General features: G+C 41.6%; 45 protein-coding genes and 3 pseudogenes (1 of these 48 running past the window's edge). 22 read left to right on the forward strand and 26 right to left on the reverse strand.

Annotated features, from left to right (window positions below; all coding sequences use genetic code 11):
* The 3 genes and pseudogenes from VB620_RS09625 to VB620_RS09635 all read right to left on the reverse strand — a co-directional run.
* Window positions 1-436, reverse strand: a pseudogene (locus tag VB620_RS09625) (photosystem II q(b) protein); the annotation flags it as partial.
* A gap of 155 nt (window positions 437-591) precedes the next feature.
* Window positions 592-2,091 carry an MBOAT family O-acyltransferase gene (locus VB620_RS09630; protein ID WP_323195932.1) on the reverse strand — a complete coding sequence of 500 codons (1,500 nt, stop codon included), beginning with the start codon at window positions 2,089-2,091 and terminating at the stop codon, window positions 592-594.
* Between the two features lie 63 nt (window positions 2,092-2,154).
* Complete coding sequence (locus tag VB620_RS09635) at window positions 2,155-5,133, reverse strand: DUF1574 domain-containing protein (protein ID WP_323195933.1); 2,979 nt, start codon at window positions 5,131-5,133, stop codon at window positions 2,155-2,157.
* A 391-nt stretch (window positions 5,134-5,524) separates the two neighbouring features.
* Between VB620_RS09635 and VB620_RS09640 the strand changes: the two genes are divergently transcribed.
* The 6 genes from VB620_RS09640 to VB620_RS09665 all read left to right on the forward strand — a co-directional run bounded on the left by VB620_RS09640 (window position 5,525) and on the right by VB620_RS09665 (window position 11,970).
* Entirely contained in the window at window positions 5,525-5,782 is a 258-nt protein-coding gene (locus tag VB620_RS09640) for a hypothetical protein (RefSeq protein WP_323195934.1), read from the forward strand.
* A 121-nt stretch (window positions 5,783-5,903) separates the two neighbouring features.
* The gene (gene ppc / locus VB620_RS09645) at window positions 5,904-9,005 is read left to right on the forward strand and encodes a phosphoenolpyruvate carboxylase (RefSeq protein WP_323195935.1); all 3,102 of its coding nucleotides are present in this window, start codon (window positions 5,904-5,906) and stop codon (window positions 9,003-9,005) included.
* Between the two features lie 140 nt (window positions 9,006-9,145).
* Window positions 9,146-9,427: a small RNA NsiR4-regulated ssr1528 family protein gene (locus VB620_RS09650; RefSeq protein WP_323195936.1), complete on the forward strand. Its 282-nt coding sequence runs from the start codon at window positions 9,146-9,148 to the stop codon at window positions 9,425-9,427.
* Between the two features lie 277 nt (window positions 9,428-9,704).
* Window positions 9,705-9,926 carry a hypothetical protein gene (locus VB620_RS09655; protein ID WP_063873066.1) on the forward strand — a complete coding sequence of 74 codons (222 nt, stop codon included), beginning with the start codon at window positions 9,705-9,707 and terminating at the stop codon, window positions 9,924-9,926.
* Complete coding sequence (locus VB620_RS09660) at window positions 9,926-10,339, forward strand: type II toxin-antitoxin system VapC family toxin (protein WP_323195937.1); 414 nt, start codon at window positions 9,926-9,928, stop codon at window positions 10,337-10,339. Before VB620_RS09655 ends, VB620_RS09660 begins: the two co-directional genes overlap by 1 nt.
* 242 nt (window positions 10,340-10,581) lie before the next feature.
* The gene (locus VB620_RS09665) at window positions 10,582-11,970 is read left to right on the forward strand and encodes an AlbA family DNA-binding domain-containing protein (protein WP_323195938.1); all 1,389 of its coding nucleotides are present in this window, start codon (window positions 10,582-10,584) and stop codon (window positions 11,968-11,970) included.
* Window positions 11,971-12,211: 241 nt separating this feature from the next.
* Here VB620_RS09665 and VB620_RS09670 read toward each other — a convergent pair whose 3' ends face one another.
* A complete protein-coding gene (locus VB620_RS09670) occupies window positions 12,212-14,683 on the reverse strand; it encodes an ATP-dependent Clp protease ATP-binding subunit (RefSeq protein WP_323196003.1) in 2,472 nt (823 codons plus the stop codon).
* Between the two features lie 468 nt (window positions 14,684-15,151).
* Window positions 15,152-15,688, reverse strand: a complete 537-nt coding sequence (rimI, locus tag VB620_RS09675; RefSeq protein WP_323195939.1) for a ribosomal protein S18-alanine N-acetyltransferase — start codon at window positions 15,686-15,688, stop codon at window positions 15,152-15,154.
* Between the two features lie 150 nt (window positions 15,689-15,838).
* On the opposite strand from rimI, the gene lysA reads away from it, so the two are divergent.
* The 6 genes from lysA to cysW all read left to right on the forward strand — a co-directional run bounded on the left by lysA (window position 15,839) and on the right by cysW (window position 22,117).
* On the forward strand, window positions 15,839-17,254 hold the full coding sequence (gene lysA, locus VB620_RS09680; RefSeq protein WP_323195940.1) for a diaminopimelate decarboxylase: 1,416 nt from the start codon (window positions 15,839-15,841) through the stop codon (window positions 17,252-17,254).
* A gap of 206 nt (window positions 17,255-17,460) precedes the next feature.
* Window positions 17,461-18,384, forward strand: coding sequence for a diadenylate cyclase CdaA (gene cdaA / locus VB620_RS09685; protein WP_323195941.1), 924 nt, complete (start codon window positions 17,461-17,463; stop codon window positions 18,382-18,384).
* The gene (locus VB620_RS09690; RefSeq protein WP_323195942.1) at window positions 18,381-19,130 is read left to right on the forward strand and encodes an isoprenyl transferase; all 750 of its coding nucleotides are present in this window, start codon (window positions 18,381-18,383) and stop codon (window positions 19,128-19,130) included. Before cdaA ends, VB620_RS09690 begins: the two co-directional genes overlap by 4 nt.
* A gap of 186 nt (window positions 19,131-19,316) precedes the next feature.
* Window positions 19,317-20,381, forward strand: a complete 1,065-nt coding sequence (locus VB620_RS09695; protein WP_323195943.1) for a sulfate ABC transporter substrate-binding protein — start codon at window positions 19,317-19,319, stop codon at window positions 20,379-20,381.
* A 22-nt stretch (window positions 20,382-20,403) separates the two neighbouring features.
* Window positions 20,404-21,255, forward strand: a complete 852-nt coding sequence (gene cysT / locus VB620_RS09700) for a sulfate ABC transporter permease subunit CysT (protein WP_323195944.1) — start codon at window positions 20,404-20,406, stop codon at window positions 21,253-21,255.
* A complete protein-coding gene (gene cysW, locus VB620_RS09705; RefSeq protein ID WP_323195945.1) occupies window positions 21,245-22,117 on the forward strand; it encodes a sulfate ABC transporter permease subunit CysW in 873 nt (290 codons plus the stop codon). Before cysT ends, cysW begins: the two co-directional genes overlap by 11 nt.
* A gap of 239 nt (window positions 22,118-22,356) precedes the next feature.
* On the opposite strand, the gene pyrR is transcribed toward cysW, so the two are convergent.
* Genes pyrR through VB620_RS09720 form a run of 3 tightly spaced genes read right to left on the reverse strand, consistent with a single transcriptional unit; the run spans window position 22,357 to window position 24,355 of the window.
* Window positions 22,357-22,899 carry a bifunctional pyr operon transcriptional regulator/uracil phosphoribosyltransferase PyrR gene (gene pyrR / locus VB620_RS09710; protein ID WP_323195946.1) on the reverse strand — a complete coding sequence of 181 codons (543 nt, stop codon included), beginning with the start codon at window positions 22,897-22,899 and terminating at the stop codon, window positions 22,357-22,359.
* Window positions 22,900-22,926: 27 nt separating this feature from the next.
* Window positions 22,927-23,895 (reverse strand): adenosylcobinamide-phosphate synthase CbiB, encoded by a 969-nt coding sequence (cbiB, locus tag VB620_RS09715; protein ID WP_323195947.1) that lies wholly within the window; start codon window positions 23,893-23,895, stop codon window positions 22,927-22,929.
* A 16-nt stretch (window positions 23,896-23,911) separates the two neighbouring features.
* A complete protein-coding gene (locus VB620_RS09720; protein ID WP_323195948.1) occupies window positions 23,912-24,355 on the reverse strand; it encodes an Rrf2 family transcriptional regulator in 444 nt (147 codons plus the stop codon).
* A gap of 373 nt (window positions 24,356-24,728) precedes the next feature.
* On the opposite strand from VB620_RS09720, the gene VB620_RS09725 reads away from it, so the two are divergent.
* Complete coding sequence (locus VB620_RS09725) at window positions 24,729-25,112, forward strand: AbrB family transcriptional regulator (RefSeq protein WP_323195949.1); 384 nt, start codon at window positions 24,729-24,731, stop codon at window positions 25,110-25,112.
* A gap of 51 nt (window positions 25,113-25,163) precedes the next feature.
* Here VB620_RS09725 and VB620_RS09730 read toward each other — a convergent pair whose 3' ends face one another.
* Window positions 25,164-27,080: a chloride channel protein gene (locus tag VB620_RS09730; RefSeq protein ID WP_323195950.1), complete on the reverse strand. Its 1,917-nt coding sequence runs from the start codon at window positions 27,078-27,080 to the stop codon at window positions 25,164-25,166.
* 481 nt (window positions 27,081-27,561) lie between these two features.
* On the opposite strand from VB620_RS09730, the gene VB620_RS09735 reads away from it, so the two are divergent.
* Complete coding sequence (locus tag VB620_RS09735) at window positions 27,562-27,930, forward strand: hypothetical protein (protein ID WP_323195951.1); 369 nt, start codon at window positions 27,562-27,564, stop codon at window positions 27,928-27,930.
* Between the two features lie 49 nt (window positions 27,931-27,979).
* Here the strand turns inward: VB620_RS09735 and VB620_RS09740 are convergent.
* The 3 genes and pseudogenes from VB620_RS09740 to VB620_RS09750 form a co-directional block, all read right to left on the reverse strand.
* Window positions 27,980-29,296: pseudogene (locus VB620_RS09740) on the reverse strand (ArnT family glycosyltransferase); the annotation flags it as partial.
* A gap of 862 nt (window positions 29,297-30,158) precedes the next feature.
* On the reverse strand, window positions 30,159-31,451 hold the full coding sequence (locus VB620_RS09745; RefSeq protein WP_323195952.1) for a recombinase family protein: 1,293 nt from the start codon (window positions 31,449-31,451) through the stop codon (window positions 30,159-30,161).
* Between the two features lie 15 nt (window positions 31,452-31,466).
* The gene (locus tag VB620_RS09750; RefSeq protein ID WP_323195953.1) at window positions 31,467-31,826 is read right to left on the reverse strand and encodes a VOC family protein; all 360 of its coding nucleotides are present in this window, start codon (window positions 31,824-31,826) and stop codon (window positions 31,467-31,469) included.
* Window positions 31,827-32,430: 604 nt separating this feature from the next.
* On the opposite strand from VB620_RS09750, the pseudogene VB620_RS09755 reads away from it, so the two are divergent.
* Both VB620_RS09755 and VB620_RS09760 read left to right on the forward strand, forming a co-directional pair.
* Window positions 32,431-32,586 (forward strand): annotated as a pseudogene (locus VB620_RS09755) (rhomboid family intramembrane serine protease); the annotation flags it as partial.
* Window positions 32,587-32,657: 71 nt separating this feature from the next.
* A complete protein-coding gene (locus VB620_RS09760; RefSeq protein WP_323195954.1) occupies window positions 32,658-33,329 on the forward strand; it encodes a rhomboid family intramembrane serine protease in 672 nt (223 codons plus the stop codon).
* Between the two features lie 73 nt (window positions 33,330-33,402).
* Here the strand turns inward: VB620_RS09760 and VB620_RS09765 are convergent, their stop codons facing one another.
* The 7 genes from VB620_RS09765 to VB620_RS09795 form a co-directional block, all read right to left on the reverse strand.
* Window positions 33,403-35,559, reverse strand: coding sequence for a GumC family protein (locus VB620_RS09765; RefSeq protein ID WP_323195955.1), 2,157 nt, complete (start codon window positions 35,557-35,559; stop codon window positions 33,403-33,405).
* 143 nt (window positions 35,560-35,702) lie between these two features.
* Window positions 35,703-37,115, reverse strand: a complete 1,413-nt coding sequence (locus VB620_RS09770) for a polysaccharide biosynthesis/export family protein (RefSeq protein WP_323195956.1) — start codon at window positions 37,113-37,115, stop codon at window positions 35,703-35,705.
* Between the two features lie 155 nt (window positions 37,116-37,270).
* Window positions 37,271-37,993, reverse strand: coding sequence for a cyanoexosortase B system-associated protein (locus VB620_RS09775; protein WP_323195957.1), 723 nt, complete (start codon window positions 37,991-37,993; stop codon window positions 37,271-37,273).
* A gap of 132 nt (window positions 37,994-38,125) precedes the next feature.
* A complete protein-coding gene (crtB, locus tag VB620_RS09780) occupies window positions 38,126-39,025 on the reverse strand; it encodes a cyanoexosortase B (protein WP_323195958.1) in 900 nt (299 codons plus the stop codon).
* 69 nt (window positions 39,026-39,094) lie between these two features.
* Window positions 39,095-40,252 (reverse strand): DegT/DnrJ/EryC1/StrS family aminotransferase, encoded by a 1,158-nt coding sequence (locus VB620_RS09785; protein ID WP_323195959.1) that lies wholly within the window; start codon window positions 40,250-40,252, stop codon window positions 39,095-39,097.
* Between the two features lie 39 nt (window positions 40,253-40,291).
* Window positions 40,292-41,515: an RNA-guided endonuclease InsQ/TnpB family protein gene (locus VB620_RS09790; protein ID WP_323196004.1), complete on the reverse strand. Its 1,224-nt coding sequence runs from the start codon at window positions 41,513-41,515 to the stop codon at window positions 40,292-40,294.
* On the reverse strand, window positions 41,400-41,993 hold the full coding sequence (locus VB620_RS09795) for an IS607 family transposase (RefSeq protein WP_323195960.1): 594 nt from the start codon (window positions 41,991-41,993) through the stop codon (window positions 41,400-41,402). The genes VB620_RS09790 and VB620_RS09795 overlap by 116 nt, the downstream gene beginning before the upstream one ends.
* Before the next feature lie 1,064 nt (window positions 41,994-43,057).
* Here VB620_RS09795 and VB620_RS09800 point away from each other — a divergent pair.
* Entirely contained in the window at window positions 43,058-44,593 is a 1,536-nt protein-coding gene (locus VB620_RS09800) for a GAF domain-containing sensor histidine kinase (protein WP_323196005.1), read from the forward strand.
* 123 nt (window positions 44,594-44,716) lie between these two features.
* Window positions 44,717-46,132 carry an IctB family putative bicarbonate transporter gene (locus VB620_RS09805; RefSeq protein ID WP_323196006.1) on the forward strand — a complete coding sequence of 472 codons (1,416 nt, stop codon included), beginning with the start codon at window positions 44,717-44,719 and terminating at the stop codon, window positions 46,130-46,132.
* A gap of 251 nt (window positions 46,133-46,383) precedes the next feature.
* On the opposite strand, the gene smpB is transcribed toward VB620_RS09805, so the two are convergent.
* The gene (smpB, locus tag VB620_RS09810) at window positions 46,384-46,851 is read right to left on the reverse strand and encodes an SsrA-binding protein SmpB (RefSeq protein ID WP_323195961.1); all 468 of its coding nucleotides are present in this window, start codon (window positions 46,849-46,851) and stop codon (window positions 46,384-46,386) included.
* Window positions 46,852-47,448: 597 nt separating this feature from the next.
* Here smpB and VB620_RS09815 point away from each other — a divergent pair.
* On the forward strand, window positions 47,449-48,129 hold the full coding sequence (locus VB620_RS09815; protein WP_323195962.1) for a response regulator transcription factor: 681 nt from the start codon (window positions 47,449-47,451) through the stop codon (window positions 48,127-48,129).
* Between the two features lie 3 nt (window positions 48,130-48,132).
* Here VB620_RS09815 and VB620_RS09820 read toward each other — a convergent pair whose 3' ends face one another.
* The 4 genes from VB620_RS09820 to murC form a co-directional block, all read right to left on the reverse strand.
* Window positions 48,133-48,642 (reverse strand): low molecular weight protein-tyrosine-phosphatase, encoded by a 510-nt coding sequence (locus tag VB620_RS09820; RefSeq protein ID WP_323195963.1) that lies wholly within the window; start codon window positions 48,640-48,642, stop codon window positions 48,133-48,135.
* A gap of 548 nt (window positions 48,643-49,190) precedes the next feature.
* Window positions 49,191-49,538: a YbaB/EbfC family nucleoid-associated protein gene (locus VB620_RS09825; protein ID WP_323195964.1), complete on the reverse strand. Its 348-nt coding sequence runs from the start codon at window positions 49,536-49,538 to the stop codon at window positions 49,191-49,193.
* A 112-nt stretch (window positions 49,539-49,650) separates the two neighbouring features.
* Window positions 49,651-50,673 carry a UDP-N-acetylmuramate dehydrogenase gene (gene murB / locus VB620_RS09830; protein WP_323195965.1) on the reverse strand — a complete coding sequence of 341 codons (1,023 nt, stop codon included), beginning with the start codon at window positions 50,671-50,673 and terminating at the stop codon, window positions 49,651-49,653.
* 130 nt (window positions 50,674-50,803) lie between these two features.
* The gene (gene murC / locus VB620_RS09835) at window positions 50,804-52,291 is read right to left on the reverse strand and encodes a UDP-N-acetylmuramate--L-alanine ligase (RefSeq protein WP_323195966.1); all 1,488 of its coding nucleotides are present in this window, start codon (window positions 52,289-52,291) and stop codon (window positions 50,804-50,806) included.
* Window positions 52,292-52,675: 384 nt separating this feature from the next.
* Between murC and nadD the strand changes: the two genes are divergently transcribed.
* Window positions 52,676-53,308, forward strand: a complete 633-nt coding sequence (gene nadD / locus VB620_RS09840; RefSeq protein ID WP_323195967.1) for a nicotinate (nicotinamide) nucleotide adenylyltransferase — start codon at window positions 52,676-52,678, stop codon at window positions 53,306-53,308.
* Window positions 53,309-53,652: 344 nt separating this feature from the next.
* Window positions 53,653-54,666 carry a type I glyceraldehyde-3-phosphate dehydrogenase gene (locus VB620_RS09845; protein WP_323195968.1) on the forward strand — a complete coding sequence of 338 codons (1,014 nt, stop codon included), beginning with the start codon at window positions 53,653-53,655 and terminating at the stop codon, window positions 54,664-54,666.
* A gap of 25 nt (window positions 54,667-54,691) precedes the next feature.
* Here the strand turns inward: VB620_RS09845 and thiL are convergent, their stop codons facing one another.
* Together thiL and VB620_RS09855 are read right to left on the reverse strand one after the other, a co-directional pair.
* The gene (gene thiL / locus VB620_RS09850; RefSeq protein WP_323195969.1) at window positions 54,692-55,705 is read right to left on the reverse strand and encodes a thiamine-phosphate kinase; all 1,014 of its coding nucleotides are present in this window, start codon (window positions 55,703-55,705) and stop codon (window positions 54,692-54,694) included.
* A 118-nt stretch (window positions 55,706-55,823) separates the two neighbouring features.
* Complete coding sequence (locus tag VB620_RS09855) at window positions 55,824-56,930, reverse strand: peptidylprolyl isomerase (protein WP_323195970.1); 1,107 nt, start codon at window positions 56,928-56,930, stop codon at window positions 55,824-55,826.
* Between the two features lie 285 nt (window positions 56,931-57,215).
* Here VB620_RS09855 and efp point away from each other — a divergent pair, with 285 nt between their 5' ends.
* A protein-coding gene (efp, locus tag VB620_RS09860; protein WP_323195971.1) for an elongation factor P crosses the window boundary here: on the forward strand, window positions 57,216-57,671 show its 5' portion. It continues 102 nt past the right edge of the window; the window shows 456 of its 558 coding nt (coding positions 1-456); the start codon lies at window positions 57,216-57,218; the stop codon falls past the right edge of the window.

Below are 57,671 nucleotides of genomic sequence, written 5' to 3' on the forward strand. Positions count from 1 at the left end.
CAACACAGATCCAAGGACGCATACCTAAGCGGTAAGAAAGTTCCCATTCACGACCTAAGTAGCAAGCTACACCGATCAAGAAGTGGAAAATTACCAATTGGTAAGGACCACCGTTGTACAACCACTCGTCTAAGGAAGCTGCTTCCCAGATTGGGTAGAAGTGCAAGCCGATAGCGTTAGAAGAAGGAACAACTGCACCTGAGATGATGTTGTTTCCGTAAATTAAGGAACCAGCTACGGGTTCGCGGATACCATCGATATCTACAGGAGGTGCTGCGATGAATGCGATGATGAAGCAAGTGGTAGCAGCTAGTAGGGTGGGGATCATGAGAACGCCGAACCAACCGATGTAAATCCGGTTGTTGGTGCTGGTGATCCACTCGCAGAAGCGATCCCATACGTTGGCGCTTTGGCGCTGTTGTAAGGTTGTGGTCATAATTTCTATGATTGCAATGTTTGTGATTAATCAGACGCACGCTTTGTTTGTCTGTCTTAATAAACTTAACATGAATTTACGTTGAGTAAACTATTGATTTTATTATTTAAGTTCGCTGTAAACATTAGATTTACTTATAAAGCTTGTCCTAACCTTTAAAAATCAAAGTAAATATAAGGTAAGCTGCCTTCAGGAGCTAATAACCACACGGCGTATAGGCATAGGGGTATAAACACCAGCTTGACAGGCCAGTTAAACTCTAATCTCAGCCTGCCATTAAAGGCGTAGGTGATACTCATCACTACAGCTAAAATTGCCAGCATTGCAGTCAGTTGGTATTGGTTCATATTCAGAGATTCTACATAAACTTTTTGCACAAACTGTCCATCAGCACGATGACCCCAGAGGTGCTGAATGACCCAAGAGGAGTCCTGGAGATTGGGGAGACGGAACCAAATCCAAGAGGTAAAAACCATAAGTTGGGTTAATAACCAAGCGAAAACTATACCCAGAGGATTGTGCCAGAAATGGGCTAAATTTTCATAGCGATCGCTCATCGCATCTGTAAGACGATGTATTCCCAAAGCTAAACCGTGTAATATCCCCCAAATGATAAAACCCCAGGCTGAACCGTGCCAAATACCAGCAATCAGCATCACAATAAGTAAATTCCAGCAGGTGCGAGTCAAGCCTTGACGGGAACCACCCAAAGGAAAGTAAACATAATTTCGTAACCAATCGCCCAAAGTGATATGCCAGCGCCGCCAAAAATCAGCAATACTGGTGCTGAAATAAGGAAAATTAAAATTCTCAGGTAAAACTAAGCCGAAGAGTAAAGCACTCCCTCGCGCCATGTCTACATAACCACTGAAATCTAAATATAATTGCAAGCCATAGGCAAATGTTGCCAACCATAGATCAGCACTACCAGCCCTTTGTAGATTGCCAAAACATAAATCAACGAAGATGCCCAAATTATCTGCTAAAATCCCCTTTTTGACCGCGCCCCGAGAAATTAACCATAGCGCTTGTGTCACTCCCTGAGCAGAGGGTATATCTGGTTTATAGAATTGAGATGTTAGGGTGTGATAACGAGTAATGGGGCCAGAAATGAGTTTAGCAAAGAATAATTTATAGGTAACAAATTTGAGTAAATTTTTTGTAGCTGGCGCACCACGATAGACATCTACTAAATAAGCAATGCACTCGAAAGTGAAAAATGAAATCCCCAAAGGTGCAATTAATTTAAATCCAGAATTGGGGGAATTGATTTGCAAGCCAAAAATATAATCCCATATCACTGGGAGATATTTGAATCCCAGTAATAATAGAACATTTAAAATTACACCCAGCCACAACAACTTCAGACGACGACTATTCCAATCACTTTGGGCAAACTGCCATTCTTCATTAGAAAGTTTCCAGTCAGCAGCATATTTTCCCTGTGCGGTGTTATTGCCAATCTCTCGTCCTAAACGAAAGTTAATCCCAGTAATTACTATTAATAGAGGAATATATTCGACGTTTAAAGACCCGTAGAAAACAAGGCTAGCAATTAGCAAAGTCCACAGCCGTAAAGTCTGGTTAGGTACAGACCAGTAAATTCCTAATACACTGAGCAAAAACAGTCCATAGGAAATTGATATAAATTTCATGTTTTAGTCATTAGTCATTGGTCATGAGTCATTGGGAAGAGATTTCTTCCCCTGCACTACATTTTACTTCGTTGGCCAAGCAATCATCGGATCATTAGCCAATGTTTTTGATACTTCGTATGCACCAAAACGATTGAGGTGACTAGGGTCAGAAAAGTAATCATTGATTTGTGGCCAAAGTTGACTTAAGTCTCTATATATAAATTTGGGATTTGTGGCTTCAGATAACATATATTCCTGAAATACTTCTTCATATTTTGTGCGGACTGGATCTAAATAGTCAGATGTTAAAGGCATATTAATAAATACTAGGGAAATATTTTGAGACTGAGTATACTGTAAAACTTCTTGAAAAGCTAAATTCTGTTCACCTTCTATCTGAAAATCTTGATAATCATTGTCGTAATCACCAGTAACTTTGGGGTATTTTTCATAGTGTTTTGTAGGGTCAAAACGCACAGATAAAGCTAAAAATCCATCAAAGTCTACTGCCTGATCGCTAGTATTTAGATCGGAATTAGCTGATGCTACATTTGTCTGGATACTGATGTTTTTGGTTTTTCTTACAAATGGTAGTGAGAGAATTTGCTGCTGCAAAAAGGCTTGAATTTCCTCACGATTTTGGTAACTCATAGAAATGCTAGATAACGCCTTATTCAATGAGTCATCGACTGCTTTATAAGTGTTATTTTTTAGTTTCTCAATTACTGGAGGTTCAACCGGAGAATTTTGCGGGGTTTCATTACTATTAGCGGCTACTAATGCTTTTTCCAATACTTGTTTGTAACCTGCTGATGCAGCGATCGCTTCAAAGGTGACATCTTGGCGATTACTATTGAAGGCACGGGAACCATCTGCCCAAAGAATCAGTTTTGGTAGTTCCGATGGCTCTAGCACTTGACGAATAATTAAGTTAACAACTTGTGCTGTTGCACCGTTAATCCCAAAATTAAATATATCCAGATTGGGATAGCCTTGATTTGCTAAAGCCTGAGTCAATGCTACAGGGTCAATTCCTCTCAAGGCGCGGGAAGAGCCAATAATTAAAATATCGGCGGGTTTACCATTGGTAGCAATGCGCTGTTTATATAATGCCAGTTGTTCGTCTAATTGTCGGGAATTAAAACTAGGCATTGGCGATCGCGCCGCTAATAAAATCGCCGCCGCATTAGCTCTGGGTCTTGGTGGAGCCGATCTCAAAATATTTGCTTGGACATCATCACCGCCAGTAAATCCGGAATTATTAAATACATCCCCTTGATTTCCCTCAGATGCTTTTCCCAACTGGTTATTTAATAAAGGGTCATTATCACTTTCCTCTGGTTCAGGAGAGGAAAAGGAGGGGGAAATATTAGTTACTGGTGGTGAACTTGGTTGATAGCGACTGATCACATAATTCAAAATCCCATCAGTTTGGAAAGTCAGCAATAAACCCAAAGCACCCCAAACCAAAGCTACTTTTATTCCTTGACTATTAGGATTTTCTATAACTAATTGATCACTGGCTATAAACATCTGCGTTTCTATTAGCCACTTTTTGAAATTAATTGCCGACAGGTGATGAACCTGTTTACTCGAACTATGTGTGGCTTCTGTGACAAAATTTTGAACTTTTTCTGAGGTTAAATCCTGACTTTCAGACGTGATCAGGTCATTAACATATTCAGCAGTAGCAGCAAATTCTGGGGTAGCTTCTGGAACTAAGCGTTGGCGTTGTACTAAATCCATACCATAATGCCACGATGGTTCCTTATGACCCGCACGACGACCGTAAACACGCACTCCAGCAATACTAGGCATTTTTAACTGGCGTAAAAACTGGGTAACTTTTTTAGCGACTTGTGAGCGGGTGGGACAGATGGGAGCATCACACATGATATGTAACAGGTCAGCTTTGCGTAGCAACATTACCCGAATCCCACCGGTTTTTAAACGCCAATCTAAATCCACATTCAGTAAACGCTCTAGTAAAAAAATAATTGCGGGCTGATCACCATCACTTGCCAGTTCTAGGGGTAATGTGGCTAAGGCGGGATGTTCGCTAGCAGGTAAACTCAGCCATTGAACCCAAATTGGTGGTTGATCTAAAGTTTTTTGTCCGTAAACAGTGGCTGCGAGAATACCTTGGGGGGCGATCGCCTCTAACTGGCGGGAAATAATCTTTAAACATTGTCCTTGAACTGGGGCAGTTTCTAAGGAATCATCAGCCGGAGTACAAAAGATATGTAGGGTGGATTGTTTGAGAGAAACTTGGACTGCAACTTGAAAGTCCGACAAAATTGAGCGTAACAGCCTAGTAATTGCCTCAATGTCTCCCCACCTAGCCCATTCCTTCAGCATCATTTCTGGAGGACGTAAATCCACTCTCAGCATCCAATCAGATGCGGTTTCACCACTGACCTGGGAAACAATAACGGCATCTTGATAACCGACTAGTTTTAAATTTCGTAACTGCTGGGCGATTGGTTCCGCTAATAATGAGGAATCAGGGCTATAACTGGAGTTACAAAAGACCCACAAGCGATTAACTAAGGGTTGATTACTATCTTTTGGCTGATAAGGTTTGGTTTGTACTTGTACGGACACTCCCAAAGAACTGAGATTTTCGCTGAGATAGCGAGCAATGGCCTGGGGGTCTCCCCGACGCGCTAAACTTTCATTAGAGAGAATTAATGCCCCACCGCCAGGATTTTTCGTTGAGCCTTCCAGGGCTTGATCTACCTGTTTTATGTGTCGTTCTAATTGGTTTAAATAAACCCGATGACACCATTGGGGTCGATATTCCCCTTTTTTTCGCCCATAGACAAATACTTGGTATATTGAGGGTTGTTCGTTACTGGTTAAAAGATCCAAATTTGTTTGCTTGAGTGAGTGAAGCAAGTCAAACAGAGTCCGCCAACGTTGGGGAGGGTCTGAACTTTCACAAAGAATGTGAAGGTCATTTCCCCGCAATCGAACTTTGACTCCCAAAGAGTGGATTCCTGTGGCTCGGCTTACCCACTGCACTAGTGATTTCTGACTATCTAGTAATGCTGTTTTCATGGGCAGTTAATTTTAGTCATTGGTTATTGGTAATTAGCTCTTCTTTAGGAGACGCTACTCTCCCTACCCTTCAGGATGCTATGTAAACGGGTACTCTCGCTTTGGCTGAGGGTCAGGGTAAATAGGGTATTGATCAATCAATAAAACATAAACTCAACATTTGATTGTCAAGAGGCAATTAATGGCGTTTGTACTCAGGATTTGGAAATGGTGTTGCCTGGACTTGTAAAATAGAAACATAGGACTATCGCGGTTTGCAGTTTTTTTTAACATTTTTGTTACTTTGTGGACTTGTAAAATCGGCCAAGATAAGCTTATGGGTTTGCAAGTCTCACAGTTGGTCAATGCGCTTGTTTCGTTTTACTCATTTGCCTACAACCAAGAATTAGTAATGACTCCTACTACCCTAAAATCTTCAGATCATACCGGATTCAATCTACCTTGTTTGAGCATTCCCCCATCTCTCCTCTTACAAATAGGTACAGGGTCTATATTAATGCTGGTGACTACCCAAAAGGCCACAGTACAAGCTTTAGAATCCTTAGGGAAAGCCAGTGAAGAATTATTTCGCGGCGATCGCCTGCCGATTCTCCCATTCCCAGATGATCATACTGGGGAGACCAGCATTAGAGGCGTGGAAAGAGGTTAAAAAATATATTTAAAACCTAAGAACCTCATGGTTTTACCCTGAGAATTAATTGTCTTGCACAGATGCCATAAATCGTGTCTTTACGATGTAAACAGTAATTAGCTTTACAAGAGCAGAAACTATGAGTTCTCTTTTATACAGTTTGTCTCATGCCGCAAATTTTTACCCTGCGTCAGAATTATTTCTGCGTCATCGTCTCCAAGTAGTCGAGGAATTGTGGGAATCGGTACTCCGACAAGAATGCGGCCAAACAATGGTGGATTTATTACGCCAATTGCGTGACTTGTGTTCACCAGAAGGACAAGCAACCGACGATCAAGCCGCGTCTGCTGTGAAGTTGATTGAACAACTGAATATTAACGAGGCAATTCGAGCAGCTCGCGCCTTTGCGTTGTATTTCCAGTTGATTAACATCATAGAGCAGGAATATGAACAACGTCAGCAATTAACTCGTCATTCCGAAGGGGAAGCCGAAACGTTAATTTCAGAGGAGACCTTATCAAATGCTATCTACTCCTCGAAACAACAGGAAGATGATGCCATTTCCGGAAATACAGACAGAGAAACTGGTACAGATACGATTAATCAATTCTCTACAAAAAGTTGGGTCAGCAAATCCCTAGACACGCAAAAAGGGACATTTGCGACTCTGTTTCCTCTTTTATTCAAGCTGAATGTTCCACCTCAGCAAATTCAACGGCTAATTTCACATTTAGATGTGCGTTTGGTGTTTACAGCCCACCCCACAGAAATAGTTCGTCATACAATCCGGGGTAAACAAAGACAGGTCGTAAACCTGCTGCAAAAACTTGATGCAGTGGAAAATGTCACAGACAACACCCTGGGGGGATACCCTTGGGAAGCAGCAGACTTGCGCGGACAATTGCTGGAAGAAATTCGCCTGTGGTGGCGCACAGATGAACTACATCAGTTTAAACCCACAGTTTTGGATGAAGTAGATTATGCCTTGCACTACTTCCAAGAAGTGTTATTTGATGGCATTCCTCAACTATATAAGCGGTTGAAATATGCTCTGGGTAAGACATTTACTTGGCTGGAACCTCCCCATAAAAACTTTTGCTCTTTTGGTTCCTGGGTAGGTTCAGATCGAGATGGAAACCCATCAGTGACACCGGAAATCACTTGGCAAACAGCTTGCTATCAGCGCAAAATGGTGGTGGAACGATATATTCAATCAGTGAAAGAACTAATTTCATTGTTGAGTGTGTCGATGCACTGGAGTGATGTCTTACCAGAGTTGTTGGAATCTCTGGAAATGGATCAGTCGCAGTTAAGTGATGTATATGATGCGCTGGCGTTGCGTTATCGCCAAGAACCCTATCGATTAAAATTGTCTTATGTGCTGAGACGGTTGGAAAATACGCGCGATCGCAATATATCTTTGTCTAACCGAGAAACTTTTATCCATGAAGATATCCCTATGTATCGTTCTGGGGCGGAGTTTTTAGCAGAACTGCGGTTAATTGAAAGAAATTTGACAGAAACAGGTTTAAGCTGTCGGGAGTTAGAAACGCTGATTTGTCAAGTAGAAATTTTTGATTTTAACTTGACCCAGTTGGATATTCGCCAAGAGTCCACCAGACATTCTGATGCTTTAAATGAGATTCTGGAATATCTGCAACTCCTACCCCAACCTTATAACGAATTATCGGAACCACAGCGCGTAGCTTGGCTGACTGGGGAACTGCAAACCCGTCGCCCATTAATTCCCGGAGAGTTGCCATTTTCGGAAAAAACTAACGATGTCATTCAAACTTTCCGGATATTGCGATCGCTACAGCAGGAGTTTGGTGTCAACATCTGCCAAACTTACATTATCAGTATGTGCCGTGAAGTTAGTGATGTCCTGGAAGTTTTGCTCTTAGCCAAAGAATCCCGACTATTTGACCCGGCGATCGCAGTGGGGACTATTCAGGTTGTCCCCCTATTTGAAACGGTAGAAGATCTACAACGCTCCAGAAGCGTCATGCGGGAGTTATTTGAACTACCGTTATATAGGGCTTTATTAGCAGGGGGCTACGAAGCATTCAAAGCCAGTCAAGAGGAAGGCTCTGTATCACCGACGATTCCGGCTACAGCTTCTCCCCTCACCCCCAATTTACAAGAAGTCATGCTGGGCTATTCTGACAGCAATAAAGACTCTGGTTTCTTAAGTAGCAACTGGGAAATTCATAAAGCCCAAAAATCACTCCAGAAAATCGCCGAAGAATATGGGTTAAGTTTGCGGATTTTCCACGGAAGAGGGGGATCTGTGGGACGAGGTGGCGGTCCGGCTTATGAGGCGATTTTGGCTCAACCAGGACTGAGTATTAATGGGCGGATTAAGATTACAGAACAAGGGGAAGTATTAGCTTCTAAATACTCGTTGCTGGATTTAGCTCTGTATAATCTGGAAACAATCACCACGGCGGTAATTCAAGCTAGTCTATTGCGGACAGGGTTTGATGATATTGAACCTTGGAATGAGATTATGGAAGAATTAGCAGTGCGATCGCGTCAACATTATCGCGCTCTAATTTACGAGCAACCGGATTTTATCGACTTTTTCCACCAAGTCACTCCCATTGAAGAAATTAGCCAATTACAAATTAGTTCTCGTCCAGCGCGGCGACCTTCTGGTAAGAAAGATTTAAGCAGTTTGCGAGCTATTCCTTGGGTCTTTAGCTGGACACAAACCCGGTTTTTATTACCTTCTTGGTATGGTATCGGTACAGCTTTACAGGGATTTCTGGATGAAGAATCAGAAGAACACCTGAAATTGCTGCGCTATTTTTATCTTAAGTGGCCGTTCTTCAAAATGGTGATTTCTAAAGCGGAAATGACCCTGGCGAAAGTAGATATGCAAATGGCACATCACTATGTTGAAGAATTGGGGAATCCTGAAGACAAAGCCCGACTGGAAAAAGTTTTTGAGCAAATTGCCAATGAGTTCTATCTCACGAGGGATTTAGTCCTCAAAATCACTGGTCACAGTCGGCTGTTGGATGGTGATCCTGTTTTGCAACGTTCAGTACAGTTACGCAATGGAACTATTGTACCTTTAGGCTTCATCCAAGTATCTCTACTCAAACGCTTGCGCCAGACTCGCAATATTACTGCTACTTCTGGGATGATTCACTCTCGTTACAGCAAAGGTGAGTTGCTGCGAGGAGCATTGTTAACTATTAACGGTATTGCGGCTGGAATGAGAAATACAGGTTGACGAGGAATCGGACAAACTTCAATAGTGGGTTAACATCACCAAACCCACTATATTCATGGGGGAAAACTTTTAATTTGTGCTGGTTTTTTGGGATGACCAACACTGGTAGAATCTACCTATAGTTTTGAAAATAAATTACCATGTCTACAACTAAGGGTGCTGATGCTATTGATGAGGCGATCGCTCAGGGAATTGATTTTGATGGTTCTCCTATTCCCCCTGAAAAGCTGGAACTATATAGCCAAGTCATGGCGCTAGAGGCCAATAGACAGCGTAGTGGAGTGTCTAATACCATGCGATCGCGCATTGTGCGTATTGGCGCAAAACACATTCCTCAAGCAGAACTCGATCAGATGCTTGTGAAAGCAGGTTTCGCCGTCCTCAAGGAGAAAGAAGTGGCTTTTTTCTACGGTGGTAAATGACTAAGGAAAAACTAGATAATTAAAGCAGTTTGGGTACGATACATCAAACATGGTAGAGAAGGATTAAATTCTCTATCATTTAATTACTAGGAACTAAGAGGAATTAAATTCTATTTTCTAATCAATCTATAAAAACGATTTATTCGGTAAGCTATGCGATCGCCTTAACATAAATTAACTTGACAATTACAAATAAATATGGATATTAACGGTTAAGTTGGGGGGAATATTCTGCGTTTATGTATGATTGAGATAAAACAAACTCAAATATCTGCTCATGACATTACAAGAATTGCAAAAACAAGTCTTGAAATTACCAATGAGTCAACGCTGGCTATTGGTACAAACTTTATTAGAATCAATCCAACAAGAAACTCAACCAGTCTCAAAGAAGGGTAACTTATCCCGACTGCGTGGTATTGCTAAAGGTACAGACATATCAAGTAATGAAAATATTGTTGCAGATTATGTCAGTTATCTAACTGAGAAATACCAGTAATGCGAGTTTTTATTGATACGAATATTGTTCTTGATTTTTTACTTGAACGAGAGCCTTTTGTGGAAGATGCAGTCAAGTTATTTGCAAAAATTGATGCTGGTGAAATTGCAGGGTTTATTGCTGCTACCACAATTACTAATATTTATTATATTATTCGTAAAGCCGCAGGTGTAAAAGTTGCTGAAGATGCAATATCACAAATTCTCTCAGATTTACACATTTGTGCGGTGGATAAAAATGTTTTAGAACAAGCAATATCTTTAAATTTTAAAGATTTTGAGGATTCTGTGCAGTACGCTTGTGCGATGATATCTACGGTAGATGTGATTGTAACTCGTGATGTGTGTGGATTTGTAGGTTCAGAAATTCCAGTGATGTTAGCTGGGGATTTATGTAATATTTCTACGGAGTAAAAGCGACGCATTACTTCCACATTAACAAAGAGAGATGCTCCCCCCTCCAGCATTAGCTAACTAAAAGCGATCATCACATTTTTCCAGCATTAGCACCTCCATGCAAATCAATACTTTTGGTAAACTTAGCCAAAAAATTGGAACTAGGTTCAAAAAATACAATACACTAATACTATCTCGGTTTATACAGACGATTTAAGTCTGGTATATAATAACATGATACTTTTTTACATCATAAGAAAATGTCAACACTAAAAAAACAAGTTTTAGAAATTTTAAAACATCCCGAAAAAGAAAATTTAAAATATGAATTAAAACAGTCAGATATATTAAGAAATCAGGATGGAAGAAGAGACTTAGCTTATGCAATTGTAGCATTTGCCAATAGACTAGGTGGTAGGATAATAATAGGTGCTAAAAACGATGGAGAGATTGAAGGTAAGAATATTTTTGATATTGATAGAGATAAGGGAATGATAGATAATATTTGTTATACGCAAATTAGTCCTATTATTGAATATGATATCAAATTTTTAGAATTGGAGGAAGGTGATTTATTAATCATTAATATTCCTAAAAAACATAAGATACCTCATGCTTTTATAAATAAAAAAGAAGGAATAGATATTAAAACTAGGATTTATTATATTAGAACTAGACATGGTAAAAGACTTGTGGGTGATTACCAATTACAATGGTTATTTACTCATCAAGAAGATGCAGATTTTACTTATAATTGTAGGACTATTATTACCTACAATAAGGTTTCTCTCAATGTAACCGCGCCAATAGAACAACCCCTGTGCCATTACAACTATAATGCAGTAACAAGTCCTCTTTCATCAAAAATTTTTCAAACACCAAGTTTTACGAAGGATATGTTTAATAAATCAAGACAATCTTTCTTTTTAGGAATCACTCCCTATGTGTTGATACACAACTTATCTTTTTATTTTCAGAACTATTGGTTAATAAATATTCAAAGAAGACCTCCTGTTTATCAAAAAAATGTTTCTGTTAAATCTAACTATCAAGAAACTACTTTTAAAGAAAATCTTAAAAAAATCTCTATAAATGATATACCAAGTTTATATGGAAATGTAATTTTATATGGAAATTTGGGAGAAGAAGTGAAGAATTTAGCAATTGATGGTATTGACCGAGATGGCAATCCATCTTTCACTGTACCGTTAGATACTGAGTTGCTGATTCGATATGAAGATAATCTTTTTCCAAAAGCAAAACTCATATTAAGTCATAAAGATTTTAAATTCGAGTTTATTTTTACTTGTTCACCTTCAGCAGTACAACCAGGTATTTCACATGGTCATCCAGCTTGGTCAATAATTGAAAATAGATTAAAAACAGGTGCAGTCATTTACGAAGATGAATTATATAAATCATTTCAATCTATAGAAATAGACTGTACATTTAATGCTTCATTCACGTTCCCAGAAGAAGACATTAAATTATTTGAAAAATATTATTCTTATGCAGAAACAATAAGAGAGATTTTAGATAATGATTGGAACTATGACCAATTTATAAGCAAGCTTCCTCCTAATAAACTATATGCTATTGAGAATAAAATAGATACGGTATTAAATACTCTTAAAAGTACAGATCAATAACAACTGTATTTACATCTTACAGCAAATTGTTATCAACCGTGCCACAGACAGAAATAATCGAACCCATTTCTAGACTTAATTCTGGGACTTATTTTTGTGGCGGGTTCGATCGCAAACTGCTGTAATTAAATAATTCATTTTCCCTCTTTGCTTCTTTGCTCCTTAGTGCCTCTGCGTGACACAAAAAAAACGGCAGAGAACCAAAATTCCCCACCGCTTATTTAACTTTTACAAATTCTAACTAGGACTCAATACCTTGAGGCATTAATTCCCGACGTTGTTCAGAACTAACTTGGACAACGCCATTTTCATCAACATCAACTAAGGCTGTATCACCATCCTTGATGCGACCAGAGAGAATCTCCTCTGCTAGACTATCTTCTAACAAGCGCATAATCGCCCGACGTAACGGCCTTGCACCGTAACTCGGACTGTAACCTTCCTCAATCAAGCGATCCTTGAAGCGATCGCTAACCTCCAAAGTGATACCCTTTTCAGTTAGACGACCAAAGACTTCCCTGAGCATGATATCGGCAATTTGTGTAACTTCTGCCTTGTTCAACTGACGGAAGACGATAATCTCATCTAGACGGTTGAGGAACTCTGGACGGAAGTATTGCTTGAGTTCTTCGTTCACCAAAGAGCGAATACGGTTGTATTGAGTTTCGGTAGCATCATCGGCAAATTCAAAGCCGATACCGCCGCCGCCTTTTTCAATTACCTTAGAACCAATGTTGGAGGTCAAAATCAGCAAAGTATTCTTGAAGTCTACTGTGCGACCTTTAGCATCGGTTAACCGCCCGTCTTCTAAAATTTGCAGCAGCATATTGAAGACATCGGGGTGAGCTTTTTCGATTTCGTCGAATAGCACCACTGTATAGGGTCGCCTTCTCACAGCTTCTGTTAATTGACCACCTTCGTTATATCCGACATAACCAGGAGGTGAACCAATCAGTTTGCTGACGGTGTGGCGTTCCATATATTCCGACATATCCAGGCGGATCATTGCTTCTTCGGAACCAAAGAAATAAGATGCCAAGGACTTCGCTAACTCGGTTTTACCTACACCAGTGGGACCAGAGAAGACAAAACTAGCGATGGGTCGATTAGGATTTTTCAAACCGACACGAGCGCGACGAATTGCCCGTGAAACTGCTTTCACAGCGTCTTCTTGACCGATTAAGCGCTGATGCAAGGTGTCTTCCATGTGCAGCAACTTCTCGGATTCAGATTCGGTGAGTTTGTTCACCGGTACGCCTGTCCAGGAAGCGACGATGTGAGCAATATCCTCTTCATCTACTACAGGTTCTTCACCTTCAGTCCCGGTGGCGTTGGTTTTGCTTTGAGCGATCGAGCGGATTTCGGCTTTGATTTCCATTTCCCGATCGCGCAGTTCCCCAGCTTTGTCAAAGTCTTGGGAGCGCACAGCGTCGTCTTTTTCTTTTAAGATTTGACGTAGTTCTTTGTCTAACTCTTTGGCTGCGGGTGGCAATTGGGAGTTAATCAAACGTACCCTAGAACCAGCTTCATCGATTAAATCAATGGCTTTGTCTGGAAGGTAGCGATCGCTGATGTAACGGTCAGATAATTTGGCCGCAGCTACAAGAGCTTCATCAGAGATTTTCAACTTGTGGTGTTGCTCGTAGCGTTCGCGCAATCCGTGCAAGATTTCAATAGTTTCATCAACTGACGGTTCACCCACCATTACTGGCTGGAAGCGTCGCTCAAGGGCTGCATCTCGCTCGATGTGCTTACGGTACTCATCTAGAGTTGTGGCTCCAATACACTGCAACTCGCCTCTAGCCAAAGCTGGCTTGAGGATATTTGCTGCGTCAATGGCTCCTTCCGCTGCACCTGCACCAATGAGGGTGTGTACCTCGTCAATCACCAGAATGACATTACCCGCAGAGCGGATTTCATCCATGATTTTCTTGAGGCGTTCTTCAAATTCACCCCGGTACTTGGTTCCTGCTACTAGCAAGCCAATATCTAGAGTGACTACGCGCTTATCTTCCAGGATGTCGGGGACATCTTTATCGGCAATCCGTGACGCTAAACCTTCAGCGATCGCCGTTTTACCAACCCCTGGTTCACCAATCAATACTGGGTTATTTTTAGTCCGGCGACCCAGAATTTGGATCACCCGCTCAATTTCTTTGGCGCGTCCTACAACTGGGTCTAGCTTGTTGTCCGTCGCCATTTGGGTGAGGTTTGAACCAAATTCATCCAAGGTTGGAGTTTTGGTGCGTCCTGATGGCCCAGTGGCTGAAACCTCTGCTGTTTCTCCCAGCATACGGATGACTTGGGTTCGTACTTTAGATAAATCTACCCCTAGATTCTCTAGCACCCTGGCTGCCACACCTTCCCCTTCCCGGATCAGGCCCAACAACAGATGCTCGGTGCCAATGTAGTTATGCCCTAATTGGCGCGCTTCTTCCAAGGATAGTTCTAAAACTCGCTTTGCCCGTGGCGTAAACGGAATTTCCACGGCTACAAAGCCCGAACCTCGGCCTATGATTTTTTCTACCTCAATGCGGGCATCTTTAAGATTGACACCCATTGATTTCAACACTTTGGCTGCAACTCCTGTGCCTTCCCCAATCAGACCCAAGAGGATCTGTTCGGTTCCAACGAAGTTGTGACCTAAGCGGCGGGCCTCTTCTTGGGCCAGCATGATTACCTTAATGGCTTTTTCTGTGAAGCGTTCAAACATGGCATTTTTCCCATCACCTGCGTCGTGCCGGTATGCTGATTTTAGCACAGGCTCTGCTTTTGGATGCCTGTATAAAGATTATAGGCTACCAAAAAGTTTCGCCGAAGTTGATGGCGTAATTATTAACTATTTATTACTTTTTCTGTGGCTGCTATACTGAGGAGCTTGAGTTTACCAGTATTCCTGGGTTTGACTGCTATGCAACAGACCACAGTGGTTAAAGATTTTTTTAACCATTTACAAACACCACCTTTTAACATAATGTCTATGATATAGTCAAGAATACGCAATCATATATTAGTTTATTTAAACTTAAACTTTTTTTGATTAAATATTTTAATGTAAAAAAACTAAAAATAACCTGATTTTTTTACATTAATGTGATCCTGATAGCAGCCCTGGGGAAGAGCCAGGGAGGTGTGGGGAGTGTGGGAAGTGTGGGAGGGAAAGATTTCTAGTTTCCAATGACTAATAACCAATAACCCGCAAGCGATCGCTCAAAATAGTATGCCAAGTTTCCAAAGTGACTGCAAATTCAGGCGACTGTAAATCTGATAACCATAGCAGCAGAGCATCCTCGCCATTATCTTGGTAATAACGCTTACGCCGCCCCGCTATTTGGAAGCCAAATTTTTGATATAAAGATATAGCCGCCACATTAGAAGCCCGAACTTCCAGGGTGGCTCGCTCCAAACCGCGATCGCTAGCCTTCCCCAACAGAGAATAGAGTAAATACTGTCCCCAGCCTTGACGATGATATTGGGGATGAACCGCCAAAATTGTAATATGTGCTTCCTCTAAAATCGCCCAAAAACATCCCATTCCTCGCAACTCTGACCCATGAACCGGGGAAAGTAACCCCAGTAGTTCACTGTTAGGACTGTCTAACTCTCTTTGGTAGCCCTCCAGAGTCCACAATCCGCCAAAACAGGCTTGGTCTAATTCCAAGATGGCACTGAGATGATCTGAAGTTAGGGATTGCAGCTTTAAATCTAATAATGTCACGTTGGGGAAAAAGTAGGTTAAGACAATAACGAACTGATGTTAGGCATATCTCCTGTTCCCGCGTTATTTTCGGTAAACTGAGAATCGGGAGAATTTCTCACCTACGCCCAAACAACTTTCAACTTTGAGCAAGGACAATTTATAAAAATTATGGTATCGACTCACCCCACTGGCGTTCAAAATGCTGGTAGTCAGTATTTATCTCAACAGCGACCTCAAAATGTCAATATTTCCCCCAACCAGGAACTTTTACCTATAACTGCCAAAGTTAATAGTCAAGATATCCTGGAAGTTGGTGGGTGTGATGTCACAACCCTAGTACAGCAGTTTGGCTCACCTTTGTATATTTTAGATGAGGAAACCCTGCGTTTAGCTTGCCAGCAATATCGGGACACATTCAAAAAATATTACCAGGGAGAATCTCAGGTATTATATGCTTCTAAAGCCTGGAATTGTTTAGCTGTTTGTGCGATCGCCGCCTCAGAAGGTTTAGGAATAGATGTAGTATCTGGAGGCGAACTTTACACAGCCCTCAATGCTGGTGTTACCCCTGACAAACTCTATCTCCACGGGAATAATAAATCCCAAGAAGAACTCCTGTTAGCCATCGAATCTGGTAGCACAATTGTGGCAGATAACTGGCAAGAATTGCATACCTTGGTGAAAATTGCCGCACAAGATGGGAAAACATCTGCCCCTATCCGGCTAATGTTGCGCTTAACACCAGGGATTGAATGTCATACCCATGAATACATTCGCACCGGACATTTAGATAGTAAATTTGGTTTTGATCCCAATGATTTAGACGAAGTATTTACCTTTGTTAGTCAGCAACCGACATTAAACTGCATCGGTTTACACGCTCATATTGGTTCCCAAATTTTTGAACGCCAACCCCATCAGGATCTGGCGGCTGTAATGGTGCAGTGGTTGAAGAAAGCGGCAAATTACGGGTTAAAGATCACAGAATTAAATGTTGGTGGTGGTTTAGGAATTAGGTATACCGAATCTGATGATCCCCCCAGTATTGAAGAATGGGTTAAGGCGATTTGCGAAGTTATTCAAACAGCTTGTACATCTGAAAATCTGCCTTTACCAAAATTACTGTGTGAACCAGGGCGATCGCTAATTGCCACAGCCTGTATCACCGCCTATACTATAGGATCATCAAAAGTTATACCAGAAATTCGTACCTACGTATCAGTTGATGGCGGTATGTCTGATAACCCCCGACCAATTACTTACCAATCAGTTTATCGAGCAGTAGTAGCTAACAAAATGTCTGCGGCTCTGACAGAAACAGTCACAATTGCTGGTAAACATTGCGAATCAGGGGATATTGTGATTAAAAATGCCCAACTACCAAAAACCGAACCAGGAGATATACTCGTAGTGATGGGGACTGGTGCATACAATTACAGTATGTCATCTAACTATAATCGTTTACCTAGACCAGCAGCTGTTGTAGTGGCAAATGGCGAAGCAAATTTAATTTTGCGCCGCGAAAATTATCAGGACTTGATTAAACAAGACTGTCTACCAGATAGACTAAACGTGCGGAAGTAACCAGCGTGAAATCAGTTAACAGTTAACAGTTGACAGTTAACAGGCGTATGTGAGGAATTGAAAACCGCCACCAAAGCTTTCACTAGTTACATAACTGATAACTGATAACTGATAACTGTTGATTTTTCAAGCGTCAACCTTTGGGGCATGAAAATCACAGCGAAATGACAGAATATTAAGGGAGAACAAAGAGTAATCCAGATGTCATGAGAGATTCGTGGAAGCAATGGCTGACAAACCTGGGATGGTCGCAGTCCTTGCTGCTTGGGACTCTGGATATCTTGTTAGTGTTAGCGCTGACGTACATGATACTAGTTATTATTAGTGAGCGCCGAACACTTTGGATGGTGCGGGGTTTTATCATCTTAATGCTAGCCTCCGCACTCAGTGGCAGAATTGGTCTACCACTACTTAATTTTGTTCTCGAAAAGTTAGTGATTGGCTGCGCTGTGGCCATAGCAGTTGGTCTTCAGTCAGAGTTTCGCCGCTTTTTGGAGCAAGTGGGACGTGGCGAATTTCAGCAATTATTTAAACCATCGAGTTTAACAATCCCCAAGTCTGATAGTGTGATTGATGAAATTGTGGATGCGGTCAAAGAACTTTCAAAAAACCGCATAGGAGCTTTGCTGATTTTGGAAACAACTGGTCCGATTCACGAGCGGGATTTTTCAGTACCTGGGGTAAAGCTGAATGCTGATGTTTCTAAGGAACTTATACAAACAATTTTTCAGCCAAAAACTTTACTACATGATGGCGCAACTTTGATCCGTGGCTCGCGGATTGTTTCATCAGGTATAATTTTGCCACTTTCGGGACGTACAGCCTCGCGCCAGTTGGGAACACGCCATCGAGCTGCAATGGGAATTACTGAGCGGGTCGAAAATTGTATCTGTGTGGTTGTATCAGAAGAAACGGGTTCTATTTCCTTAGCGGAACGAGGAAATCTCAATAGACCATTGACGATTAGAACACTCAAAGAGTCTTTAGAGGTGCGATTATCGAGTACTGTAGATCGGGAAGCTGTTGCTCCTGGTCTGTTAGGTTTGGGTCGTCAGATGGGTCTTAAGGCAATAGCACTAGTTTCACGTTTAATCGGATTACCATCGACCGCTTCTCGAAATAAAAAATGACAGCACAACACACTGAATTGCAAAATTTACCCTCTGACTTAAAACGAGAACTACTACCAAAGCACGTTGCAGTGATTATGGACGGTAATGGTCGGTGGGCTAAACGTCAAGGTCTACCCCGAATTATGGGACATAAGCGAGGAGTGGATGCTCTCAAGGATTTGCTGCGCTGTTGTAAAGATTGGGGTATTCAGGCGCTCACGGCTTATGCTTTTTCCACCGAAAACTGGAAAAGACCCCAGGAAGAAGTAGATTTTTTGATGACTTTGTTTCAAAGAGTTCTCCGTCAAGAACTGCGGGAAATGGTTAAGGAGAATGTGCAAATCCAGTTTGTGGGGAATTTGGATGCTTTACCACCATCGCTACAAGCAGAAATATCCCGTTCAATGGCAGAAACGAGGCATAATCAAGCCATTAGGTTTACAGTAGCGACTAATTATGGCGGAAGACAGGAAATTTTACAAGCTTGTCGCGCGATCGCCCAAAAAGTCCAGGAAGGTGTAATTAAACCTGATGAAATTGACGAGCAGTTGTTTGAGCGTCACCTATATACAGCCGGAATTACCGACCCCGATTTATTAATCCGTACTAGTGGTGAAATGCGATTGTCTAATTTCCTACTGTGGCAGATGGCTTATGGGGAAATTTATATCACAGATGCTCTATGGCCGGATTTTGACCGCAATGAGTTTCACCGCGCTTTGTCTGTCTACCAGCAACGAGAGCGGAGATTTGGGAAGGTCTAGCATGATGCAGATCAGAAAAAAATATAATTGAAAATTCAAATTTAATTGAATCACCATATTACTGATTGAGATCATGGTGATTATGTTGCTATTTCACTGAGTTGTCTGTAATATCTATGACTAATCAATAAAATACTAAATCTTCATCGATTAGCTGTAGATTAAATTCAGGAGTCTCAGGTTGTTATGTGGGAGGATATTCGTAATCGATGGCAAAGCACATCTTTCAAAAGTTCTATTTCGCTGTTTTTTGTAGGAGTCAGCTTAATTATTGCGATCGCCGCCTGCTCTCCCAATAATAGTGGTAATGCCAGTACAAAAGAACTCACCTTCGTCAGCTACGCCGTCACCCGTGCCGCATATAAAAACATTATTCCCCTATTTGTAGAACACTGGCGAGAAAAAACCGGACAAACCGTCAACTTTGGGCAAAGCTACGGTGGATCAGGCTCCCAAACCCGTGCAGTGATTGATGGCTTAGAAGCCGACATCGTAGCCCTCGCACTCTCAGCAGACACCCAACAAATCCAGGATGCCGGACTAATTCAACCAGGTTGGGAGAAAAAGACACCCAACGGTGATGGAATTGTTCACCGTTCCGTAGGTGTAATTGTTACCCGTGAAGGCAACCCCAAAAACATTAAAAACTGGGATGATTTAGCCCGCAACGATGTCAGTGTAGTCACCGCCAACCCCAAAACCTCCGGTGGCGCTCGTTGGAACTACATGGCCTTATGGGGAAACATCATCAAAACAGGCGGTACTGAAGAACAAGCCAAAGACTTTGTGACTAAAGTCTACGCCAACGTGCCAGTTTTACCCAGAGATGGACGTGAAGCCACAGATGCATTCTTCGTCCAAAAACAGGGAGATGCACTCATCAACTATGAAAACGAAGTAATTTTAGCTAAACAACAGGGACAGGACTTACCTTACGTAGTTCCCGAAATTAATATTTCTATTGATAACCCCATTGCCATAGTAGATAAGTATGTTGATCAGCAAGGTAACCGCGAAGTAGCAGAAGCCTTTGTCCAGTTTCTTTTTACCCCCGCAGCCCAGCGTGAGTTTGCCAAAGCAGGTTTCCGACCAGTAGTACCAGAAGTAATTGCAGAATTTGCCGATAACTATCCTCAAATCTCCACCCTGTTTACGATTGCAGACTTTGGCGGCTGGAATCAAGTCAGCCCTAAATTCTTTGCTGATGGCGGAATTTTTGACGATATCCAAGCAAATATTGTTCGACGCTAGGCCTAACTAATATTCTGAAGCCATGACAGTTTCAAATCCACAATCTACCTTCCCTCTCGCCCCCAAAAATTGGCTCAAGCGCTTTTCTTTGCCCTGGGGAGTCACCATTACCTATATCTCCATCATCCTGTTACTGCCTGTATCAGCCTTAATACTGCGGGCTGCAACCCTTTCCCCACAAGAGTTTTGGCGGCTAGCTACCGACCCTGTTGCCCTATCCACTTACAACATTACCTTTGTCACTGCCTTCTTCGCCGCCACGATTAACTGCGTTGCAGGTACTGCCACAGCTTGGGTACTGGTGCGCTACGATTTCCCTTTCAAGCGGGTTTTAGATGCGGTGATTGACCTGCCCTTTGCCCTACCCACGGCGGTTGCTGGTATTACCCTCGCTACTGTTTACAGCGAGCAAGGCTGGATTGGTTCATTTCTCACTCCCCTTGGCATTAGGGTTTCCTTTACTCGCCTGGGGGTAGCAGTGGCGATGGTATTTATTTCAGTGCCTTTTGTGGTTCGTAGCGTGCAGCCCGTACTGCAAGAGTTAGACCATAGCATCGAAGAAGCAGCCTGGTCTCTGGGGGCTTCTCGCTGGGAAACCAGTTGGCGGGTGATTCTACCGCCCCTTCTACCTGCTATTCTCACCGGTACAACCCAGGCCTTTGCCCGTGCAGTGGGAGAATATGGCTCAGTGGTGTTGATAGCAGCTAATATTCCCTATAAAGATTTAATTGCTCCCATCCTAGTATTTCAGCGCCTCGAACAGAACGATATGGCTGGGGCTACGGCTATTGGCACTGTGTTACTACTGATTTCCCTGGTACTTTTGCTGATGGTGAACGTATTACAAGCTTGGAGGCAACGCTATGACGGTTGAATCTAAATCTGTCCAGTCCGTGCTAGTAGGAGTTAAATCCCAGAAAGATCGAGAGTGGGGAAAAATTGCTTTGATTACGGTGGTGGTGGTCTATTTAGGGATGGTCTTATTTTTGCCTACCCTTTATGTATTTATGGGAGCCTTCAGCCGGGGTATCGGTCCGTTTTTTGCCACCCTCACTAGCCGAGATTTTACTCAAGCGCTGCGCCTGACGGCAATGGCCGTAGGAATAGCTGTACCGTTTAATGTGGTTTTTGGGCTATGTGCAGCCTTAGTAATTGCCCGCCGTCGGTTTCCGGGGCGCACCCTGTTACTAAGTATTATTGACTTGCCCTTTTCCATTTCCCCCATTGTCGCTGGTTTAATGCTGGTCTCCCTCTATGGACGGAATGGGCTACTAGATCCCTTGCTACAGTTCCTCGATATCAAGATTATCTTTTCTTTTCCGGGTATTGCTCTGGCGACGATGCTGGGGGGAATGCCTTTTGTGGCTCGTGAAGTTATCCCCATACTAGAAGAAGTGGGTACTCAGGAAGAAGAAGCAGCTAAAACCTTGGGTGCTGGAGAATGGCAGATTTTTTGGCGAGTCACACTACCTTCTATTCGTTGGGGGTTGTTCTATGGAATTATCCTCACTACTGCCCGCGCTATGGGAGAGTATGGTGCTATTGCTGTAGTATCTAGTAACTTAATTGGCCGGACTCAAACCATGACTCTATATGTGGAGGGGGCTTATCGTAATTACGATTCTCAAGGTGCTTTTGCTGCTTCAGTTGTATTAGCGGGTCTGGCTGGTGCAACTCTGGTAATTAAGGAAATATTTGAGCGTCGCATCCGGATCAAGGATCAAGGCGACAGTTAGTGTTTGACAATGCTTTTTACAGTTACGAAACCAATTCTAAGCCGCCTCAACTTGATAAATAAATATGATATGACTTACGCAAAAACTCTCTCAAATCCTGATTCCTCTGTGTCCTCTGCGTCTCTGTGGTTAGTTATTCCTTAATTCCTGCGTAAGTCCTTTAGAACCCATTTGATATCTAAGAAGTGGCTACAAGCCGAATAAAACAGATCGCATTAACTAAAGTTCGTGAAGAGAATTTAGCTATTTGCTGACATCAACTCCACGGCATCTTTATCATCCCAATCTTGTAGGTAAACTTTAACTATTTCTTCTTTAGCGGTAGGTAGTTGCTTACCAGTAAAATCTGGGTGAATTGGTACTTCTCGATGACCTCTGTCCACTAAAACTGCCAGGCGAATTACTTCCGGTCTACCATATTCAATTACAGCATTCAAAGCAGCGCGAACTGTCCGACCTTTGAAAATTACATCATCTACCAGCACAACTGTTTTCCCTGTGAGGTCAAAGGGGATGTTAGTTTTGGCTGGAGTTCTTAAGCCAATTTTATCTAGATCATCTCGATAGAATGTAATATCTAATGCCCCCACTGCAACGTTGACACCTTCCAGGGTTTCAATTTGACGTGCTAATAATTCTGCTAATGGCGCACCTCTGGTATAGATACCGATGAGTACCAGTTGGGATAAATCACGGGTCTTTTCCACAATCTGGGAGGCGAGGCGTGTTAAGGTACGGCGCAGGTCTTCTGAGGAAAGGATTTCAACTACTTTGGCAGACATAGTTTAGCTGGGGAATGGGTAGAAGGTTTATTTGTATACTAGTATCAGTAATAAAGCGATCGCTATTCCTAACCACAATAAAAAACAATATCGAGTTAATAATAAAGCAGTTTCAATAGAATTTGGAGTAATAGGGTGAATGGCATCTCCTAGTAGTGGTTTTGGTCTCGGTAATCCGCCATACCAATTTGTACCTCCCATTTGCACACCCAAAATAGCAGCATAAGCGCATTCACTCCATCCTGAATTAGGACTGGGGTCTTTAACTGCATCTCGGCAACATATTCGCCACACATCTAAGGGTTTACGTGATAACAGTGCCAAGGTAATCACCGTTAAGCGACAAGGTAACCAAGTTAAATAATCTTCTAACCTTGCACTAAACCATCCTAAATAAGTATAAGGCGCTTGCCGATAACCCACCATTGAATCAAGGGTACTACTAGCTTTGTATGCTAAAGCTAGAGGAATTAAACCCAAACCGGGTACACAAGCACCAATAATTGCATAAAAAAGCGGAGCCATAACCCCATCAGTAGCATTTTCTGTCACAGTTTCTAACACAGCCCGCAAAATTTCTGGTTCGGAAAGCTGTTGTGTATCTCGACCTACATAATTACTTAAAATCTGGCGAGCTGATGCTATATTTCCGGCTATTAATGGTTCTAAAACTGCTTCAGCAGCTGTGCGGAGACTTTTAAAAGCGAAACAACTGGCTAGGAGAATACTTTCTAAGGCAATTCCCCACAATGGATACCACTTTTTTGCAATTTCAATTATTAACCAACTGATACAACCGCTACCAATTATTAAGGTGAGGGCTAAAAAAATTCCAGCTATGCGTTGTGTAAGAGGATTCAAACTGACTGAAGTAAAAATTTTAGTTAGGCGAGAAATTATCCCACCCATAAATTGTACTGGATGAGGCCAACCCCAAGGATCACCAATGCAGTAATCTAATAATGCTGCAATGATCAAAATCACAGATGATGCCATTTATTTTGATGAATGACTAAACAACAAAACTGGCTTCTTCTCCCAGAGAAGCTTGCCAACTACGAGCATCATAATAAAGATCAGCTAGAGTAATACTGTACAAAGCTTCTTTAAGTTTTTGGTTTAGTCTTTGCCAAAGAGTAAATGTTACCCAATCTTCAGTTTGATCTGGAGTGGGATTGTGATGTGGTAAACGAGTAATAGTTTCGCCCACTGCTTCTAAAATTTGACCTATAGAAATTTGTGCTGGCTTTAATGCTAGTTGATATCCGCCAATGCTACCCCGAATTGATTTGACTAATCCCGCCCGACGCATTTCTATGAGCAACTTTTCCAGGTAAGGTGCAGGAATGTCTTGACGGTGGGCCATCGCTCTTACTGATGCGGGTCCATAGGCTGGCTGTAAACTTAAATCTAGCAATGCCTTTACACTGTAATGTCCTCTGGTAGTTAGTTTCATGCTGGGAATTTTAGGTTTTGTTTTGACCACTGACCAGTCAATAATTACTAATGGTAATGATTGAAAGATCAGTTTTTCGGATGATCTTCTGTTGTCATGATCAAGCTAGCTGAGTATGGAAGTTTAGCCTAGGGCTTTAGGAAACTTAAACAAATATAGTTTAGCAGTGATTTACAAACTCGATATAGTTATGAAGATTCTAGGGAATAGATTTTCTTGACAATATTGATAATTGTGCAACAATTTCACATTAGAGTGTAATATACTTGGCAGGGCTGAGATAAAAACTAAAGGATTTTGTTCCTACTAGTTCATTATCAGCTAAAATCAAATCGATTCAACTACTTGAACCATTCATTTTCCATCTAAGTTGATGCCTAAACTGAAAAAAATAGAACCCCTACAGGGTGAAGAACTGCTGAAAAAAGTTAAAGAGCTAGAAAGCCTTAGCAAAGAAGAAAAAGCCAAGCAGTGCGGCTACTATACCGTGACCAAAAATGGCATAGAGCGTGTGAATATGATGAAATTTCTGAATGCCCTCATAGATGCTGAAGGCATTCAGTTAGACAGTTCACCAAGTGCCAATGGACGTGGCGGTCGCAGTGCTAGCTATAGAATTAGCGTGCAATCAAACGGTAATTTACTTATAGGTTCAGCTTATACAAAACAGATGAATCTACAACAAGGAGATGAGTTTTTAATAACTCTAGGGAAAAAACATATTCGTCTGAGACAGGTAGACGAAGATGAGAAATAAGGTTTAGAAGCCATAGAAGCTTCAGCTTAATAAATTGTCAGTTGTCAGTTGTTAATTGTTGCACTGGCCACTGACTATTAGCTCACTATCAATGATGGTTTCTGATAAATAGGGCTGAATTGCCTTGCGTGTCACAGCCAAGCTGCATATTAAGGCAACTTGTTCTGTTTCTAATAAGCCGAAAATATATTCAGAGTTATCTCTAGCTACCACAGGTAATTGGTGTAAACCTCGAAGAGTCATCCGATCTAAAGCTTCAGATAAGAGTTCATCTGGCCAAGCATAAAGAATTTCAGTGGTACAAATATCAATTAGTGTGGGATAAGATAAATCCTTAATTTCCCTAGTAGAATTGGTGTAATTTTGCGGGACAGATAGAAAGCGATTAATATCTTCCAGAGACAGGATACCAACTAATTTCTCAGCTTGATCAATTACTAAAGCACTGCGACAGCGATCGCGGATCATTTCTACAGCTGCTTCTAAGACTCCCAAAGTAGCAGGTAACTTTTTGGGGGAAGTAACCATCGCATCTCCTACTAGAATTTGCTGCACAATTTCCGCCTGTTCGTCTTTCAACTCAGACAAGCCAATTTGTTGGAGCTTAGAATTAGAGTTAAAGTTTGGCTTAAACTGTTCTGTTACCCACACGCTTAAACCCACTGCGGCCATTAATGGTAAAACAATCCGGTAGTCACGAGTTAATTCAAATAACATCAAAATAGCTGTTAATGGCGCTCTGACACTGGCTGCTAGAACTGCTGCCATACCTACCATTGCATAGGCTGGGGGAGCCGCCATCACTTCACTAATTGCCGGAAATAACAGAGTAATAATCTTAGCGTAAGCAGATCCAAAAGAAGCACCCAGAAACATAGCTGGTGCAAATAAACCACCCACAAAGCCACTACCGCTACTGATGGCAGTAATTAATAATTTTAAGACTAACAAGATCAGCAATAAATGCAGAGAAAACTCGACATCCTGAAGCATGGCTTCTACAGTTTCATAACCGATGCCTAAAATTTGGGGAAATTGTAAAGCGACTGCGCCCAAAATAATACCGCCAATTAACGGATGAATGGGTTGAGGGATACCTCCTAACCAACCAAAACCGGAAATTAATCGAGCAAAGATAGCTTTTACTAAACGAATTGTGGCTAAATAAATCAGAGAAATTAAACTCGCTCCCAAACCTAACCCCAAATACAGGGGTAATTCCAAAAGGCTCCGGACTTGATATACAGGTAAGTCAAAAGCAGGTTGTGCGCCCAAGCCAATTTGAGCAATTAATGCGGCTACTACTGCGGCTAGCAGCACGACACTGACACCAGAGGTAGCAAAGGATGTTGCCCCCATGACGACTTCTAGGGCAAAAAATACCCCAGCAATGGGAGCGTTAAAACCAGCAGCTAACCCAGCCGCCGCCCCAGCACCTAAAAGTAACCTTTGTCGGTCTTGGGAGACTTGGAGAATTACCGACAACAGCATCCCAAAATTTGCACCAATTTCTACACTTGGCCCTTCAGTTCCCAAGGAAGCACCACTACCCAAGGATACAGATGCGGCTAACATTTTTGTGACTGGTCGTAATTGTTGCTTGAGTTCTGTTCCCTGAGAGGCTGCAATCATGGATGAAAGTCCAGGGCCAAAGTCTTGGGCGTACCAACGCATTAATCCCACAATTACGCCCCCCAGGATGGGAACACAGGCGAGAGTCCAGTTACCCCAAATGCTAATTGCACCGATTAACTTGGCTTGCATCAGGTAATTAATTAGCTCGATTAAGTAGTGAAATGTGACTACGCCCATACCAGTCCCACCGCCAATCAGCAGGGCTAAAAAGAGGACGACTGTTTCTGGGGATAGTTGAAACTGGTTAATTAGTTGTGTTAAACGAGTGAAAGGTGTAGGAAATATAGGTTGTTCCGTTACCTTCCTCAGTTCGCTGGGAGGTAAGAGAGTCATTTAGGGGTGGGGTAAATTTTGGAGAATCTGAAAAAAAATGAAATTTTTAGCTGCTACTTCTGATTGTCAGTCATTGTTGATTTAACAGACTATTTGAGTATAATTTTATAGAACCACAGAGATTGAGTTAAAAGACCTTCGGTTTGTGACAATTTTACTCAAGCCTCTAGAGGTCTGAGGAGTTGAGCGCGGTTAGTTAAATATTGAGATCGGCGATCGCTAGTCGAATGTGAGTTATTGCTGACTTATAATCTAGTCAAGAATACATCGTTCTCTCTCAAATAAGCAGTAAACACAAGCCATCCTTAGCTAAATCTAGCTATACTCGTGTAGCTGCCATTCACCCATCTTTCGTAGAAATATAATTGATGTGATTAATGGCTAATTTTCCGATTAAATTATGACGACTACTAAGTATTCCCCCACAATGGAATATAGCTGTTGTTATAGAGCGAGTAAATAGACTAACCGGACGAGGTAGATGAATATACACACCTTTGGGAATGATTATGTTGCTTGCCCAATTTGTCAAAAAAATGCCAAGCAAAGAGTAGCCGAGTCACATATTGGCTTGTTTAGCTGTCCGTATTGTCATCAAAGACTAGTGGTCTGTCCTAGCGGACATTATGTCCGTGATCCCTATATGCTGAGACAAATCATGCTTTGTTCGTCTCTACGTCGTCAAAGTAGTCCTTTAGCTAGAATTATACGAGATTTTATTCTGATTAAGCGACCTATATTAAACTTGGTTGTGGGTTTGGCTATTTTATTCAGTATGATTCCCATAACGCAGCAAAATACAAACTACGATCAGGAATTTCCGATGACGAAGAATATTCACAAAGGCTGAAACGATAAGGGCTGTTTAGCGCTACTCAATCAGCAGGGAATATTTCTTAAATCCAGTAGTTTGATTTCATTAATAGTAGTAGAGAAACATAACTTCCCCACAATAAAATCTTGAGAAATTGCCCATTACCTCGTTCTGCTAATATGGCGGCTAGAGTCATCGTCAAAGCTACAGAGGCAAAAATCAGTTGTAAGTCAGTTTTGGGTACTGTGCCACTGCTGAAATAAATGCTACCTCCAGAAGCCACTACAGCCAATAGTGACAAACCAGCCACCCAAACACGGGGATAGGATGATGTAATAGGTAAATTATCTATTTCTGCTAACTGAATGCCAAAGGCTAAGGCTAAACTAGGGTAAATGGGGAATAAGTACCAAGGTTGTTTGATACTCATGAACGAAATTATCACTAGATAGAGTAAACTCCACACCAGCAAGAGTTTTGCCCAGCTAAGGTTAAGATTTTCCCAAATTAAACGCACAGTTTGCGGTAAAAATAATAACCAAGGCCATGTCCAGAGGAGAATTTGCAGGAGATAGTACCAGGGTGGTGCATTATTTCTGGGAATGCTTTTCCCAATGGGACTAAGGGATTGATTTATCAGACCAACTTGAGTAAAACTTCCACCGTAGTAGAGGATTTGGGCGCTATACCAACCAGCTACGGGTAAAATACCGATGCAGATGCCTATCCAGAAATAGTAACTGGTGAGTAATCTGGGTGTATCCCAAAATAAAAAGACAATGGCGATCGCACCTAGTAAGATACCTAATAGCCCCTGGGTTAAACAAATCAACCCCAATCCCATGCCAATACCCAGACAGTAACGTAAATCCCGGCGCGATCGCAACAGGCACAGCATCATGATCATTAAAAATGTCACTACTACCCCATCTAAAAGCGCTAATCTGCCGTAACGCACCACCGGTAGCATTGTTAAATAAATCAAAGCGCTATAAATAGCTGCCCAAGGTTGACGAAATATTTCTCTGCCAATACAATACAGCAATGGTACGGATAAAGAAGTCAAAATTGCGCTAGGTAAACGGGTAGTCCATTCATTCACGCCTCCCAAAGCATAAGCCCCAGCAATCAGCAAATGGATTAAAGGTGGTTTGTTATGATACGGTTCACCATCTAAAGTTGGGTAAAGCCATCCCATAGAACCTGCTGGTGCAGTCCAAATTTCCTTAGCCACCTGTGCAACAGTCACTTCGTCATCTCCCAGAGGTAGTCCCCCAAGATTGATACTAAATAGTAAGACTGCGGCGAACATCAGTACAATTATCCACACCCAGTCTACCCATTTCTTAACTGGGCGATGCTGTTTTTCTAGATGTCCCCAAATAAAGCTTCCTTCTTGCATACTCTATAATCATCATTTTACTTGCTGGTTTAATCACATCAAGACCTCATACCGTTTGTTGATGAAGATGCGCCTTATGATTTGCTATGGACAAGCTATAGATAAGTGATAAATTTGGCACAATCTCACATAAAGTTAGTATTGGCGAATCTTTGATGTTTTCATCCCCTTACAATATCTAGTCTGAATAATTCCTAACTTCTAAGATTAACGCAATTTTCCCTAAACAGCGATAATTTTTAGATAAATTTAGTCAACTCAGGGGCAATTTATTTAACAATTATTAGGTGCAGAAAATGATACAACTATTAGCAATCTAAATATGCTATTTACCTATAGCAAAAGGTATTCATGAGTTGACATATCATTTGATATATAATCATTTATTTAATGTTTATGTACTGACTTTTTAACTTGTTGGCTTCCAAACATTGATAGGGTACATTTCAACTAAAAAAATCCCTAAAAAATAAGGTAGCATCTGATGCAGGAAATTCAGAGATGATAGTGTCATTTGATTTGTATAACTACCCTGATGAAAAGCTTTAACCAATAATCACAAGGGTTTTTAAGCAATTTACCTCCCCAGTATATTTGTTTCTTATTTTCTCTTCCTATAAAATTTTCCCTATCTGGAGAAAAAAAAGAATAAAAGTATTTTGGGATATTCCAGACTCGAAAACTGAGAATATCAAAGATAACAAGTAAGTGGAAGGAAATAAAGTTAATTAGTAGGGGTCATCATTTTTCCTTAATCCTTGGTAAGGATTTATAGTGTGTTTAACTGTCGCAAAATCATTGATGATTTCCCCAAAGATCAACTAGACTGGTGAAAATCCAGGTAAACTACTGACATCTACTGCTAAAAAATAAAAATTATCCGTAATTCCCACTCTTTTTCGTGGCGAATAATTTCAATTTGTTTGATAAATTCTCGAAAGTAAAACCTTCTTTCTGCTTCTGATAAGTCGAACCAAAACTGAGGGATGGAAATAGCTTGAGTAACAGAACGCAAATTGACTGGGGGAAGTGTGGCTAGTTTGGCTTGGAGTTGAGAAATTTCTGTGCGGACTTTGTAAGCTCTTAACTTTGCGGTTTCATCATCTAAAATACCTGTGGTGACTAAAGCTGGTAATTGTTGGAGTATTTCTTGCTGACGGGCGATCGCTAGACCTAAACTGTCCTTAATAGTAACTAACTGGGGAAAATCCATTCCTCCTACAGCCAAAGGTAAGTCACGGCAAATAATTTCGATAGTATGTTCTAATACCTGCTGGTAAGGAATACCCCGACATTTGGGATGTTGAGAACAGTTAATAGGACGTAAATAAAGATACTCTTGATCTTGGTGGCGCTGGGTGACACGGGTAATTGTGGTGTGGGACTGACAATGACTACAAACAACCAACCCAGCTAAAGAACGGGGGGCGCTAGCAGTACGAGATGGTAAAAGACTGTTGCGGCGTAAAATCCGGTCAATTTGGGCGGCTTCGTCTCTGGATATGATAGGGATATGAGTATCAGAAATAATTTGATTATCCTGATAAGCCGTATCACCGCGATAAACGGGATTAGTTAGCCAACGTCTCCCGGTGGTGACAGAAATTTTTTTACCGTATTTTTTTGCTAAGTAACGCACTGCGCCACGCAGGGAACCATAAAGCAAGAAGTGTTCAAAAAAATCTTTAACTACTGTGGAAGTACTGCGATCAATAGTATATTTTTCTTTACTACGACGATAGCCATAGGGGGCTTTACCTGGAGGGGGTGAACCCTGGAGACGATTATAGGCGTGTCCTTGGCGGATGCGGCGGCTATGTTGCTGACTTTGGATTTCCTGGAGTAATTTCCATAAATCCCCGCCTATCTGGGAATGTTCCGAAGTGTAGGGTTGTTCGGTGGCGATGATCATCATACCCATTGCTTCCAGTTCATGCAAGCGATCGCTCACTTCCTCAAAGGTGTCTCCCAATTCTTCTAAGCGATGTATCAGCAGATAATCTGCGGTTTCAGTTTTACAGTCTGTGATTAATTTTTGTAACTGTATTCTCTTACCCAAATCTTGATAAACTCGATCCACCTCCCAGCCCCAATCATTCGCATCAACCGGAGGTTCTAGTAGAGGATTACTGTAAGAGTAAGCAATAATTTTCATTATCCCACCCCCATATCACTGCTGACTCAATTCAATGATATTCCCATCTGGATCTTGAGTGAAAAGGGCGGCGCGACCGGAAGCACTCATTTGAATAGGATAATTTTGAGCGCGTAACTCTTGTTTAGCAATATCCAAATCAGCCACAGCAAAGGCAATATGAGGATTACGTCCCCATTTTTGATTCGGGTTATCTGTGGGGACAGTAGATGCCACTATCAGGTGAATTTGATAGTTACCGACTTCATACCATGCGCCAGCATACTTCAAAGAGCGCTCTATTTTGGATAATCCCAAGACTTTGCCATAAAAATTTTCAGATTTTTCTAAATCAGTCACGAGAATGGCTGTATGGAGAGAATGAATAATCTGCATTATGTATCTATTGTGAAAATATCAAAGAACTAATGGCAAAGAACACAAAGAAATTAGAGTGAAAAAATACTTCTTGAGTCAGGGCTATTTTCTGAAAATTGAAACCATAGGTAGAAGCAAATGGTGACAAAATTTAGTAGTGTGAGCCTAGTGACTCGTAGATCAGGAAAATACTAGTGGTTCCCATTAAAGATAATAATCCTACAAAAATTACCCCTTATGTGACTTATGCTAAGTCGGGGATGAAAGCCGACTAAGGGCTTTAGCCCTAAGTGATTTTGTGATATACTAACCCTAACAGGAACGGTAATCAACCTGTATAAAAACCCAACTGCCTAGCGGCAATCTGTACCTTGACAATTGAAGATATGGGGTTCTATTCCATAGTTCTAGTTCCTGCCCAGGAATAGGTAAAATCTTCATGGGGGCTAGACGATGCAGAATTTAATTCAAACAAAATTTGGCATAATCCAACTAGGGAAGGGCATTCCCGAAGTCAACGCTTGGGGAGAGAACCACCTCTGGGTTAGATACCGCAAGGGATCTACTCTAAGTGGACTCGATGAACCAAGAATCCCCTCGCCTTTAGGCAGGGGAGTGTCAAGGCATAGCGAGTTTAGAAGCACCCACGAATATTGGTATGGAAGGTGGCGGTATTGCCTATTGGGCCCATGCAGGTGGTTTTGTCTTTGGGGCAGTTCTGGGGCCGCTACTGGGTTTATTTAAAGACAAATCCGATGAAGAATCTGTATCTGGTTAAGTTTCAAAATATCATCGGCTGTTAGCAACACAGGCTATATTGCAAATAATCGATATTTAGGAAAAGCACCTGTGTTTCCCCTCCATGATGAAAACCCGACGCAAACTACCCCATATTTGACTTACGGGTTGATTGGTTTGAACATTGTAGTTTTTCTACATGAAATCAATCTATCCAGTCAAGAATTAGAGCAATTTTTTCAGATGTATGCGGTGGTACCAAGAGAATTAACTAATAATTTTGCCTCAGAATGGACCACTTTATTTACGTCACAATTTTTACACGGTGGTTGGTGGCATCTGATCTCAAATATGGTGTTTCTCTGGGTCTTTGGTAACAATATTGAAGAGCGTATGGGTCATTTCAGGTATCTGATTTTTTATTTAAGCTGCGGTGCTTTAGCTGCTTTGTCTCAGTGGTTTATTGGTATGGATTCCAGTATCCCTTCTTTAGGAGCTAGTGGTGCGATCGCTGGAGTTCTCGGCGCTTATGTGATTCGGTTTCCAAAATCTCAGATTTTAACCTTAGCCTTTTTGGGTTTTTTCGTAACCACCATCAGGGTTCCGGCAATTATTCTTATAGGTATTTTCGTGATCCAGAATGTGATATCTGGTCTTCTGAGTTTACAAGCTGTATCTAATATGAGCGTAGAAACAGGCGGTGTGGCTTACTGGGCGCACATCGGTGGCTTTGCTTTTGGGATGATTATTTCTCCATTATTCGGCTTATTTCGGCGCGACTAATTTACTAAGGGGAGTGGGGAGAAGAGAAAATGCGACTCCCTACCCTCTTAATTCCTGATTTTTGTCTTGTTGTTTAGATATTACTACCTGCGCCAACTTCTGACAAAATTTCGGGTTCTGAGTTAATTGAGTAAGTGTCAGACGGAGAAACAATAATATCAGCACCGTTGATAATAACCCCTAACAAACCCAGTTCAGATTCAACTAGTTGATCAATGGCTTCTCCTAACATATTTTCTTGGGTATGGTTAGGACGTGCTACTAAGACTATGCCATCACAATAGGGTTGAATTAACAGAGGATCGTTCGATAAACTGAGATGATGAGTATCTATAATTACCAAGTCAAAACGTTCCCGAACATCATCCATGAGTCTCCGCATTTCGCTTGATTCGAGAATGGCGGCTGATGGAGTTACGGGACCAGGGCTAGGAATAATGTATAAATTTTCCACTTCAGGAACTAAGCGGATACACTCATTCAACCTAGCATAATAGCGCAGGGGTTCAACGGAGACATCGCCATCGGGGATAACGTTTAGAGATGAAGCATGAGATGGCGATCGCAAATCTGCTTCGATAATTAAAGTTCTTTTACCAGCCAGGGCGGAGGCTACCGCTAAGTTATAAGCTGTTACCGTTTTTCCTTCTTGACTACTAGTGCTGCTAATTAACAAGACTTTGAAGTTTTTACCACCAATACGGCGCACATTGCTGCGAAACTTTTCATAAAACTCCAAATAGGGAGAATCAGGGGAAAGTATTACAGGTAATGCTCCTTGAGCCAAATCATCAACAGGCATTATAGGTAATTCTCCGAGAAGGGGAATTTCCCGTTGTCTGAGGCTGTCGCGGATATCCTCCTTGGTTTTGAAAGTTCCTTCCAGGGAACCTAGCAAAAATATCACCCCACCGCCTACTAGTAAGCCCAGGAAAGCACCCACACCCAAGGTCAGAGGTACACTCTGAGGTGAACCACTATCACTCTCAACGTTAGGTATTCTGGCAATTGTTAAGCTACTAACTGTTTCAGCTTCTGCGGTTTGAGCATCTGTTAACTTTGCCTGCATTTGGTCAAAGATGGCTTTTTTCAATCCTACTTCCTGGATTAAGCGCGATCGCTCTAGTTGCTTGTTGGGGATTTGAGAATACTCTTGCCGCAGCCGCTCTTCTTCTCCCACTTGTTGAATTAGTTGCTGTTGGAGTGTTTCTCGTTGGGTTTCCAACGCCACCATCTGATTAGCAAGTTGTTGTCGCGCTGGATCTAAATTACTTTGGGCGCGAATACCAGAAACATCACCTGGTAAGGGGGCTGCCGCACCGTCACCACCTACTACCTCAGCCGCCCGTTGTTGTAATAATTGTTCAATAGATTCTTTTTGACGAGTCAACTGAATCATTGTGGGATTTTCAGGTCGTAAATCCTTACTAAATAAAGTAATTTGAGATTCTACCTGATAAATTTGCGATCGCAAGTTGGATAGAATCGGATCAGCACTTAACGCCGAAGAAACATAAGCTTGTCCGGCATTTAAACCTAACTTATCTTGCAAACTGCCAATTTGGGCATCAATACCTGCAATAGTCAGTTGAATTAATCGTTGCTGATTTTGGCTATTAGTGACTGCACCCAGCAAACTACCATTTTCAGCCGCTAATATTGCCGGGCGTTCTCGGCGGTCATACTGTTCCAACTTTTGTTCTGCTGCTTCCAGTTCCGACTTAGCCTCGGGTAAGCGCTCATTAACTTTTTCAATAATTGCCTTTAATCGCCCAGTATTAATCTCACTGCTGAGGGCAATCATAGCTTGCATTAATTCCTGCAATGTCTGCTGCGCCCGGTTCTCGTCACTATCCTGATATCTCAACTCAATAATTGTCGATCGCAGTTCACCTGACCGAGTTCTTTCTGGGAGAGTCAGAGCCGTCTTGGAGCTAATCTTTGAGGGAGTGATACCGACCTTCGTGGATACGGCTTGCAGGATCTGGTCTGATAGCAAAATTTGCTTACTCAGTTCTTGTCCTTGTTGTTGAATTTCAGTACCAGTAACAGAGAATGAAACTGGCGGCCGCGTATAGGCAAGTGCGCCATCTGCTGTATAGGTCGGCGGGGGTTCTGGCTGAATTGCCACCACAGTTGATCCGGCGACCACTAAAGCAAAACTGGCTAATCCCATCCACTTGTATTTATCAAAAGCAATCAGATAGCGCTTAACAATTGGTGGAGTCATGGCAGAGGCATATATAAACAGATTCGAGTTTAGTCAATAGTCAATAGTTCTGAATTATTATTCATTATTAATCCTTCATTAGTCACCCCCTGCTTATTTCCTATATTCCATCGCCATCAACTTTATAGCTTCCCATCACAGTCCTATCTATCGAACAATTCAAAGAAACGGATAAAACTGCGAGCATCGAAGAAAGGTCTAGTGATAGTACTAAATAGATTAGTAATTTTACCAATTAAATTCCGGCCAACAACAATCACATCATTATCTTGAAGCGCCACATTTTGGGAAGCATCACCAGACAAAGCTTTTCGGGCATCTAGTTTCTGGGTGACAGCTTTACCTTGTTCGGCATCGAAACGAATTAGGGCAATATCGCGGATGTTAGCACGATCTAAATTAATTCCTGCCAAAATATCGACAAAACTACTACCATTAGGCAGAGCTTGAGTGACAATTCCTGAGCCAGCATAGTTTAACACCCGGACGCGAATTTGCGGTACAGCTAAGGATGAACGCGCCACTAGGGTGCGATCGTAACCATCATTATTACCAACTTCCTGACGTGGGACAATGATCGCATCACCATCTTGTAAACGTAAACTCGGTAGTGACCCATCATTCTGCAATACTGCATACAAGTCTATAGTTTCTGAAATCACAGAACCATCCATCAATCTCCGACGCACTTTCACTTGGCGGAGGTCTGCGTTGCTTGTAGAACCACCTGCGATGAACAGAGCATCAGCAACACGAGGTGTAGAAGAACCCACTGGATAAATTCCTGGTCGAAAAACTTCACCGCTAATAGTAACTTGAACTGGTCGTGGCCTAGCCAGTGACACCACCAACATCGGTTCCACCAAAATATCAATTAAACTCTGGCGAATTTTTTCCTGTGCTTCTTGCAAACTTAAGCCTTCTACAGCAACTGTTCCCACTTGCGGAACTACTATATTTCCTTCTGGATCAACTTGGGCTTGAAAACTAGTATCTGGACGCTGGCCTGTTAAAGATAAAACAATTACCGGATCAATCACGAAGCGATCCAGCGACACCCGAATTTTTTCTTGCGCTTCTTCTAAAGTTAAACCTTGTAGAGACACCGTGCCGATCAGTGGCACAATTATGTTGCCTTCTGGATTGATTGAGGATTGAAAACTCAAATTAGGGAACCGTTGAACCGTAACGGTAATCGTATCACCTGTTCCTAAGCGGTATGGGCCAGGTGGGCGCTGAAATACAACACTAATTAAATCTCCTGGCCCCAAAAGATAGCGGTTGAGAGGGGAAGAAATTTCCTGATCAAAACTCTCAGCACCAGAGGGAGGCGCAGGTAATTCTAACCGTGGTTCTACGTCAACAGCACCAGAGGGAGGCACAGATTGTTGTAATAATTGTTCTAAATTAACTTCTTCAGATGGCAGAACAGGTAATTGTTCTGTGGATTTGTCGGGAGTTGATAAAGATTGAGCAACAACAGGTTGAACAGTAGTTGTCAATAAAATACTTAATGGAAAACCTAGAAAGTATAAGGTGCTGAAAGATACACGCATATCAAAAAATGAAATTATGGTAAAACTGAGATCAAAGTAAGTCTCACCAAATGATGATTTTACTCTGAAAATACTTTAAATCTGTAACAGTATAGTGCCACTTATAACTTTGTCATCGATTATTTCTGCACAAACCAATGCACCCGGAAGTTTTTCTAAAAGGGACTAGTCATTAATCTAGCTTGTACTGTTCTACCAAGAGACTCAGCTAAAGGCCAAGTAGTTTCCACTTGGCCGAAGGGTTCCATCGGAATTATAATACTGACACTAACCCAGGGAACACGAGTTTTTTGCCATTGTGCCAATTGGTCTGCAAAAAACCAGCGCAACGGTGATGGATGTCCACCATTGGGAGTAGCATACCATTGCAAGACAGCGAAAGTTTCCTGTGAAGTGGAGACGCGAAAAAACCTTGCTTGCACCTTCGTCTCACTATTTGCTCCTGATTTGGGGGGTTGATTTACAGTAAATTCCGCCAACCGATATTGCGCTATATCCCATTTTTTCCAGCGAGATTTTCCCCAGCTATTAACATCAGTCCATTCCACTTCTGGTTGATCCATCGGACCGTTTTGGGGATGTAATAGTAATATTGCCTGTTTTTGACTATTTTCTTCCTTGATAATCTGCAATGACCATCTACTGGTACTCACGAATTGTTCCGCTTGTTCGACAGTTTGCCAGTTAGGAACCGTTATCCCGATTTTACGGATTTGTCTCAATGCTGTGAGGTTGGGAACAGGTGGCGGTTCTTTCCATTCCCACCGTCCTTTGAAGTATCCGGGAAACCCTCCGATGACTAATAACAGTAGTAAAAAGGAAACCACAGCTACATGAGTTAATTGCTGTTCTTTGAAAAATTTAGATAAGGATTTCATCTGTAAAAATTGCGATATTGACGCAAAATATTTCGGTAAAAAACAGGTAAAAGCTTTTACTATTTTTCTGCTGAATGAGGGATAAAATCAGGGAAATTTGGGCTAGTTTTTTCCCTGTGTTTGTCTATTTTCTTATTCTAGATTTTCTGCTTCTGACTCCAATTCTAAATCTGTAGAGAAATAATTATTAATCCCATTCAGCAAAGGCACTAATAATAGCAGCATACCAGCAGAGTAAAGGTCTCCACCCCAACTGTCATGTAGCCATTTAAAAGCAGCTTCTCGCCCAGTACCGTGAAAAAAGCTGAGTAAAGTGTTACGCAGAATATTAGCAACAATGCTAATAACTAGGGCAAAAGATAAAAACCAAGCAGTTGTGCGCCGTGAAGATAATGAATCATTCCAATACAGCAGCATTAAGCTGACATAGAAAGTAGTAAATAACATTTTTAGCCCTGCACAGTAGGGCGCAACTTCGACAATGCGACCATTCACGTAGATGTTGATTCCATCAACGATGACTTTCATCCCCAATTGATTGAGGATGAAGCCTGCTGTGCCGGCAATGAAGCTTTGCAGAGGTAAGGTATAGGGAACTAGAAGATAGGGTAAGGCGGTTGGGGTTGCTAAAAATATCAGGAGTAAGGCGAATGCTTGCAGTCGAAACCCTGGTACACCTTTAAACCATAAGGACAATCCAGCCAGTATTGTCGGTAGGGAGAGATTAACCCACTCTGGAACACCACTGAGGTAAAATACCCCACCCATTGCTAGCAATACAGCACCTAAAGGATGGGCGGTATCTGGAAGACGATGCCACTTTTTTCGGTTTAACCAAATCAGGTAACTTGCAAATGGTAGACCAATGATACCGTGGCTAAAGTATTCGTGTTCGATGCTAATGTTTTTGTTGAGCCAACCATCCACCCAGTGCAGTAAGATAGGTGCGTACATTAGCACCAAAAATGCGAAAATTGCTATGTTTAGCAATTGTCCCGTATTTCTTTGTTTGATCTGTTGCTGAAATGCCATGATTAAAATCAATTGAGAATTAACAACTTAAAGTCTAGAACTGCTGGTAGTTGTTATGCACAGGAAAAATCAAATACATAATAACCTTTGTTTTTCATTACTGAGACTGGATGTGATGGCGGCTACAACTTCTTGAATTTGGTTATGCTTTAAGCCTGGGTACATGGGTAAGGACAAGATTTGCTCGGAAAGCTTTTCGGCTTGGGGAAAGTCTCCTGGTTTATAGCCTAAGTGCTTAAAGGCTGGTTGCAGATGGCAAGGAATTGGGTAATGGATACCTGTTTGGATTCCGAGTGCTGTGAGTTTGTCTTGGATTTGCTGGCGTTCTAGGACACAAGTGTGATCAATTTTGATGACATACAAATGATAAACGTGTCCGTTGCTGCTTTGGTTTTCTACGGGAATAATCCCAGCATCTGCTAAGGGTGCTAGTGCCAGATCATACTGCTGGGCTATATTCAGGCGATCGCTATTCCATTCAGGTAAATGTGGTAGTTTTGTTAATAAAACGGCTGCTTGCAATGTATCTAAACGACTGTTGGTTCCCATTTCTACATGGAAATACTTTTGCGATGCACCATAATTTCGCAGGCGCTTCATTTTTTCTGCAACATCTGAATCTCGCGTCAGTAGCATTCCTCCATCCCCAAATGCTCCCAAATTTTTGCTGGGATAAAAACTAAAAGCTGCACCTATCCCCACTGAACCAGCGCTATATCCTTCTCTTGCGGCTAAATGAGCTTGGGCTGCATCTTCAAAAATTAGTAGTTTATAAGTCTCAGCAAAGTCTAATAGCTGTTGGGGTGATACCATTTGCCCGTACAGATGGACGGGAATAATTGCCTTTGTCTTGGGTGTAATTGCTTTGGCGGCGGCTTCTAGGTCAATTAAGGCTGTTTGGGGATCACAATCTACTAGAACAGGTTCAGCGCCAGCCGCTAACACTCCTATTAAGGTTGCCACAAAGGTGTTAGCTGGTAAAATCACTTGATCACCAGGACCAATATTACAGGCTTGTAAACCGAGTGCGATCGCATCTGTTCCTGATGCCACACCTACACCATATTTTGTGCCAGATGCTGCTGCAAAAGCTGCTTCAAAATTTGACAGTGCCTTCCCTAAAATAAAATCTCCCTGTGCTAATACATCCTGTATTGCCTGTTGCAATTGCTTTTGAATCGACTCGTGTTGTAAATGTAGGTCTACAAAAGGAATGTTACAATTCATATTTTTCTTATCTATCCGATACTTTTTTGCTAACATTAATTAACAAATAGACTCCTTAAGAGAGGGCGTATCAACCAATGCACGAAGGAAAATCCCTCGCGCACCATTCATGTCCCGGCTCATCACCTGCCCGTCAGATGGAGACTTAACGAATTTAGCACCACCAAGGTTGGGGATTATTTCACCAGTCCAACTGACTGTTTTTGATGTGTACGCTTCGTTGACATCCATAACTACTTTATTAGTCTCAAAAGCCTTATGCTTAAGAAGCTGCTTAAATCGGTAGTGAGAGAGTGTTAACATTTGGCGCACTGACTTTGACCTAATCCGTCGCTTCGCCCTTACGGGTTCGGGAGTTCCTACACTTGGGGAAACCCCAAGACCGGACTCCCTCACCTTCTTAGACATTTGAGATGTTTCAAAGGTTGGCAGTAAAATAATGTCAAAGTTATCAACCAAAAATCGAGCAGTTTTCTTGTGCAATTCGTCTACAAGGTTTTTGATTTTACCTCGCAGTCTACTGGCGGCAAGCTTCATCCTTCTTCTTTGTTTGCACTTGGCTTTAGTGAATTTAGAAATTAACTTATCCAAACGAAAACATAGCTTCTGAATTGGCAAATTAGCAGATGTTCCAATTTCACCAAAATTACATTCAGAAAAGAAGGTGATAAATGTTCTGATGCCGGGGTCAAGTGCTACAACACGTCCTTGGTTATCAGACTTCTGTTGTGGCACGTCCTCTGGAACTGTCAAATAGTAATCACGGTAGGCAAACACTAAACGACAGTCCCCAAAGCTTTGCGGTAAGGCTTCTTTAAAGGTTACCTTACCTAATATAGTGTGGTAAATTCCCACATCTTTTACCGCCGATTTAGGAATGTAGCAAGATTGTACAGCGTCTTTTCTTGACCTAAATCTCATCTTGCTAATACCACCACCGGTTTTAAACTTTTTCTTGGCATTGCTGACAGACTTACAAGCATCTTTGATGGCGATTGATTTAATTTGATAAGGGACTGATTTACTCCATTCTGGTAGTCCATTCAATATGTCAGTCTTAATCGCTTTCCAGTTAGCCTTAACGCTAGAGTCTTGCAGCAACTTGACAGTAGTGTTGTAGACAAATCTGGATACACCAAACCACTGTTTAACGATCCGCCTCTGCTCCGTTGTGAGGAAGATCCGGATCTTCCTTGATTTTTTTACTGTACTTCCTGAGTCCGTGCATCCGACAAGAGAAGAGGTGGAGGATGGAGAGAAGATCCGAGGTAAGCTCTGACTCTGGGCAGTGTACAGTGTTGTCGAGAACCACGATCTGTCCACCGTTTTGCTCGACCATGTACTGAATAAGCTCGAATCCAAACCTTGCGAGTCGGTCACGACAGGCAACAACAAGCGTGAGCTTATCTCCCCGCATAAGTCTGTCCAGTAAGGCTTGCAATCCTTTCCTTTTAAAGTTGATTCCACTGCCGATGTCTTTGATGATTTCGGCATCTGGGTAGAGTGATTGCATGTAAGCAATTTGTCTACCAAGGTCGTCTCGTTGTTTGGTTGAACTGACTCGGCAGTAACAAATAATGGAAGCTCTAGTTGCACCACGAAGGTAGGACTCGACGTTAAAGAGTCTTTGTCCTGCTTCGTTTTTGATGCTTTCAATCTTGCCATTATCTGCGTACTTTCTTAAAGTGTTTGGGTGCAATCCCAGTTTTTTGACTGCTTCTCTTAGTGGTACATAAGCCATACTACTATATTAGCATTTATTAGCATATGTAATCTATTGTTAGCAAATACGTAACTATTGAATAACCTCAAAAATAAATATCAAATTTTTGCATATAAATACAAGCCTTTACTCACGAAGTAATAGTAAAGTTTGAATCAAGTATTTATTTAGTTCAAAAATTTAATTCCATCAGCTGATTGATTTTCACTTTGCATCTACAAACTTTGTATAAAAATAGCACCTTTTACTATTTTTTGTGTCAGATATACTTAAAAAAGTAAAATCAACCATGTTCGTATTTATTTATACTAATTGTTTGTAAATGGGGATGAGGGTAAAAGCTTTGCGGTGTCTAACTTCTATGATCAGTTTATCTCCTAACGTCTTTGGCGATCGCTATAAGTTGACCTCACACTCAGAGATGAAGGAGAGTAAACTTACAGACGGCGTAGTACCCGCTAGGAACAAAAGAAATAAGTTTAACTCTACTCACTACATTTCCTGAAATATAGAGGAATAGCAGATGAAATAATTCATATTATCCAGGTATTTCTTGGGAAAACTATTTGTATTCTGTCGTAATTTCAGAAATAAGATGAATATAGAGCGACCATAAGATAGACATATAATCTATTTTTCATTAGTAAAAAACTATCAATATCTGCCAAGCGCACGCATAAAATTGACAACTATTTTATAAGAATTACAGATTAAAAATTAGATAAATTTTTCTGGAGATTGAATATCTAGTACGACTTACGCATAATCTACGTTTTCTTGGCGTTCTACAGCCCTTGCGGGCAGGGCGGCTTTTCGCGCACGATAAATCAAGATTTTTGGCAATTGTTGCGTAAGTCCTGTCTAGTATTAAATGACACTCACGAAATATTAGAGTAACGCCATTTGCCATCAAAACTTCAAATAAGGCAGATTACGTCACCTGTTCACGAGTAGAGAATAAAATTTTTGCATTTGGTTGATTAGCAATGAAATTGGGGAATGCTTAAAGGTAGAAAATCATAACCTAAACTCAGTGGTTATATAAATTACAAGATTGAGAAAATATCAAGGTAGCAGTCGTGATGGTAGAGCCTGAAAAAAACTTGCTTGGCTTCCAGGATGGTTGGGTTTTTGAAGAAGCAAAAGAAATACAACGCCTAGAAGCATTATCAGAATTAGGTTTGCGGCGATTAGAAACCATTCCGGTTTTTGAAGAAGCCACTCAAACTGCTGCCCACTTTTTAGAAGTGCCTATTTCTATATTGGGATTTGTCAATCAAGAATTTCATTGGTTTAAGTCAGCTGTGGGTTTATCTCGGCTGGGACTAATGAATCATCTCGCAGAAAACCGTCAGTTGTTACGTGAAGAATCTTTTTGCACCCAAGTCGTTGAAAGTTCTCGGTTACTTATCATTAATGATACAAAAAAAGTCAGTAGTTCATTGATAAAACATATCACATTGGTAAAGGATTATGGTATCCGTGCCTACTTAGGAGCGCCTCTAATTGATGCTGCGGGAAATTGTTTGGGTGCATTGGAAGTCATCGATTTAGTGCCACGTAACTTTACAAATAGGGAGATTGAATTTTTACAAATAATAGCTCGTTGGTGTATGAGTGAATTTGAGCGTAACCGAATGCTGCGGTCAAAAAATTTAGCAACAACTTCATATAATCCTGCGGCGAAACCAGTTAATGATCAACAGACTAGTGGTGTGAGAGCCACCCGATCTACTTTAGCCACAGAATGCGATTCTACTAAGCGACTACAACTGCAACTCTTGGGACATATTACTCAGGAGTTACGTACACCGTTAACATCTGTACTAGGGATGGCTGGGATGTTAGGACGTGAGATTTATGGGCCTTTAACGATCAAACAGAGGGAATACCTGGAAATCATTCAAAATAGTGGACGGTATTTGTTGTTTTTAGTTAACGAAATCACCGAACTAGGAACGTTGGATAAAGAATGGTCTGTACTAAATTTATCTCCTGTAAATATTGAAATGCTATGTCAACAAGTTATAAATACTGTCCAAGAAGCAGCTAACCGCCGTGAGCAAAATATTCACCTGTCTATAGAGCCAGGATATGAACGGATTTGGCTTTTGGATAAAGATAAGGTACGACAAATCCTGTATCACCTAATTTTTAGCGTTATTCAAGTTTCTGCGACAGAGAGTATCGTCAGAATTCATATTTCTGATTACCAAAATCAGGTGAATATTACTGTTTGGGTGTGTCATCCTTGGCTCGGAGATGGCATAACGGAGGTTGATTCCTATTTTCAGCTTAATTCTTTATCGAGGCTGGAACTGACAGGGGAAGATACATATACAGAAAAACAGGGGGAGTCAGGAATGGAAGTTTTAGTGGAGAAAAGATTGAACTTGAATGGTTCTGACTCAGATTCCTTGATGATTAATTCTGCTGAGGATGAGGCTATAGCTCGTGGTAACTTGACGCGGGAACGTTTGGGTTTGTTGTTAAGCGTTGATCTGGCAAAATTTCACGGGGGTAAGATCACAATTCAAGGTTCACCAGAATCAGGACAACGCTATGTATTATCTTTGCCATTACAGATGGCTACTTCGTCAGAGAATATCACGGATTAATTAAACTGGCTAATTACGCAATTATTATCCACCAGAAATAATTCTGCATACAATGGCAATTATTACTGAAAAATCCCACCGATTTTTAGCTGTGGGAGTGTTTATTGGTTGTTACCCTGCATGATGAATTTAGTCTGGCAACGATTTACTTTATCTTATTTACCGCTCAAAGAATATCTAGCAACGAGCTATTTACGTCGGTTTTTGGTGGGGTTATTGCATTCTTGGCGGCAAAGTAGCCTTTTGATGCAGTGGGGAGACTCAATAGCAGCCGTTTTACTGAGTTTGGTGTATGCTCTTGCTCCTTTTGTGTCGAGTAGCCTTGTAGGATTATTGTTAGTAGCTTGTGTAGGATTTTGGCTGCTGTTGACTTTATCCGATGAATCAGCGCCAGCAAATACACCTTTATTTACACCAATTCACTTGCTGGTGTTGCTTTACTGGTCAATTGCTGTGGTGTCTACTGCTTTGTCACCTGTGAAACAGGCTGCTGTTAAAGATTTGGTGGTATTGACACTTTATCTATTGCTGTTTGCTCTTTGTGCGAGGGTTTTGCGATCGCCTCGTTTACGCTCTTGGATAATTACTCTGTATTTGCATATATCTTTAATAGTTAGTATATACGGCTTGCGGCAGTGGTTTTTTGGAGCTACAGCCCTGGCGACTTGGGTAGATCCACAATCTCCCCTTGCTAAGACGACTAGGGTCTATAGTTATTTGGGTAATCCGAATTTGTTGGCTGGATATCTTTTACCAGCTGTCATTTTAAGCTTGGTAGCTATTTTTGCCTGGAAAAGTTGGATTCAGAAGGCTTTAGCGTTAACTATGTTTATTGCTAATGCGGCTTGTTTGGTTTTGACTTTTAGTCGTGGTGGCTGGATTGCTCTAGTGGTGGGTGTGTTGACTGCGATCGCTTTGCTAGTTTATTGGTGGAGTGTGCAAATGTCTCCTTTTTGGCGTACTTGGTCATTGCCAATGATGTTAGGCGGTACGATGGGCTTGCTGTTGCTAGCAGTCATATTTGTCGAGCCAGTCCAACTCAGAGTCTTGAGTATTTTTGCAGATCGCCAAGATAGCAGTAATAATTTTCGCCGCAATGTTTGGGATGCTGTTTTCGAGATGATTGGCGATCGCCCCATAATTGGAATTGGCCCTGGTCACAATTCTTTTAATAAAATCTACCCCCTCTATCAACGTCCTCGTTATACAGCTTTAAGCGCCTATTCACTCTTTTTAGAGATAGCTGTAGAAACTGGTTTTGTGGGTTTAGCCTCTTTTCTCTGGCTGATAATAGTAACTTTCAATCATGGATTTGTGCAACTGCGACGATTGCAGCAATCTAGAAATGTAGAGGGATTTTGGTTGATCGGAGCATTAGCCACTGTAGCAGGAATGCTGGCTCACGGGACTGTGGATACCATTTGGTTTCGCCCTGAAGTCAATAGCCTATGGTGGTTAATGGTGGCTGTAATTGCTAGCTACTGGAAACCCATAGCTCAAAACGTTCATTCATCTCCGGGAGAACCTCACACTAACTAGAACTTCGCAATATCCCATAATTAAGGAGCTATAATCCAGGACCGTCTTGTAGCTCCTGAAGATAACATCAACTTGCTCTCAACTCACACTGAAGATATACAAAATATAGTACCCACCAAGGTGGTTAGGACACAAACGGATTATAAAACCATTGTAATTAAAGAGTTTCAAGGCTTCTCCCTGCTCCCCTGCTCCCTGCTCCCCTGCTCCCTGCTCCCCTGCTCCCTGCTCCCTGCTATACTTGCTTAGGCTTAATAACTTTTCATCGCCCGTTGCATATCACGTTGATCCTGGCGTTTTTTCAGTGATTCCCGTTTATCATGGATTTTTTTACCTTTACCGAGGGCTATACTTACTTTTACCCAGCCTCGTTTGAGGTACATTTTTAAAGGCACTAGTGTTAAACCTTGCTGTTCTACCTTACCAATTAACTTCCGAATTTCTTGGCGATGTAACAACAGTTTGCGGGTACGGCGCGGTTCATGATTAAAATATTGACCACTAGCGTTGTAAGGAGAAATATGGACGTTGATCAGCCATGCTTCGCCATTACGAATCAAAGCATAACCATCTTGGAGATTAACTCGACCTGCGCGAATCGATTTCACTTCTGTTCCTGCTAACTCAACTCCAGCTTCAAAAGTTTCCAGGATTTCATATAAATAACGGGCTTGACGGTTATCACTAATAACTTTGTAACTTTCGCTCTTTTCGCTCATTGAAAAAATTTTGTGTGCTTTAAATGTGCTGCAAAAATTTTGGGGCTAGCTTGTCTGCCATATTCTTTATAATTTAGCTTTTTCCCTTTTCCATTAAAAGTTTCCCAATTTGACACTCCCCGGCGTGAACGCACGGGGATTCTTGGATATAAGACATAACTTGCTCATGCAGGTTTTCACCAACATGAGTAGAGGTGTAAAAACTCTAGAAAAGTTATGGCAATTTAAATATTAATTTACACTATATTCCTGAATATCTGTATCTTATGGCTTTATTGTTAAGAATTAAAAAGCCACACTGAGCTTCTGAGCATTAAATATCAAATTATGTTAAGATTCATGAAGTCTTACTTAGTATTTAAGATTTTCTTTATAAATCTACCCTTAGACAGTCATTAGCTGGTGATCCTGTCATAGGATGAAATATAGGAACACTATATTTACCTGTGTTCACTGATTTCGCTCGCTGACATGGCAATCGCCAAGGAGGTTAAAAAACAAACAGATAATTAAACTCTATCAATTAGTGAGTTTCCAGCTTGTTCCTTTATATATAAGTCAGTTTCTGAGTAAAAAAATGCTAGGGGTGTACTGTCAATGCCCTTGACTATTCTTATTGTGGATGACGATCTGGGTACTCGTCTCTCTATTAGTGATTATCTTGAGCTGTCTGGCTATTCCGTGGTGACGGCGAATGATGGTCAAGAAGCTTTGGGAATGGTAGATAATTACCATCCTGATTTGATCGTTACAGATATTGTCATGCCACGGATGAACGGCTATGAACTGGTACGTCAGGTACGCCAACAATCTGCATTCCGGTTATTACCTGTAATTTTATTAACAGCACGCACCAAGACCCAGGAAAGAATTCTGGGTTACCAATCTGGTTGCGATTTATACTTACCCAAGCCTTTTGAATTAGAAGAGTTAGCAGCAGCAATTCGTAATCTTTTAGAGCGATCGCGTATTATTCAATCTGAGTACCGATGTTTTCATAAAGAGAACTTAGGCACTTTCGTAACAAAAGAGATAGAAACATCCAATTCTCTATCTACTCATGTTCAGCAATCCCAGATGTTAGAATCTTTGACACCCAGAGAACAGGAAGTCTTGGAACTGTTGACTCATGGTTTTTCTAATATTGATATGGGACACCAACTGCACTTGAGTCCGAGAACAGTAGAAAAATATGTAAGTAGTTTATTAAGAAAAACTGCCACCAGCAACCGGGCGGAGCTGGTGCGTTTTGCCATTAAGCATGGCCTGGTTGAATAGCCTTTAGGTCTTGAGGTGATGACTAGTAATATGTGCGAGTAGACCTTCACAGGCATCCATAAGCAAATCAATCACTTGATTAAAGCCCTCCACACCACCATAGTATGGATCTGGAACTTCCTTAAGGGTGTGCTGAGAGCAAAATTGACAAATCAGGTAAACTTTGTCGTTATATTGCCCAGTGGGGTCAAGAGCGAGGATATTATCATAATTTTCTTGATCCATGGCCAAAATCATATCAAACTCCTGAAAGTCTAATTTTTGAAATTGGCGACCTTCACCACGCAACTTAATCCCCAACTTAGCCGCAGCAGCAGCACTCATACGTCGGTCGGGTGGACTACCAATGTGATAACTAGACGTACCAGCAGAATCACAGAGGATGCGTACACCTTTGGTGTCGGCGCAGCCATCGCTTAAACCAGCCTGTTCAATCAGATGATTCATAATGTTTTCTGCCGATGGTGAACGACAGATATTCCCCAGACAGACAAACAGCAGCTTGTAAGGCATAAATAGTTCACAGGTCAAAAGTCTACAGTCATCAGTCTAATAGTTTATGACTTATGACTAATGACTAATGATTGAGAGTGACATACTCCTATACTGATGCAAGCATACAGTTTAGGCTTCTCAGTGACTCTTCTATGAAGACATTGACTGAGCTTTGTTTTAAGTCCACGAGAAGCCCCTCCGCAGACTATGCAATTTCTTACCTTGTACCCTACAAATTTTACTGTCCTGGATGAGATGCTGGCTTATTCGCGCTATAGGACAAACCCGGAGGTGATCTGTATTAATCAAGATGTGCCTACTTGCTTCTATGCTGTGCAACGGAGTCGCTTACCAATAATCGCAATGCTATTGGACAGAGGCTTATCAGACACCAATATGGGTGAAGTCAACCAAATCCATTATACCAAATTTAAAATATTTTGCTCGTTTCCTCCGTGTCTCCCTTCCTCGCTGTCGCATTGGTCGGGAGACTGTCGTCAATTCACGCGCAATTCATCTCATCACTTAACACGATAGTGGAAGTGAGAGGCTTCTTGCTGTTTAAGCTAAAATCCAGGTAGTTCCAGACCGCTAGTCAATTCTTCCATCCGTTCCCGCATTGTTGCAGTGGACTTAACGTAAGCATCTTTCATTGCAGCTGTCACGAGGTCAGAAAGTAATTCTGCACCTTGTTCTAAGGCCTCTGGGGCAATTTCTACCCGCTTGGGTTCTTGGTTACCACTAACGATGACTTTTACCAGTCCACCCCCGGATTCTCCCTGGATATCCATTTGCTCCAATTCTTCTTGAAGCTGTTTAGCACCTTCTTGAACTTGCTGCGCCTTTTTGAAAGCGTCCGCGAGTTCCTTCATTTTTCCCAAACCAAAACCGAATCCCTGTCCTTTTCCTGTCATGATCGATTATCCCTGTGTAGGTTAAATAACAAAATCAAATTCAATTATAGATGCGGTCGGCAATTTGCCTGTTTTATTACCAATAATTAATTCTGGGTATGCAGTCCCCAGTTTAACCAGCCGCCTGAAACTCACCAATCATTTTTACTTCTGGCTGTAAGCAAATCGACCAACGTTCTTTTACTTGTTGCTGGATATGATGAATTAACGAAAAGATATCGCTAGCCTTGGCCCCGCCACGATTAACAATAAAGTTTGCGTGTAGTAATGCTACTTGCGCTCCGCCAATTTGGTAACCTTTTAAACCTGTTTGTTCAATTAACCAGCCAGCCGTATAAGGTGTAGGATTACGGAACACGCTGCCACAACTAGGAAAATTGTAAGGCTGGGTAGTTAGTCGGTGTTGTTTGTGTTGCTTGGTTGCTGCCAATACTAGTGCTGGATCAGTACCAGGTTGGAGTTGAAATGTGGCTTGGGTAACAATAGGTTGACAACCGCACTCTGTGGAAGATTGGTTACTTTGCAGTGATGAACTCCGATAGCTGTAACCTATTTGGGCGCGGGTGAGAGTTTCTAATGTGCCATCAGGGGAAAGTACTTGGGCGCTGACTAACATATCTGCAATACAGCTATTATGCGCCCCAGCATTCATGACTACAGCACCACCAACAGTACCAGGGATACCCACAGCCCACTCTAATCCTTCCCAGCCTAATTTTGCGGCTTCCCATGCCAAAGTGGGAATTGATTCTCCTGCTGCTACGGTTAATTGACCTGTTTGGGGATCAAAGTAGCTATGGCGCAAATGACGAGTGGAAATTACTAGTCCTGGTAAACCGCGATCGCTCACCAAGAGATTAGAACCGCCACCTAGTATTGTTACAGGTAATTCATGTTCCTTGGCATACTCAATGCTAGCCTGTAGTGCCTCTAAATTACGAGGAGCAACATACCATTCCGCAGACCCCCCCACTCTATAAGAAGTAAATGCAGATAAAGAAGCTTGTGACTTAATAATACAATCAGTGCCTTTTAAGTAAATTATTTTACTATCACTCGAGTCTTCTGTTTTTTGCTTCTGTGTATTTGAAGCAATAATTGTGCAGACATTTCCATCTGCCTGGGAAATTTTCATTTTTACGTAAATTTTGTGAAATTTTTACATTTAACTGCCGTAAAAGTACAGCAATAATATCAATGGATAGAATCTTTGCTAGAGGGAAACACTCCGGCGTAACTTAGTGTCTACTGCTCTTTTTCCTAATTTAGGATGTGGCTGTAGCAGGTTGACAAAGTTTGGTAATTATTTCAGGAATCACCTGATTTAAATTCCCTGCACCGAGAAATAATGCTAAATCTCCAGGATGCAGCGTTTGCACCAAGAATTCACTCATTAAGGGTAAATTAGGTTGATAAAGAACTTCTGGGTGCTGTTTAGCAATTTTTTCTGCTAGTTGTTCACCGCTAATTTGCCCTAAATTTGGTTCACCTGCACTGTAAATATCTGTGATTACAACTAAGTCGGCGTGAGTAAATGATTCCGCAAATTCTTCTAAAAAGGTGAGTGTGCGACTATAGCGATGAGGTTGGAAGATGGCAACTACCCTTTGTCCTGGTCTGGCTTGCAGACGTGCTGCTGCGAGAGTAGCGCAAATTTCACTGGGGTGGTGAGCATAGTCATCGATGAAGGTAATACCGCCCACTTCTCCCCGTAACTCAAAACGTCGTCTAGCGCCTTCAAAGGTGGAAATACCTTTGGCAATTGCGCCAAATTCTAAACCCAAAGCTCGACCAACAGCTACTGCTGATAGGGCATTACTGAGATTATGCTGACTGAGCAACCGCAGGTTTAATACTCCCAAGGCTTTGCCTTTTTCCCAAACCAGGGCTGTGCTACCATCGGCACGATAGTCAATATTAGTAACGGTGTAATCTGCATTTGTCTCTGGGTTAAGGCTGTAGGTAATTATTGATTGCAGGCGATCGCCCGAAGTGTTGCCTAGCAACTCGCGTACTGTATCACAATCAATACAACCTATAACTTTTTTACAACCATCGGCAAACTTTTTAAAGGTGTTAACTACTTCTTCTAACGTTTCGTAGTGATCAGGATGATCAAGTTCAATATTAGTAATAATCCCAATTTCCGGGGCGTGTTTCACCAGAGAACCATCTGATTCATCAGCCTCAGCTACCAGATACTGGCTTTGCCCTAATCGCGCATTCCCTTCCCACGCATCAACTTCACCACCAACCAAAATTGTGGGATCTAAACCAGCGTCTAACAGCATATAACCAATCATGCTACTAGTGGTAGTTTTACCGTGAGTACCAGCAACTGCAATGCTATGGTAATCTGAAATCAACGCAGCTAGTACATCAGAACGATGTAAAATCGGACATCCTAATTCTAGTGCTGCTTTGTATTCCAAATTATTGGCATTAATTGCTGTTGAACAAACAACTTGAGGCAGTGTTGACTTACTATCAGTAGGTAATATTTGTTGTGAGTTTAATAATTCTCTATTAGCTAATTCACGAGAGCCAAAGAATTTTAGATTACTGGCCTCTTGTTTACCAAAAATATGTGTACCAATCGACTCCAAATTCCGTGTAATATGACTTGGACGAAGATCAGAACCTGATACTAACATTTGACGCTTTGCCAAAACATAAGCCAGGGCAGACATCCCTATCCCCCCAATTCCAATGAAATGAAATGGTCTGCCACTAAAATCTACATAATTACTCATTGATTAGTCCTCTTACACCACACCATAATCACAAATGACACGCGTATCATAACAGGAATTTGATTTTTACCGTAACTACGCTTGCATCTTGTTTATACCCGATGTTCCGATTATTTTCCTCTGTTGTTTTACCGATTGAGAATGATTTTACCTTTGTTGGAGGTTTTTGCTATTTCTAAACTGTTATTAAGATTATTCTGGAGGTTGATGCCGCATCGGGACAGAAAAATTTGTAGTTTCAAATACATCTTTCTCAATCCCTTACTGGTGTGGGCTATAGTAATACATTGCTGATAAAACTCCTTTAAAATGTAGAGCGAATGGATAAAAATAGTACATACGTATTTAAAATTGTAGGAAATTCAATAGTTTAGGCACGACTGCATGCAGCACATCGGCATCTTTGGTGGCACATTTGATCCAGTTCATTGGGGACATTTACTGGTAGCCCAAACAGCTTTGTCTCAAGTACCTCTAAAAAAGGTAATTTGGGTACCATCACTCAATCCTCCGCATAAAAAAACGGTTGTATGGCAAAATCGCTGGGAAATGCTGCAACTAGCAACAAAAGAAAACCCCGCATTTACGGTTTCCCCAGTAGAAACCAAGCGCTCTGGGATTTCCTATGCCATCAATACTTTGATAGACTTATCTAGTTGCTATGCAGATACTCACTGGTACTGGATTGTAGGTTTGGATACCTTTAAAACCTTACCTCGTTGGTACCGAGGACATGAACTAGTTTTAATGTGTGATTGGTTAATCGCACCTCGGCTGCTAGGTGGTGAGACCATAGCTGAGAGCGAGCTAATCTGCAAGCAAGTAGAGCAACAATTCCAAGGTCAGTCCCTGACTATTGACTGGCAATTATTGAATATACCTTTAGTAGAAATTTCGTCAAGTCTCATCCGTAAACTTTGCCATGACAGCCAGTCAATTCGCTATTTAGTCCCAGAATCGGTCAGATCCTACATTATCACTCATAATCTCTACTCAGTGGATACTTCCCATCCATAGAATGAAGAAGATTCTTACTTCTGTGGGAGATTCAAAATAAAGCAATATTCCAGAGTCGCGCCTCGTGAGTTCGACTCTTGATCTACTACGCAGTTTATCTATGCGCTTTACCGCTATTAATTGGTTTATGACATTTTAAAAGGCACATAGCCATGAACATCAGTGATCTGATAAATCTGCGGGTTTAAAAAAATAATGATTTGCTAGGGTTTCGGTAAATCTGAATAAATTATGTGTTTTTTTGATCGATCCAACAATTTATGGTTATAAATACTCCCCCCTTTGCGATATGATTGGGGTCAAAGATATCAATTTATAAGCATAAATACAGAGGACAAGGCACTGTGATTAGAGTCGCAATCAATGGTTTTGGGCGTATTGGACGTAACTTTGCACGCTGCTGGGTAGGCAGACAAAATAGCAACCTTGAGTTGATAGCTATTAATGACACATCAGACCCAAGGACCAACGCTCACCTCCTCAGGTATGACTCAATGTTGGGAAAGTTAAAGGATGTTGACATTGCAGCTGATGATAATTCTATTATCATTAACGGTAAAACGATTAAATGTGTATCGGATCGCAATCCTGAAAACTTGCCCTGGAAAGAGTGGGACATTGATCTGATTATTGAATCAACCGGCGTATTTACCAGCCGAGAAGGAGCGCAAAAGCATTTAAATGCTGGAGCAAAAAAGGTCTTGATTACTGCTCCTGGTAAAAACGAGGATGGTACTTTTGTCATGGGGGTGAATCATCATGATTATGACCATAAGCAGCACCATGTCATTAGTAACGCCAGCTGTACTACCAACTGCTTGGCTCCCATAGCTAAAGTGTTGAATGATAAATTTGGGATCATCAAAGGTACGATGACCACTACCCACAGCTACACTGGTGACCAGCGTTTACTAGATGCTTCTCATCGGGATTTAAGACGGGCGAGAGCAGCAGCTATTAACATTGTTCCTACCTCTACAGGTGCAGCAAAAGCAGTAGCACTGGTAATCCCAGACTTGAAAGGTAAGCTAAATGGTGTGGCTTTACGTGTACCTACCCCTAATGTTTCAATGGTAGATTTCGTAGTTCAAGTTGAGAAGCGTACTATTACTGAAGAAGTTAATCAAGCTCTCAAAGATGCCTCAGAGGGTTCATTGAAAGGTATTTTGGATTACAGTGATCTACAATTAGTATCTTCGGATTATCAAGGTAGTGACGCTTCTTCTATTATTGATTCCAGCTTGACCATAGTTATGGGTAATGACTTAGTGAAAGTTATGGCTTGGTATGACAATGAGTGGGGTTACAGCCAACGAGTTCTAGATTTGGCAGAACTAGTAGCTACAAAGTGGGCTTAGTTACTTAGTCCTGAGTGACTTTTGTCTATTGCATGAAATGTTGAAATCCCTGGCTGAGGCTTAAAACTTGGTCGGGGAGTTTTTTTTGTTGATCCTGTAAGATTACTTGGGAACCTGTTGTAATAGTTCCAACTATAGCAGCGCTTTTACCAAGTTTTGTAACTAGAGTGTGGGCTAGAACTTCTGGTAAGCACAGCACTAATTCAAAGTCTTCACCGCCATAAAGGGCATATTTTATTGCTTGTTCTGGTGTGAGCCAGTGGTTAAAAGTTGTCGGTAAGGGTATTTTACTGGCTTGGAGGATAGCGCCAACACCACTAGCACGGCAAATCTGCAAAATCGCATCTGCCAAGCCGTCGCTGCTATCCATGCCGGTAATGGGGGGATGGGGAAATGGAGGGCAGGATTCGAGAATTTGCCAGAGTATGGGTAAAACATCTAATCTTGGTTGGGGACGTTGGTGTGCTGTGATGAGTGTTTGTTTTTCTGTATCGCTGAGGTTTGGGGTTAATTCGGGATGTAAGAGCATTTGTAAGCCCGCATGGGATGCTCCATGAACACCTGTGACGACGATCGCATCACCTATTTGAGCAGTGGAGCGCCGGATAATTCTCTGGGGATGAACTTGACCAAAGGCGGTAATTGAGAGAGTGGTTACAGGCGATCGCACGATGTCACCGCCCACAATTACGGTATTGTATTTCTGGAGACATTCTGTCATTCCCTGATATAAACGCTCAACCCAACTCACCATCAGTTCACCAGGTAGTCCTAAACCGACGGTCATTCCTAAAGGAGAAGCCCCCATTGCGGCTAAATCAGATAAATTAGCAGCCACAGCCCGCCAACCAGCATCTTCAGGCGATGTGGTGACAGGACTAAAATGCACACCATCTACTAATACATCTGTGGTGACTACTAAAGATTGATCAGGTACTGTTGACAGTACTGCTGCATCATCGCCAATCATTCCTGGGGGACAGAAACGCTGTAATTTTGCTAAAATCCCTTGTTCGCCAATATCTTTAACTTTAGTCATTAGTCAATCAATTTTAGATTTTAGATTTTAGATTTTAGATTTTGGAAAAAAAAGAGGAGTGTAATCAACAACTCCTCAAACTTTTATATCTACTCAGGACTCAGAACTAAGAAATCTTTTAGACTGCTTGTGGCTCAACTAAATTTTCAATTCCCTGAATTACAGTTGCAGATTCAATTTTGTCACCTTCCTTGAGCTTATCCAAAATATCTTTACCGTCGGTGAGATAGCCAAAAACGGCATAGCGACCGTCTAACAGGTTTCTACCGGCGGGGGTGAGTTCTGGCTCAAACAAAAAGAAGAAAAATTGCGAGGAACCCCCATTTGCTTCCGTTTCCGGGCGAGCCATTGCTAATGCACCAAAGGAAGAAAAAGGCAAAACTGGCATATCCAGATAACGGCCAGCTTCTTCGAGAGTAATACCATAGGTGGGTTCGTCGTCACCTTCCACCAAAATCTCTAAAGGAACTGCACGGTATTTATTCGTTTTGGGATCAATGAAGCCTACTTCTTTTCCCGGTGGATCTCCAGTTTGTAAAACGTAAGATTGTTCGGAACGGGTAAATTCTAAGCCGTCGTAAAAACCTCTTCGGACTAAATCGACAAAGTTACCAGCTGTGACGGGGGCGCTATAACCATCCACAACCATAGTCAGGTCGCCTTTGCTGGTTTGAAATGCGATCGTGGCGCGACCTTTAAGTTGAGGGAGGTTGCTGTACTCAGCAGGAATTTCAAAGGGAAATTCTGTCACCATCGACTCTTCTAAAAGGGTAACTACATCCAGTAGTTTATTTCTCCCTTGGAGAATTTGTTCTTTGTCTTTAACTTTCACCGCTTCCCGTAGTGAATCTACGCCGGATTTTAATTCAGCAATCCAAGCTTCTGCTTGAGGTTGGCGTTCTTCGGGAACACTTGCTAGGATTTGGGTAGGTTTATCGAGAATGCGTGAGGCTCTTTTGAGGTCACTAGAGATAGCACCCCATCGGCGATTGGCTCGCAGTTGGTTGGAGATATCTTCTAAACTACCTTGCAGTTGCCGTACAGGTTTATTCTCTATAGGGAGTGCATACCTTAATAAAGCCTTGCCTTCAGTGATGGGATTTCCAGATGGTAGGGCGGCGTTACTAGGAGGAGTCCAACCAGCTGTGCTGATGCCTAAAAATATTGTTAGTAACAATATTGTCATTAAGCTGTTCTTCAGCCAGGACTTTAATATGTTAAACATGATGGAATAACTCAAATGCAATATGAAATTGTTGACTAGGCTTAACTCATCAATCATCTTCCCATAGTACGAGTGCTGAGTAATGAGGGAATTAAGGATGAGGAATGAGACAAAGAGCTATAATTCCCTTCTTGTGTATAGTTTTGTGAATACTAGGCTCACGGTTATCCCAGTCCCTAGTACCCAATCACTGAACTAATTAGTTGATGATTAATGATTAATGACTAATTGCTACTCTTGAAGGGTACAATAAATGCCGATTGTCTTCCACATTTTGAAAGTTTAATGATATCTAGTAACGATTTTCGACCCGGTGTATCAATTGTATTAGACGGGAATGTATGGCGTGTTGTGGAATTTCTCCACGTCAAGCCCGGTAAAGGCTCTGCCTTTGTGCGGACGAAATTAAAAAATGTCCAAAATGGCAGTGTTGTGGAAAAAACTTTCCGGGCTGGGGAAACTGTACCTCAAGCGAATCTGGAAAAAAGCACGATGCAACATACCTATAAAGAGGGCGATGAGTTCGTGTTTATGGATATGGAAACCTACGAGGAAAACAGATTAACCGCTACCCAAATTGGCGATCGCGTCAAGTACCTAACCGAAGGTATGGAAGCGAGTGTAATTCGTTGGGGTGAGCAAGTGCTAGAAGTGGAATTACCCAACTCTGTGGTTTTGGAAATTGTGCAAACAGATCCAGGAATCAAAGGTGATACGGCTACAGGTGGAACTAAACCAGCT

Origin of the sequence: Nodularia harveyana UHCC-0300, assembly GCF_034931085.1 — a bacterium.
Taxonomy (GTDB): Bacteria; Cyanobacteriota; Cyanobacteriia; order Cyanobacteriales; family Nostocaceae; genus Nodularia; species Nodularia harveyana.

Coding starts and splice junctions, on each gene's coding strand:
- VB620_RS09630 (WP_323195932.1), bottom strand. CDS start 2,091: ATGAAATTTATATCAATTTCCTATGGACTGTTTTTGCTCAGTGTATTA.
- VB620_RS09635 (WP_323195933.1), bottom strand. CDS start 5,133: ATGAAAACAGCATTACTAGATAGTCAGAAATCACTAGTGCAGTGGGTA.
- VB620_RS09640 (WP_323195934.1), top strand. CDS start 5,525: ATGACTCCTACTACCCTAAAATCTTCAGATCATACCGGATTCAATCTA.
- ppc (WP_323195935.1), top strand. CDS start 5,904: ATGAGTTCTCTTTTATACAGTTTGTCTCATGCCGCAAATTTTTACCCT.
- VB620_RS09650 (WP_323195936.1), top strand. CDS start 9,146: ATGTCTACAACTAAGGGTGCTGATGCTATTGATGAGGCGATCGCTCAG.
- VB620_RS09655 (WP_063873066.1), top strand. CDS start 9,705: ATGACATTACAAGAATTGCAAAAACAAGTCTTGAAATTACCAATGAGT.
- VB620_RS09660 (WP_323195937.1), top strand. CDS start 9,926: ATGCGAGTTTTTATTGATACGAATATTGTTCTTGATTTTTTACTTGAA.
- VB620_RS09665 (WP_323195938.1), top strand. CDS start 10,582: ATGTCAACACTAAAAAAACAAGTTTTAGAAATTTTAAAACATCCCGAA.
- VB620_RS09670 (WP_323196003.1), bottom strand. CDS start 14,683: ATGTTTGAACGCTTCACAGAAAAAGCCATTAAGGTAATCATGCTGGCC.
- lysA (WP_323195940.1), top strand. CDS start 15,839: ATGGTATCGACTCACCCCACTGGCGTTCAAAATGCTGGTAGTCAGTAT.
- cdaA (WP_323195941.1), top strand. CDS start 17,461: ATGAGAGATTCGTGGAAGCAATGGCTGACAAACCTGGGATGGTCGCAG.
- VB620_RS09690 (WP_323195942.1), top strand. CDS start 18,381: ATGACAGCACAACACACTGAATTGCAAAATTTACCCTCTGACTTAAAA.
- VB620_RS09695 (WP_323195943.1), top strand. CDS start 19,317: ATGTGGGAGGATATTCGTAATCGATGGCAAAGCACATCTTTCAAAAGT.
- cysT (WP_323195944.1), top strand. CDS start 20,404: ATGACAGTTTCAAATCCACAATCTACCTTCCCTCTCGCCCCCAAAAAT.
- cysW (WP_323195945.1), top strand. CDS start 21,245: ATGACGGTTGAATCTAAATCTGTCCAGTCCGTGCTAGTAGGAGTTAAA.
- pyrR (WP_323195946.1), bottom strand. CDS start 22,899: ATGTCTGCCAAAGTAGTTGAAATCCTTTCCTCAGAAGACCTGCGCCGT.
- cbiB (WP_323195947.1), bottom strand. CDS start 23,895: ATGGCATCATCTGTGATTTTGATCATTGCAGCATTATTAGATTACTGC.
- VB620_RS09720 (WP_323195948.1), bottom strand. CDS start 24,355: ATGAAACTAACTACCAGAGGACATTACAGTGTAAAGGCATTGCTAGAT.
- VB620_RS09725 (WP_323195949.1), top strand. CDS start 24,729: ATGCCTAAACTGAAAAAAATAGAACCCCTACAGGGTGAAGAACTGCTG.
- VB620_RS09730 (WP_323195950.1), bottom strand. CDS start 27,080: ATGACTCTCTTACCTCCCAGCGAACTGAGGAAGGTAACGGAACAACCT.
- VB620_RS09735 (WP_323195951.1), top strand. CDS start 27,562: ATGAATATACACACCTTTGGGAATGATTATGTTGCTTGCCCAATTTGT.
- VB620_RS09745 (WP_323195952.1), bottom strand. CDS start 31,451: ATGAAAATTATTGCTTACTCTTACAGTAATCCTCTACTAGAACCTCCG.
- VB620_RS09750 (WP_323195953.1), bottom strand. CDS start 31,826: ATGCAGATTATTCATTCTCTCCATACAGCCATTCTCGTGACTGATTTA.
- VB620_RS09765 (WP_323195955.1), bottom strand. CDS start 35,559: ATGACTCCACCAATTGTTAAGCGCTATCTGATTGCTTTTGATAAATAC.
- VB620_RS09770 (WP_323195956.1), bottom strand. CDS start 37,115: ATGCGTGTATCTTTCAGCACCTTATACTTTCTAGGTTTTCCATTAAGT.
- VB620_RS09775 (WP_323195957.1), bottom strand. CDS start 37,993: ATGAAATCCTTATCTAAATTTTTCAAAGAACAGCAATTAACTCATGTA.
- crtB (WP_323195958.1), bottom strand. CDS start 39,025: ATGGCATTTCAGCAACAGATCAAACAAAGAAATACGGGACAATTGCTA.
- VB620_RS09785 (WP_323195959.1), bottom strand. CDS start 40,252: ATGAATTGTAACATTCCTTTTGTAGACCTACATTTACAACACGAGTCG.
- VB620_RS09795 (WP_323195960.1), bottom strand. CDS start 41,993: ATGGCTTATGTACCACTAAGAGAAGCAGTCAAAAAACTGGGATTGCAC.
- VB620_RS09800 (WP_323196005.1), top strand. CDS start 43,058: ATGGTAGAGCCTGAAAAAAACTTGCTTGGCTTCCAGGATGGTTGGGTT.
- VB620_RS09805 (WP_323196006.1), top strand. CDS start 44,717: ATGAATTTAGTCTGGCAACGATTTACTTTATCTTATTTACCGCTCAAA.
- smpB (WP_323195961.1), bottom strand. CDS start 46,851: ATGAGCGAAAAGAGCGAAAGTTACAAAGTTATTAGTGATAACCGTCAA.
- VB620_RS09815 (WP_323195962.1), top strand. CDS start 47,449: ATGCCCTTGACTATTCTTATTGTGGATGACGATCTGGGTACTCGTCTC.
- VB620_RS09820 (WP_323195963.1), bottom strand. CDS start 48,642: ATGCCTTACAAGCTGCTGTTTGTCTGTCTGGGGAATATCTGTCGTTCA.
- VB620_RS09825 (WP_323195964.1), bottom strand. CDS start 49,538: ATGACAGGAAAAGGACAGGGATTCGGTTTTGGTTTGGGAAAAATGAAG.
- murB (WP_323195965.1), bottom strand. CDS start 50,673: ATGAAAATTTCCCAGGCAGATGGAAATGTCTGCACAATTATTGCTTCA.
- murC (WP_323195966.1), bottom strand. CDS start 52,291: ATGAGTAATTATGTAGATTTTAGTGGCAGACCATTTCATTTCATTGGA.
- nadD (WP_323195967.1), top strand. CDS start 52,676: ATGCAGCACATCGGCATCTTTGGTGGCACATTTGATCCAGTTCATTGG.
- thiL (WP_323195969.1), bottom strand. CDS start 55,705: ATGACTAAAGTTAAAGATATTGGCGAACAAGGGATTTTAGCAAAATTA.
- VB620_RS09855 (WP_323195970.1), bottom strand. CDS start 56,930: ATGTTTAACATATTAAAGTCCTGGCTGAAGAACAGCTTAATGACAATA.